Raw genomic sequence first — 56,723 nt, 5'->3', positions numbered from 1 at the left:
CGGCGCCGTAGATCTGCCGCGCGACGGTGTCGATCTTGTCCACGAGGGGGAGCTCGTCCGGGTAGAGCAGGTCGAACCCCGACGGTTCGTCGCAGGCGTCGATGACGGCTTCGGCGAGCTCGATCGCGCCCTTGCCGCCCTCGGTGAAGTGCGTGCTGACCGCGGCCCGCACCCCTTCCTCGGCGGCGACGTGGAGGATCGCGCGCTGCTCGCTGTCGTGGTCGGTGGGGAAGGCGTTCACGGCGACCACCGGCGTCACGCCGTGCCGGCGCACGTTGGCGATCTGGCGGCGCAGGTTCTCCGCGCCGGCGCGGACGTCGTCGGGGCTCTCCTCGAGCATCGCCTCCGGCAGCGGGCGCCCGGCGACGACGGTGTACTTGCCGGAGTGGGCCTTGAGCCCGCGCACCGTCGCGACCACGACTGCCGCGTCGGGGGTGAGCCCGGAAGCACGGCACTTGATGTTGAAGAACCGCTCCGCGCCCATGTCCGCGCCGAACCCGGCCTCGGTGACCAGGTAGTCCGCGGCGCGGATGCCGATGCGGTCGGCCACGATCGAGGAGTTGCCGTGCGCGATGTTGCCGAACGGTCCGCAGTGCACCAGCACCGGCGTCTGTTCGACGGTCTGCATCAGGTTGGGCTTGATCGCGTCACGCAGGATGACGCACATCGCCCCGGCCGCGCGCAGCATCTCCGCGGTCACCGGCTGTCCGTCGTAGTCGTAGCCCACGACGATGCGGCCGAGCCGGGCGCGCAGGTCCTGCAGCGACGTGCACAGCGCCAGGATGGCCATGACCTCGCTGGCGGCGGTGATGTCGAAGCCCGTCTGCCGCGGCGAGCCGTCGGCGCGCCCGCCGAGCCCGGACACGATCTGGCGCAGGTCGCGGTCGTTCACGTCGATCACGCGCCGCCAGCTCACGGCGTGCGGGTCCAGCCCGAGCGCGTTGCCCTTGTGCAGGTGGTTGTCGACCATCGCGGCGAGCAGGTTGTGCGCGGCGGTGACCGCGTGCATGTCGCCGGTGAGGTGCAGGTTCAGCGCCTCCATCGGGGCGACCTGGGCGTAGCCGCCGCCGGCCGCGCCGCCCTTGATGCCGAACGTGGGACCCATGGACGGCTGCCGCACGGCGACCATGCCGGGCAGACTCAGCTGGCCGAACGCCTGCCCGAGCCCCACGGTCGTCGTCGTCTTGCCCTCGCCCAGCGGAGTCGGCGTGATGGCCGTGACCACGACGTACTTCGCTCTCGGCCGGTCGGCCAGGTGGTCGATCGCGTCGAGCGAGACCTTCGCGGCGGTTCGGCCGTACGGCTCGAGCAGCTGCTCGTCGATTCCGACGCCGGCCGCGACCTCGGTCAGCGGCTGGAGGACCGCGCTGCGGGAGATCTCGAGGTCCGAGGGGAAGACCATCCCGTCACCTCCGTTTCAGGGCTGTGGAGCCGTGCCATCCGGCGGACGGTCGGCCCGATGTGGTTGAAGGTGTAGACGTGCAGGCCGGAGATGTCGCAGCGGCCGGCCCGGACGTGCTCGCCCAGGCGACGGGTCAGCGCGTCCGGCCGGAACCCGCGCGGATCGAGCAGCCGCACCGTCGTCGACCGGTTCTTGCGGATGAACCGCACCGAGTCGCCGATGCCGATGCGCAGGCTGACCCGCAGCAGCTTCGCGGTGTCGACGACGCCGGGGACACCGGCGACGATCGGCAGCGTGATGCCGCGACGCCGGATCTCGGCCGCGTGGTCGCAGATCGTGTCGGCGTCGAAGCACATCTGGGTGACGATGTACGTCGCGTACGGCTCCTTGTCGGCGAGAGCGGTCCAGAGGGTGTCGTCGTCGATCAGCGGGTGACCCTCGGGGTACGAGGGAACGCCGACGTGTTCGAACGGCCGGCCGAGCGCGTCCAGACCGCGCAGCAGCGCGAGGCCGTCCGGGAACTCGCCGGCGGGCTCGGTCGCGTCGCCGCCCACGACGAACACGTCGAGCACGCCCGCGGCGGTCAGCCGTTCGACGACCAGTGCGAGCTCGGTGTGATCGTGGATCTGCCGGGCGGCCAGGTGCGGGACCGCCCGTAGTCCCTGTGCGGCCAGCCGTTCGGTGAGCTCGACGGTGGCGTCGACTCCGTGCCGCGGCGAGGCGGTCACCGTCACCGCGGCGCCGGCGGGCAGCTCGGCGAGGGCGTCGAGGACACCCGGGAGCGGCAGGATCTCGTAGCGGGGCTCTCCGGGCAACGGCGAGGAGACCCGTCGCGCCCGGGACCCCCGGACCTTCGGCATGCTGACGGTCACGGCGCTCACCTTTCCTCGTGGCCCGGTCTCACCCCTTCGGTGTCTCCTTCAGCGGATCGATGAACGGCTTCTGGACGACGACCGCGCCGCGCAGCCCGGACGGGGTCTCGACGGTCACGGTGCTGCCGAGCGAGCTGAACTCGATCGGCACCATCGCCAGGCCGATGTTGCGCTGGAGCCTGGGGGAGTAGCACGCGCTGGTCACCGACCCGACGCCGGTGCCGTCGGAGGTGTGCACCGGGAACGTGTCGATCATGGAGCCGTCGTTGTACGTGCCCAGGGGCGCGCCGTCGATCTCGAGACCGACCATGAGCCGGGAGATGCCCTCGTCGCGGACCCGGCGCAGCGCGTCCTTGCCGATGAAGTCCGCGTCCTGGTCGAGGTCGACCATCCAGCGGTAGTCGTAGCCGACCTCCATCGGGTTCGTGCTCAGGCTGATGTCGCTGCCGTACGCGAGCATCCCGGCCTCGATCCGCCGCATGTGGCACGGCCCGATCGGACGGATCCCGTGCGCGCGCCCGGCCTGCCAGACCGCGTCCCACAGCCGGCCGGCGTTCTGGGTGGCGTCGTACAGGTAGATCTCGTAGCCGATCTCGGCGGTGTAGCCGGTGCGGCTGACGACGACGTTCATCCCGTCGATGGTGTAGTCGCGCAGGTAGTAGTACGGGACGTCGAGGATGGACTCGCCGAACAGGTCGACCATGACGTCCTTCGACTTCGGCCCCTGGATCTGCAGCGGCGCGACGTCGACCTCGCGGACGGTGACGTTCCAGCCGCCGGCGTGCGCCAGGCCGAGCGCCCAGAGCCCGACGTCGCTGTCGGCCAGCGAGAGCCAGAACCGGTCCTCCTCGACCCGCAGCAGGACCGGGTCGTTGACGATGCCGCCGTCGGGCGCGGTGATGAAGACGTACTTGCACTGGCCCACGTCACATTTGTGCAGGTCGCGTGGGACGAGCATGTTGGTGAAGTCGAAGGCGTCCGGCCCGCTGATCTCGATCTGGCGCTCGACACCGACGTCCCACAGGGTGACGCCTTCCAGCAGCGCCCAGTACTCGCCGACCGGGTCACCGTAGTGACGCGGGTGGTACGTGTGGTTGTACACGCTGTACATGGCCACACCGTGTTCGCGCGACTTCCAGAAGTACGGGGACTTGCGCAGCCGTGTGTAGAGCATGACCTTCGGGTCGGTCACGAGCTGGGAGCCGGTCGACGGCGTCGCCGGTTCCGGCGACACAGCGGCGGGGACGGGGGTGTCGAGGACGTCGGACATGGCGCCTCCTGAGGCGGAGAGTGGGGCGCAAAACCCGGCGTGCCGGTTGCGCTCTCAACAACCGTTCTGCATTACGCAACCAGTCTGTTCCTCTGCTCGGGCAGCGTCAAGAGGACTTAAGTCCTTCGTTTGCACCGGCCTTCGCCCCGGCGTCACCGCCGGCAACACCCGCCGTCACACCCCGCCCGAGGTGCGCCGAAATGATCACGTTCACCATGGAATTCCATGCGTCACCACCCCTGCAGCCATGGTGACGCGGGGACGATCCTGGTGATGTCGGGTCAGGAGCCCGTGGGGACGGAGACCACGTCGCCGACGACGATGACCGCCGGCGGGCGCGCGCCGACCTCGGCGGCCCGAGCCGCGATGCCGGACAGGGGAGCGGTGGTGACCCGCTGGCCCGGGCCGTAGCCGTTCTCGATGACGGCGGCAGGCGTCCGCGGCGCCATGCCGGCCTCGATCAGGTTCGCCGCCGTGTCCGCGAGCAGGCTGACGCCCATGAGGAACACCAGCGTGCCGTCGGTCGCGGCCAGCGCCGGCCAGTTCAGCCCTTCGTGCCCGGACACGACCGTGAACTGCTTGGCGACGCCACGGTGTGTCACCGGGATGCCAACCGCAGCGGGGACGGCGACGGCGCTGGTCACGCCGGGGACGACCTCGACGGGAACGCCGGCCTCGCGGCAGGCGACCGCCTCCTCGCCGCCGCGTCCGAGCACGAACGGGTCGCCGCCCTTCAGGCGTACCACCCGCCGGCCCGCCCGGGCATGGTCGACGAGCGCCCGGTTGATCTCGTCCTGCGGAACCGGGTGGTGCCCCGGTGTCTTGCCGACGTCGACGACGGTGACGTGCGGGTCCAGCTCGTCCAGCAGCGCGCGCGGCGCCAGCCGGTCGACGACCACGACGTCGGCCTCGGACAGCAGGCGCCGGCCCCGGGTGGTGATCAGGCCCGGATCGCCGGGTCCGCCGCCGACCAGCGCCACCGAGCCGGAGGCCGGCGGCCGCCCACGCCGCATGGGATGTGTCGGCAGTTCGCCGGACTCCAGCATCGACTGCACCGCGTTGCGCACCCGGACGGCGCGGACCGGGTCGCCTCCGCCGCTGACCGCGACGGTGACGTCGCCGAGGCGCGCGACCGCCGGTGTCCACGCGGCCGAGGACGCGGCGTCGTCGGCACGGACACACCACACCCGGGCCTCGTCGGCCGCCGCGGCGACGGCGTCGTCGACGTGCCGATCGCCGGTGGCGGTGTGGACCAGCCACGCCCCGTCGAGGTCGCCGTCACGGTAGTCGCGCGGCATCCAGGTGATCTCGCCGCGGTCGATCAGCTCCGTCAGCCGCTCGCACACGAACGGTGACACGACGGTGACATCCGCGCCCGCCTGCACGAGCCCGTCCACCCGGCGCGCGGCGACCGGCCCACCACCGACCACCAGCACCGCCCGCGCGGTGAGGTCGAGCAGCAGCGGATACCGGGCCGCGCTGTCGGGAGTCACAAGTTGATCCCGCATTCGGTCTTCGAGGTACCGGCCCAGCGCCCCGCGCGAGCGTCCTCGCCGGGCGCCACCGGGCGGGTGCACGGCTCGCATCCGATGGAGGTGTACCCGACCTCGCGCAGCGGGTTGACGAGGATGCCGTGCCGGTTGACGTAGTCCTCGACCTGTTCGTCGCTCCACGCTGCCAGCGGGTTGACCTTCACCTTCCGGCGCTTGGCGTCCCACGCGACGACCGGCGTGTCCGCGCGCGACGGCGACTCCGAACGCCGTACGCCTCCGGCCCAGGCGTGGTAAGGACGCAGTGCCCGGTCCAGCGGCCACACCTTTCGGAGGGTGCAGCACAGGTCGGCGTCGATGTCGTAGAGCTTGCCGTACTCGGCCTCGTGCTCGGGCACCCGCAGCGGGTGCGTGACCGTCTCGACGTCGATGTTGTACGCCGCGGCGATCGCGTCCCGCGTGCCGATGGTCTCGGCGAAGTGGTAACCGGTGTCGAGGAACAGCACCTTCATGCCCGGCACCGCACGCGCGGCGACGTGCGACAGGACGCCGTCGGCCATCGAGGCGGTCACCGCGAACCGGTCACCGAACGTCTCGTGCGCCCAGCGCACGATCTCTTCCGCGGTCGATCCCTCCAAGTTGCGGGCCGCGTCCAGTGCGAGCGCCTGCAGGTGCCCGGCCGCCTCGTCGGGAATGGCCGGTCGGGGTGGCTGGCGGGTCAGTGTGAGCGTCATTCAGGACTCCTCCTGGTCGTGCGCCGACCGCGGCCGGGGGGCACGTGCGGCCCGGGCCGAGAGACCGAGCAGTTTCACCGAGAACGCCCGCAGACAGGACCGGCACTCCCAGCCGCTGTCCTGCGCGACCGGCGCGCCGCCCTCGTCGGAGGCGACGGCCTCGGCAGGGAACAGGTCCTCCTCGCCGCAGAAGGGGCAGTGCAGGATCGCGGCCCGCGTCTCGCTCATGAGGACCACCTCATCGCAGCGCGTCCTCGTCGGCGCGCGCCGCCCACTGGGCGAACCGCTCGCCGTCGCCGCGTTCGGCGAGGAAGCGCCGGACCAGACGCTCGACGTAGTCCGGCAGCTCGGCGGCGGTGACCTTGTGCCCGCGCAGCTTGCGGCCGAACCCGGAGTCGAGACCGAGTCCGCCGCCGAGGTGGACCTGGAAGCCTTCCTCGCCCTTGACGATCTGGCCCTTCAGCCCGATGTCGGCCACCTGGATGCGCGCGCACGAGTTCGGGCAGCCGTTGACGTTCAGCGAGATCGGCACGTCCAGCTGGTCGTCGACGTCGGACAGCCGCTTCTCGAGCTCGGCGACGGTGTCGGCGGCGAGCCCCTTCGTCTCGACGATCGCGAGCTTGCAGTACTCCAGCCCGGTGCAGGCCATGGTGTGCTGCCGGAACACGCTCGGACGCGCCTGCAGGCCGAGGCCGTCGAGTTCCGTGATCAGCGGCTCGACGCGGTCGCCGGGAACGTCCAGGACGACCAGCTTCTGGTGTGGCGTGGTGCGGACGCGCGCGGAGCCGGCGGCCTCGAGGGCATCGGCGAGCCGGGACAGCACGGTGCCCGAGACCCGGCCGGCGGTGGGCGCGACGCCGACGTAGTAGCTGCCGTCCTTCTGTGCGTGCACGCCGACGTGGTCGTACGGCTCGGCGCGCTGCGGCGGAGCCGGACCGTCGATCAGCTTGCGCCCCAGATACTCGTCGGATTCGAGAACTTCGCGGAACGTTTCCGCGCCCCAGTCGTCGACGAGGAACTTCAGCCTCGCACGGTTCCGCAGCCGCCGGTAACCGTAGTCACGGAAGATCGCGGTGACGCCGGCCCAGACCTCGGGGACGTCCTCGAGCGGGATCCACGCGCCCAGGCGGACGGCGAGCTTCGGGTTGGTCGACAGGCCGCCGCCCACCCAGACATCGAGACCGGGTCCGTGCTCGGGGTGATCGACTCCGACGAACGCGACGTCGTTGGATTCGTGCACGATGTCCGGCAGCCCGCTGACGGCGGTCTTGAACTTGCGGGGGAGGTTGGAGAACTCGTGCGAGCCGATGTAGCGGCGCCCGATCTCGTCGATCGCCCAGGTGGGGTCGAGCACCTCGTCCGCGGCGATTCCGGCGACAGGCGAGCCGAGCACGACCCGCGGTGTGTCGCCGCAGGCCTCGGTGGTCGACAGCCCGACGTTCTCGAGCTTTTCCCAGATGGCCGGCATGTCCTCGACCCGGATCCAGTGCAGTTGGATGTTCTGTCGGTCCGTGACGTCGGCGGTGTCACGCGCGTAGGTGGTCGAGATCTCGGCGATGGTGCGCAGCTGCTCGATGCTGAGCGCGCCCCCGTCGATGCGCACCCGCAGCATGAAGTACTCGTCGTCGAGCTCGTGCGGCTCCAGCACGGCCGTCCTGCCGCCGGGGATGCCTGGACGGCGTTGGGTGTACAGACCCCACCAGCGGAATCGGCCGCGCAGATCCTGCGGGTCGATGCTGGCGAAGCCGCCCTTGCTGTAGATGTGCTCGATGCGGCTGCGGACGTTCAGGCCGTCGTCGTCCTTCTTCGTCCGCTCGTTGCCGTTGAGGGGTTCGAGGTGACCGAGCGCCCATTGCCCCTGTCCGCGAGGGCGTGAACGGCTGGCCTGTGTCGTCGGTGCGTCGTTGGGTGGCATGCGGTGCTGTCCTCGACAGGTCGGGGACGCACGTCCCGCGCGTGTGCCGTCAGGAAAGACGGTGACCTCGGTGTCGGCGCGGCCCGCGCGCCCGGCTGGACGTGAGACCAGGGGGCGGTCAACGCGCTTGACACAACATGCTGTCCATGCGGCCGTAGTCGACGTGGCGTCGACTCACCAGCAGCAGGGGCGATACGGACAGCATGCCGTTGATGGTGGCACGTCGCCGCAGTTCGGACGAGACGTCGTTCACCATATGGACGGCACCGTCTCAAATTGAGGACGTGCACACGGCGGTCCGCCCGTCCTACGATGCCCGTGTGCGTCGAACACTGGCCCTCGTGCCCCTCCTGGTCATTGCCCTCACGTCCTGTTCGGAACAGGTGGACGCAGCCGTGAACGACGTGGCTGCGTCGGCGCTCGAAAGCGCGGTTTCGGCCCGGTTGAGCGAAGCGGGTATCAACCTGCAGGACGGTCCGGACTGCGACACCGACGTCACCCGGGACGGCTCCGAGCTCACCGGCACCGCCAACTGTGACGGCACGGCCACCGACGGGCGGGCGGTGCGCGCCGAGTTCGACGGGACGCTGTCCGGCTCCGGCTGCGAGGGGTCGCTGGAGCTGTACGTCGACGACCAGAGCATCGCGCAGCTCGACCAGATCCCGGACTGCTCGGTCTCGCTGTGACACGCGGAGCCGGTCACTCCGAGGCGTAGCCGGTAGCCGGCTCCACCGGACGGCCGGGGCTCTGGTGCTGGCAGTCGCACCACGAACGGTCCGTCGCCCGGGCACGGCACTCGTCGTGGTTCTGCTCGCGGCAGGCCGTGCAGATCATCGATCGCTCACCCCCGTTCCACGCTCGGGGTGGCGCGTCGGACGACGGCGGCCGCGTCGACGGCGTCGGGCAGCGTGCCGAACATTGCGTGGTCGCCGCCCAGCCGGGACGCGCAGAAGGCGTCGGCGACGGGCGCGGGCGCATGCCGGACCAGCAGGCTCGCCTCCAACAGCAGCGCCATCCGCCCGGCGACGGCCCGGGCTTGCCCGGTACCGGCCGCCGTGCTCAGCTGCGCCACCAGCGCGCCGGTGGCGGCGAGCGCCTCGTCGAGACGCCGGTCCTGGCCCTTGGCCTGCTCGACCTCGTGGCGCCACGCGGCGACGGCGTCGGGCTCTCGCGACAGCACGCGCACCAGGTCGAGTGCCTGGACGTTGCCGGCGCCCTCCCAGATCGAGTTCAACGGCGCCTCCCGGTACAGCCGCGGCATACCGCTGTCCTCGACGTAGCCGTTGCCGCCGAGGCATTCGAGCGCCTCGGCGACGACGCCGGGCGTGCGCTTGCACACCCAGTACTTCGCCAGTGGCAACCCGATGCGCCGCAGCGCCTGCTCGTGCGGGTCGTCGGCGGCGTCGACACACGCCGCCAGCCGCATCGCCAGCGCCGTCGCCGCCTCGGACTCGACGGCGAGGTCGGCCAGCACGTTGCGCATGAGCGCGGCGTCGGCCAGCCTCGTACCGAACGCTGAGCGGTGCGCGGCATGCCAGCAGGCCTCGGTCACCGCCCGGCGCATCAGGGCGGCCGAGCCCAACGTGCAGTCGAGGCGGGTCGCGGCGACCATCTCGATGATGGTGGCGACACCGCGGCCCTCCGCGCCGAGGCGCTGTCCGAGAGTGCCGTCCAGCTCGATCTCCGCCGACGCGTTGGCCCGGTTGCCGAGCTTGTCCTTGAGCCGCTGAATCGCGAACGGGTTGCGGGCGCCGTCGTCCAGGATCCGGGGGACGACGAAGCAGCTCAGCCCGTCGTCCGCCTGCGCGAGCACGAGGAACACGTCGTTCATCGGCGCCGAGCAGAACCATTTGTGCCCGGTCAGGCGGTACCAGCCGTCACCGGCGGGCTCGGCGCGCGTCGTGTTGGCCCGCACGTCCGAGCCGCCCTGCTTCTCCGTCATCGCCATGCCCGCGAGTGCGTTGGTCTTGGACGCCGGCGGGCGCGGGCCCGGGTCGTACGGCCCGGACATCAACCGCGGCTCCCACACGGCCGCGAGCGCCGGATCGGTCCGCAGGGCGGGCACGGCGGCGTGCGTCATCGAGATCGGGCACAGGTGCGCGGACTCCAGCTGGCTCCAGACGAGGAACTTGGCGGCTCTGGTGGCGTGGGCGCCGGGGGAGCGGAAGCTCCAGGGCGCGTGGATCATGTGTTCGACCGCGGTGTCCATGAGCCGGTGCCACGACGGATGGAACTCGACCTCGTCGATGCGATGCCCGTACCGGTCGTGCGTGCGCAGCACGGGGGAGTTCCGGTCGGCGTCGCGGGCCCACTGCTGGGCCTGCCCGGACCCGGCCAGCCGCCCCAGGCCCTCGAGCTCGGCCCGCTCGCCTGCGGTGCCGTAGCGGTCGAACGCCTCGGTCAGGGCGGCGTCGGTGCTGAACACGTCATGATCGACCAGTGGTGGTGGCTGGTTCGTCACCTCGTGCGTGCCTGCCATTTCCTCACCGTACGACGGCCGGGGCCGGCTGACGAGCGTCCGTGCGCCGCCCGGAATATCCGGTGGCGCCGGGATCGCGCCGGCCGGTAACGTCACTGACCGACAGGGCGCGTCAGTCAGGTCCGGAGGAGGTGAGTACCCGTGTCCGCCCAACGCTCGCTCGTACTCACTCACCCGCCGGGACGCGCACGCCGCTGAGGCCGTCGTGGGGCCCGGCAGACGGAGGGTCTCACCATGTCTGATCCACAGGACCGGCTGTCCGACCTCGGCTGGGCCGCGCCGACGGCCGAGCAGTTCCGCCCCTACGAGTCGTCGCACTGTCCCGCCCGGGTGTGCCGGGTGAACCGCGGCGGGCTCGACCTCGTCGGCGCCGCCGGAGCGATCCGCGCGACGCCGGGAGGCGCCCTGCTGCGCCGGTCGGCACAGGAGCGCGCCTCGACCCCCGCGGTCGGCGACTGGGCCGCCGTGCGCGACTGGTCGGACGGCAGGGTCACCGTCGAAGCCCTGCTCCCGAGGCGGACCGCGATCGTCCGCGACGCCGCGGACCGCACCTCGCACGGACAGGCGATCGCGGCCAACGTCGACGTCGTCGTCATCGTCGAGCATCTCGAGCCCGAGCCCGACCCGGGCAGAATCGAGCGGCTACTGGTGCTCACCCGAGTCAGCGGGGCGGTTCCGCTGATCGTGCTGACGAAGACCGACCTCGTCCCCGACCCCACCGCCATGCGCGACGAGATCGCGGCGCTGGCGCCCGGCGTCGACCTGGTGGTCGCCAGCGCCCACACCGGCGACGGCATCGACGAGGTGCGGCGCGTGATGTCCCCGGGGCGGACGCTGGCGTTCCTCGGCCCGTCGGGCGCCGGGAAGTCCACACTGATCAACCTGCTCGCCGGCGCCGACCTGATGGCGACGGCCCCGATCCGCGAACACGACGGCCGCGGCCGGCACACGACCACACACCGGGAGCTGATCACGGTGCCGCACAGGGGAGTCATTCTCGACACGCCCGGCCTGCGCTCCGTCGGCCTGGTCGCCGACGCGGACGCGGTGGCCGGCGCCTACCCGGACATCGACGAGCTGGCGGCGCGGTGCCGCTTCCGGGACTGCGCCCACGAGGCCGAGCCGGGTTGTGCCGTCCTGGCCGCGGTCGACGACGGTGACCTCGGCGAGGACCGGCTGCACAGGTGGCGCAAGCTGGCCCGGGAGGCCGACCGGCACGCGCGCCGCTCCGCCGCACGCAGGCGCCGCTGAGGTCGGTGAGGCCGGTGAGGCCGGTACGACCGGTGCGGGGTGCTTCGTGGCCCCACGTCACGTCGTGGTCTCAAGTCACGCTCAACGGCCTCGAACGGCCTCCCTGCGTTACGTCAGACCACGAAGCCACACGTGCCTACGACGGAGAACGCCTAGACCGACTGACTTCGATACCGGCAGCTGCACTTCGGAGGATGCGTTCGCCCTTCGGCGCACGTGGCGGTATCGAAGTCGGCGCCGCTTGGACATCGGAGGCGGCCTGGAAAGCGGATCCATCCGCCGGCTGAGCCGCCGGATCCGTGACGGTCGCGCCGCCGAGGTGAACCGCCGCAGTCTCGTGCTGTCGGTAGGCCGCTACTGCGGGCGTTTTGCCCGGAGCGGAAATGAAAACGAAAGCCCCGGCCGGAGCCGGGGCTGACCACAGCAATGTGGTGGGCGATGCTGGGATTGAACCAGCGACCTCTACCGTGTCAAGGTAGCGCTCTCCCACTGAGCTAATCGCCCGTACTGTTGCCGAGGTGGAGACGGGATTTGAACCCGTGTAGACGGCTTTGCAGGCCGTTGCCTCGCCTCTCGGCCACTCCACCGAGATGAGGCCGGGAGGCCTCGCTCCGAGCGGACGACGGGATTCGAACCCGCGACCCTCACCTTGGCAAGGTGATGCGCTACCGCTGCGCCACGTCCGCGTGCTCACCCGGCCCGGTGCCCCGAACCGCGGTGCGGGTGAAACATTAGCCCATCGGGGCCGCCAGATCCAAACGCGGTAGCGTCGCGCGTCGTGGAGGGGCGCATGAAAACCGACGGAGGGCTCGCACACCTCGGCGGACAGCTGGCAACGGGCCTGACGGAGGTGTCGCACGACCCGTCCGTACTCGAGCGTTCGGGCCGATGGGCCGTCGTCGTGACGTTCGAGGGAGCGGTCACCTGCGCCCGGTTCGATCGATGGGAACGGCGCCCGCTGCCGGAGCAGCCGCCGTGGCGCGGCCCGCGGCCACAGGACTGGTCGACCTCGCTGGACCAGCACGGATACGTCGGAGCCGTCCGCGCGGTGCGCGAGATGATCGCCGCGGGGACGGTGTACCAGGTGAACGTCTGCCGGGTGATGTCCGCCGCACTGCCCGAGCCGGACGGCGGCCTGGCGCCGCTCGCGGCACTGCTGCAGGCCCGGCACACGGCGCCACATGCCGGGCTGATCGACGTCCCCGGATTGCGCGTCGCGACCGCGTCGCCGGAGCTGTTCCTGCGACGTTCGGGCGACCACGTGGTGTCGTCTCCGATCAAGGGCACCGGCCGCACGTTCGCCGACCTGTCGCCCAAGGACTCCGCCGAGAACGTGATGATCGTGGACCTGGTCCGCAACGACCTCTCCCGCGTGTGCGTCACCGGGAGCATCGCGGTGGACGCGCTGCTGAGCGTGGAACACCACCCCGGGCTGGTGCACCTCGTGTCGACGGTCTCCGGGACCCTGCGGCCCGGGGCCGGTTGGCCCGAGCTGTTCGACGCCACGTTCCCGCCGGGGTCGGTGACGGGCGCGCCGAAGTCCAGTGCGCTGCGCGCCATCACCGACCTGGAGCCCGCCGCGCGCGGTCCCTACTGCGGCGCCGTCGGCTGGGTCGACGCCGACACCGGCGAAGGCGAGCTCGCCGTCGGCATCCGCACGTTCTGGGCCGACGACGGGATGCTCCGGTTCGGCACCGGGGCCGGCATCACGTGGGGCTCGGACCCCGAGAAGGAGTGGGCCGAGACGGAGCTCAAGGCCGAACGGCTCGTAGGCTTGGCCTCGTGCTCATATGGCTGAACGGTGAACTGATCGAGGAGTCCGAGGCGCGGGTCAGTGTTTTCGACCACGGCCTCACGGTCGGCGACGGCGTCTTCGAGACCGCGAAGGTGGTCGACGGCGTGCCGTTTGCGCTGAGCCGGCACATCGCGCGGCTGGAGCGCTCGGCGACCGGGCTCGGCCTGCCGCGGCCGGACGCCGAGATCGTCCGCAAGGCCTGTACGGAGGTCGCCGCGCAGGCACGCGGTCAGGCGATGCACCGGCTCCGGATCACCTACACCGGCGGGCCCTCGCCGCTGGGCTCACAGCGTGGCGACGCGGGACCGACCCTCGTGGTCGCCATCGCGGCTGCCGCCGACATGCCCGCCACCACGCCGGTCGCGGTGGTCCCGTGGCGGCGCAACGAGCGCAGCGCGGTCACCGGCCTGAAGACGACGTCGTACGGCGAGAACGTGGTGGCTCTGGCCCGGGCGCACGCGGCCGGCGCCAGCGAGGCGCTGTTCGCCGACACGCGCGACCGGTTGTGCGAAGGCACCGGGAGCAACGTCTTCGTCGTCGTCGACGGGCAGGCGCTGACGCCGTCGCTGTCGTCCGGATGCCTGGCCGGTGTCACGCGGGCGCTGGTCCTGGAATGGACCGAAGCCACCGAGACCGACCTCGACCTCGACGTCCTGAACAGCGCCGAGGAGATCTTCCTGACGTCGAGCACCCGCGACGTGCAGGCGGTCGAGTCGGTGCGCGGCGACACCCGGCGCCGTGACCTGCCAGCTCCCGGGCCGGTCACGGCGCGCATCGCCGCGACGTTCGCCGAGCGCAGCGCCGCGGACCTCGACCCCTGAGGTGCGGCGGCCTCGCGCCCGCGGCCTACACGGCTGCGGCGCGTTGTCGCTCGCGGTAGGCGGCGACGTGCAGGCGGTTGCCGCAGGTGCGGCTGTCGCAGTAGCGCTTCGAACGGTTGCGGGACAGGTCGACCAGCACCCGCCGGCAGTCCGGCGCGGAGCACACCTGCAGCCGCTCGTGCTCGCCGGCGACCACGACGAACGACAGCGCCATGCCCCCGTCGGTGAGTAGGTGGTCGGCCGGGGCGGAGCCCGGCGCGAAATAGTGGATGTGCCAGTCGTAGCCGTCGTGGTCGGTGAGCCGGGGACACATGGTGGCGTCTCGCAGCAGCTCGTTCACCAGCGCGGCCGCGGCGGCCGTGCCGTCGGCCCGGAAGACCGCGCGTAACCGGGGCCGCAGCGCGTGCACGGCCCGCAGGTCGGCCTCGGTCAACGTGTTCACGTCGCTGATCCGGTGGTTGTCGACGAACGCCCGGAGCGCGGCGAGGTCGGGCAGCTGCTCGCCGCCGCCGCTCTCGGGGTCGGAGTTCACCAGATCGACGACGACGCCGAGGGAGTGTTCGACGTCGTGGCTGAAGGTCACAGGCTCCTACCTCGTATGCCGGGGGTCATGGGTGCAGCTGACCGTAAACCACGGGTGCGTGCTGCACAACAGCCATCGGCGTGAGCGGAGCGTCACGTTCGGTTGAGCAACGAGTCAAGCAGCGCGTCGATGCCGAGCAGGCGTCCCTCGGCGCCGGTCGGGACCAGCGACCACGTCTGGATCAGGAAATCCTCGACGGCGTGCGCCGGGGCCTCGAGCAGTGCGTCACCGTCCGGTGAGCGCAGCCGGAACCGAACGGTGCGGGTGCCGTGCCCGTCCAGGCCGGGCCACACCCGGATGTCGCCGTCGCCCGTCGGCTCGTCCAGTCCGCCGCTGAGCAGGTCGCGGGCGAAGACCCACGGCACCGGCTCGTGGCCGGCGGTGTCGAACACGGCGGTCACCGCGACCGGATCGCCGGTGCGATAACGCAGTTCGGCCTGGATGTAGCGGTCGTCGTCCACGCCGTCGAGCAGACGAAGGGCCAGCGGGTACGAGATGGTCGACGCGTGCATGGCCGTCCTTTGCCGGTAGGCCGCCGCGGTGATCGGCGGGTGACGCTACGTCGGATACTCCGGCAGTAGTGTCGGCCCAATTCGGCACGTCCGCAACGCGAAGCGTTCGGGGCGTTTCGGATCCGCGGCCGGAGTGCGGTACAGTTCTGCACGCGCCCGGGCGATTAGCTCAGCGGGAGAGCGCTTCGTTCACACCGAAGAGGTCGCTGGTTCGAACCCAGCATCGCCCACCAACCATGTCCCGGCAGGTCACCCGATGCCGACGGTCTGCCGGATCAACGGTGCCGGGTTGCTGGCGTGCGAGCCCCAGTGGCGCCACACCACTGCAAGCCGGACGGCGAGATGTCCGGGCCAGGAGGTTCAGGACGGGGCCGGGATGGTCAGAACGTGGTCCTCGGCGTCGTCGTCCCACTCGAGGCGGATGGTGCCGTTCGTGTCGGCAGCGCGGCAGAACTGCAGGAAGCTGCGGTACCCGAGCTTCTTCTCGCTGAAGGCGGGCCGGACCCGCCGGATCTGGTTCTTCAGGCCGGACAGGCCGGCTCTGCCGTTCCTGTCGATGAGGTCCTGCACCACCGAACGGAGCAGGCCGAACGCCTCCTCCTGCCCGTCGAGCGCAGGCAGCAACACCCCGGGGTCACCTTTCGTGGGTCCTTCGGTCAGCTCGACGACCTGCCGTTCGGCCAGGTGACGCAGCAGCTCACCGAACGCACGGAACCCGTAGGCCGCTTCGTTGAACGTGGGATCCTTACGCACGAGGGTGCGTTTCAACGTTGACGCGGTGACCTGGCCGCCGGCGCGCTCGAGACCGGACATGGTCTGCGCCACCAGGACGGCGAGGGCGTCGAGGTCACGGGCCTCCTGCGCGTCCTGCGCCTCCGGGGGTTCGGCCGCTGCCGGGGCCTCGGGCTCGGCGGGCGGCGGAGTCTGTCGCGAGCGCCGGGCGGACGGGCGCACGGGCCCGGGCTGTTCGATGCCCTCCAGGTCGTCGTAGTAGAGGAACTCGTCGCACGCGGGCGGCAGCAGCGCCGACGTCGACGCGCGGATGCCGACGCCGATCACGCTCTTGTTCAGCTCGCGCAGCTTGTGCACGAGCGGCGTGAAGTCGCTGTCGCCGGTACAGACGACGAACGTCGACACGTAGTCGCGGACGAAGGCCAGCTCGACCGCGTCGACGGCCATCTTGATGTCCGCGGCGTTCTTCCGCGACGCCCCCATGCGCTGCGGCATCTCGATCAGCTCGACGTGTGACCGGGTGAGCATCCGGCGGTCCTCGTCGAAGTACGACCAGTCCGCGTACGCGCGCCGGACCACGACCCGCCCGCGCTCGGCGAGGGCGTCGGAGATCGGGCGGACATCGAAGTCCATCCCGCCGAGGTTCTCCCGAGCGCCGATGGCGAGGTTCTCGTAGTCCAGGAACACTGCGATGCGATCTTCGTCGTCCACACCGGCAGCGTACGCCGAGGTCGGCGTCGATGCCGGTGTGGACGCCGCAGTTACGGACGGATCCGCAGGACCTCGCCCGCGCCGTCGCCGAAGACGGTCTTGTTGGTGACGTAGTACGACCCGTCCCGCGCCACCGCGACACCGCCCGGCGCGAGCAGGCCGTCGCTGCCGTCGGCGACGAGCGTCTTCTCGCCGTCCCGGTCGACCCGCCACAGCGCGCCGCTCGGGTCCTCCTCGGCACCCAGCAGGCCGCCGGTGAACATCTCCAGCACCAGCAGGCGGCCCTGCCGGTCGAAGGCGACGTCGATGATGTTGGTGAACCCGCTGGCGTACACCGACGGCTCGGAGCCTTCGTTCACCCGATAGACGTTGGCGCCGCCAACGGGGAAGGGGAACCCGGTGAGCTGGCCCACGTAGTAGTCGCCGCGGTGCCGGGTGAGGCCCGTCGGCACCGGCTGCATCGGGATCTGCGTGCCCGGAGGCAGGCCGAGGAACGACGGGGCGTCCTCGAAGCGGAACGGCAGCGTGGTCACCAGGCCGACGTCGTCGGCAGCACCGTGCTGAGCGAACCGGAGCACCGAGTTCCCGCCGGCATCGACCGCGGTCACCCTGTCGCCGTGGACGACGACGCTGAACGGGTTGCTGTCCGGGTGCTCGACGCCCGGCCGGCCGGCGTCCGGGTCGTTGTCGGCCTCGAACCCCGCGAGATCGGCGATCGGTGCCCACGAGCCCGCACGGTCGACCCGGACCACGGTGCCCAGTGCCGCGCCGTCGTCGCCGAAGGCCGCCCGTCCGGCGGGGTCGGCGCCGAGCCCGATCGGGACGACCAGCCCGCGCGCACTCCACGCGACATCGTGCGGACCGGTCACCGCGAACTGTGCTTCGTCCGCGAGGGACGGCAGGTCGTCCACCACCCGCCGTTGTTCGCCGCGCCAGAGCACCGTGACGGCCCCGGTCTCGCCGAAGCACACCTCGTCGCCTTCCGGACCGGAAGCGCACGGGCCGGCGCCGCCCGTGCCGGCCTCGGCCACGTAGAGCGCGCCGTGTGGCGCGAAACTCAGGCCGCGCGGCGCATCGAGTCCGCTGGCGACGACCTGCACCCGTGGCTGGTGCCCGGCGGAGCCGTGGTCCGGTTCCTGCTGTGCACTCGCCGCCTGAGCGGTCGCCGTGACGAGCAGGCCCGTGGCCGCGACCGCGATGATCCGTGTGTACCGCGTGCTGGCGACACCCATGGTGATCCCCCCTTGCCGGCTGCTCAGCCGCTGGACCCGCGATGGTTTCCGAAAAGCCGCTGACGTGCCGATCGACAGTGGCCTACCGCACACGACGGCCGTCCGTCAATGGTCGGCAGCCCACCGATGGTCGGCACGCGGGTTCGGTACCGTCGTGCGCGACGCAGACCGACCGGAAGGACCGCGATGACCCGGGTTGCTCTCGCCACGTGCGCGCAGATGCCGGACCTGCAGGACGACGACGCCCTGCTGCTGGAACCGCTGCGCGAACGTGGCATCGATGCGACGCCCGTCCCGTGGGACGACGCCGAGGCCGACTGGGCCTCCTTCGACCTGGTCGTACTCCGGTCGACGTGGGACTACGCGCGCCGGCGCGACGAGTTCCTGGCGTGGGCGCGTCACGTGCCCAGCCTGGCCAACCCGGCCGAGCTGGTCGAGTGGAACACCGACAAGACCTACCTGCGCGAGCTCGCCGCCGCCGGCGTGCCGGTCGTCCCGACCACCTGGGTCGACCCGGGCGAGGCGGTCGCGCTGCCGGCGGACGGCGAGTACGTCGTCAAGCCGGCCGTCGGCGCGGGCTCGCTCGACACCGGCCGCTACCGGCTGGACGAGTCCGCGCACCGCGAGCTGGCAGCAGCGCACGTTGAACGGCTGACCGCGCAGGGCAGGACGGTGATGCTGCAGCCGTATCTCGCCGCGGTGGACGAGGCCGGCGAGACCGCCGTGCTGTACCTCGGCGGCCGGTTCAGCCACGCGATCCGCAAGGGGCCGATGCTGGACGGCCCGGACCAGGGCAGTGGTGAGCTGTTCCGCCCCGAGCAGATCGACGCGCGTAACCCGTCGTCCGCCGAGCTGGACCTCGCGCGGCGGACGCTGGACGCGTTGCCGGCTGATGGTGCGGACCTGCTGTACGCGCGCGTCGACATGATCCCCGGAGCGGACGGCGCGCCGGTCGTGCTCGAGGTCGAACTGACCGAGCCCAGCCTGTTCCTGGACCACGACGCCGCCGCACCGGCGCGCTTCGCCGACGCCGTCGCGGCCCGGGTCAGCGAGTCGGCCCGCCTGCCCTGAATGCCGGTGCGGCGCGCGAGAGCGCCCGGGTACCATCGCTTCGTTCGAACAACCATGTGCGTTCCGTCTTTCGAGGAGTAGTCGTGTCCGATCAGATCCGCATCGTCGTCGCCGGCAACGAGCGACAGGTGGCTGCGGGCACGACGGCCGGCGACCTCTTCGACGCGCCGGAGGTGATCGCGGCGCGGGTGGGCGAGACGCTGGTCGATCTCAGCCGAGAGCTGGCCGACGGCGACACCGTCGAGCCGGTCGAGATCGGCTCCGTCGACGGACGCGCCATCCTGCGCCACTCCACCGCCCACGTCTTGGCGCAGGCGGTGCAGGAGCTGTATCCGGACGCGAAGCTCGGCATCGGGCCCCCGGTCGAGAACGGCTTCTACTACGACTTCGACGTCGCCGAACCGTTCCACCCGGACGATCTCAAGCGCATCGAGAAGAAGATGCAGCAGATCGTCAAGGAGCGGCAGGCCTTCGTCCGGCGGCCCGTCTCCGACGACGACGCGGCGGCGGAACTGGCGGGGGAGCCGTACAAGCTCGAACTGATCGGGTTGAAGGGCGGAGCGGCAGAAGCCGCGGAAGGAGCTTCCGCCGAGGTCGGTGCCGGCGAGCTGACCGTCTACGACAACGTGCGTCGCGGCGGCGAGCGGGCCTGGGGCGACCTGTGCCGTGGCCCGCACCTACCGACCACCCGGCACATCCCGGCGTTCACGCTGATGCGGGTGGCCGCGGCCTACTGGCGTGGCGACGAGAAGAACCGCCAGCTGCAGCGGATCTACGGGACCGCGTGGGAGAGCAAGGACGCGCTCAAGGCCTACCTGGATTTCCTGGCCGAGGCCGAGAAGCGCGACCATCGCAGGCTCGGGGCGGAGCTCGACCTGTTCTCGTTCCCGGAGGAGATCGGCTCGGGCCTGGCGGTGTGGCACCCGAAGGGCGGTGTCGTGCGGCGGGTGATGGAGGAGTACTCGCGGCTGCGCCACGAGGCGGCCGGCTACGAGTTCGTCTACACCCCGCACATCACCAAGGAGACCCTCTTCGAGAACTCGGGCCACCTGCACTTCTACAAGGACGACCTGTATCCGCCGGTGCACGTCGACGCCGAGCACGACAGCGCGGGCAACCTGCGCAGGCAGGGTCAGGACTACTACCTGAAGCCGATGAACTGCCCGATGCACACCATGATCTTCAACGCGCGCGGCCGGTCGTACCGTGAGCTGCCGCTGCGGCTGTTCGAGTTCGGCATGGTGTACCGGTACGAGCGCTCCGGTGTCGTGCACGGCCTGGCCCGCTCGCGCGGGTTCACCCAGGACGACTCGCACATCTACTGCACCCCGGACCAGCTGGCCGACGAGCTGGCGAGCCTGTTGCAGTTCGTACTGGGGCTGTTGCGCGACTACGGCCTGTCCGAGTTCCGCGCCGAGCTGTCCACCCGCCCGGAGAAGTTCGTCGGCGAGATCGAGGACTGGAACGAGGCCGAGGCGGCGCTCGAGGCGGCGCTGAAGCAGGCCGGCGTCGAGTACGTCGTCAACGAAGGCGACGGAGCGTTCTACGCCCCGAAGATCGACGTGCACGTCACCGACGCCATCGGCCGCAGCTGGCAGCTCTCGACGCTGCAGGTCGATCTGCAGATGCCGACCCGGCTGGACGCCGAGTACACCGCCGCCGACGGCAGCCGGCAGCGCCCGTACATGATCCACCGTGCGCTGTTCGGGTCCATCGAGCGGTTCTTCGGCATCCTGCTCGAGCACTACGCCGGCGCGTTCCCGCCCTGGCTGGCGCCGGTGCAGGTGGTGGGCATCCCGATCGCCGACGAGCACGTCCCGCATCTGCGCGACGTCGCCGACAAGCTCGCCGAGCACGGCATCCGCGTCGAGGTCGACACGTCCGACGACCGGATGCAGAAGAAGATCCGCACCGCGCAGAAGCAGAAGGTGCCGTACATGCTCATCGCCGGCGACGACGACGTCGCGAAGGACGCGGTGTCGTTCCGGTACCGAGACGGCACGCAGAACAACGGTGTGTCGGTGGCCGACGCGGTGGCCGAGATCGTGGACGCCGTCCAACGCCGTATCCAGGTGTGATACCCGACCATTTACTACACATGCTAATGTATGTGCATGTCTCTGAGGCACCGGCTGCAGATCCTGCTCGACGACGAGCGACACGAGCGTGTCGTTGCGATCGCGCAGGCCCGCCATGTCTCCGTGGCTACGGTGGTCCGGGAGGCGATCGACCGCGGACTGCCGGACACTGAGACACATCGATCGGATGCAGCCCGCAGGCTGCTCGACGCGAGCAGTATGGAGGTCCCGGACGTCGACGAACTGCTCGAGGAGTTGGACGAGTTGCGAGGCCACCGAGCGTGATCGTTCTCGACACCACAGTCCTCGTGTACGCCGTCGGGACGGATCATCCGTACCGTGAACCGTGCCGGCGGATCGTCGAGGCCGTACGCGACGGCAAGTTGGCCGCGACCACGACGGTCGAGGTGGTCCAGGAGTTCGCCCACGTCCGCGCCCGGCGGCGTGGACGCCAGGACGCGGCGTCGCTTGCCAGCGCCGTCGCCGACGCGCTGGCACCTTTGATCCATGTCGAGGAACGCGATCTTCGCACAGGTCTCACGATCTACCGCCAGACAGAACGGCTGGGCGCATTCGACGCGGTCTTGGCGGCAGCCGCGACGTCGATCGGAGCGAGAGCACTCATCTCGGCGGACAAGGCCTTCGGCGAGGTCGACGGGCTGCGGCACGTCCTGCCCGTCCCGGATGCTGTACGAACGTTGATCGAGGGGTGAGTGTGTCCGATCGGCTGCAGCGGCTGTGGACGCCGTACCGGATGGCCTACATCAAGGGCGAGCCCGGTTCGGCGGGCGAGTCGGGCGACGGCGACGACAGCTGCCCGCTGTGCCGCATCCCGACGTTGCCGGACGACGACGCGCTGGTGCTGGCCCGCGGCGCCACGACCTATTCGGTGCTGAACCTACATCCGTACAACCCCGGGCACCTGATGGTGGTCACCTACCGGCACGTCGGCGAGTTCGAGGCGCTGACCGACGCCGAGACGCTGGAGGTGACCACCATGACCCAGGACGCGATCCGGGCCATCAAGGCGGCGTCGAACCCGCACGGTTTCAACGTCGGCATCAACCTCGGCGGCGTGTCCGGCGGGTCGCTGTCGGCTCACCTGCATCAGCACGTCGTGCCACGGTGGGGCGGCGACGCGAACTTCATGACCGTCCTCGACGACACCAAGATCATGCCGCAACTGCTCGGCGAGACCCGGGAACTGCTCACCGCGCACTGGCCGAAGTGACGCCGTAGCCGGCCATCACAAGGCGAGTGCACGCGTCACGAGGCCTGTACGGGTGGTGACGCATGGAATTCCATGGTGAACGTGGTCAATCTCAGGGCAAGCGGTCAGGCGGTGAGGAGCTTGTCGGCGATCGTGCGCGGCATCGGCTCGTAGCGGGCGTAGTGGCGGGTGAAGGTGCCGGTGCCGTGGCTCATCGCGCGCAGGTCGACGGCGTAGCGCACGATCTCGGTCTGCGGCACCTCCGCGCGCACGACGGTGCGGCCGAGACCCACCGACTCGGTGCCCAGCACGCGGCCGCGCCTGCCCGCGAGGTCACCCATGACGGTGCCGACGTAGTCGTCCGGAACCATGATGCCGACCTCGTCCAGCGGCTCGAGCAGGCTCACCCCCGCGGCCGCGGCCGCCTCGCGCAGGGCGAGACCGCCCGCGGTCTGGAACGCCATGTCCGACGAGTCGACGCTGTGCGCCTTGCCGTCGACCAGCGTCACCCGGATGTCGACCATCGGGTAGGCCGCCGCGCTGGTGCCGCGCTCCATCTGCGCCCGGACGCCCTTCTCGACCGACGGAATGAACTGGCGCGGCACCGCGCCGCCGACGACCTTGTCGACGAACTCGAACCCGGACCCCTCCGGCAACGGCTCGGCCTCGATCTCGCAGACGGCGTACTGCCCGTGCCCGCCGGTCTGTTTCACGTGCTTGCCGCGCCCGGCACCGTGCCCGGAGAGGGTCTCGCGCAGCGGAACCCGCAGGTCGACCCGGTCGACGTGGACACCGAACCGTGCGACGAGGCGCTCGATGACCACGTCGGCGTGCGCCTCGCCCATCGTCCACAGCACGAGCTGGTGCGTCTCGGGGTTGTTCTCGATGCGCAGCGTCGGGTCCTCGGCGGCGAGCCGCGTCAGCCCCTGCGAGAGCTTGTCCTCGTCCGCCTTGGCACGCGGCACCACGGCGACCGGCAACAGCGGATCGGGCATCGTCCACGGCCGCATGAGCAACGGATCGTCGACGCCGGACAACGTGTCGCCGGTCTCGGCGCGTGAGAGCTTCGCGACCGCGACGATGTCGCCGGCGCGCGCCGAGGCGACCGTGCGCTGCGTCTTGCCGAGCGGGCACGACAACGCGCCGATCCGTTCGTCCTCGTCGTGCTCCTCGTGCCCGCGCTCGGTCAGGAAGTGCCCGCTGACGTGCACGGTGGCGTCCGGGCGCAGCGAGCCGGAGAACACGCGCACGAGGCTGAGGCGGCCGACGTACGGGTCGGAGGTCGTCTTGACGACCTCGGCCATCATCGGCCCGGACGGGTCGCAGCTCAGGTCCGTGCGCTGGCGGCCGCCGACCGTGGTCACGTCCGGCATCGGGTGCTCGGCCGGCGACGGGAACGCCCCCGCCATCACCTCGAGGAGCTCCTGCGTGCCCAGGCCGGTGTCGGCGCACACCGGGACGACCGGGTGGAACGACCCCCGCGCCACCGCCCGCTCCAGGTCGTCGATCAACACGTTCGGGTCGATCTCGTCGCCGGCGAGGTACCGGTCCATCAGGGTCTCGTCCTCGGACTCCTCGATGACGCCCTCGATCAGCTCGCCACGCGCCGCGGCGAGCCGCGCGGACTCGTCGGCGTCCGGGTCGCGTTCCGCCCGTGAACCGGACGCGTAGTCGAACACCCGCCCGCTGAGCATGCCGATCAGTGCTGTGGGCACGTTCGCCTCGCCGGCGTGCGCGGTGGGCAGGTACAGCGGGAGTGCCTTGTCGCCAAGCGCCTCGCGCACCGCGGCGAGCGTTCCCTCGTAGTCCGAGCGGGGATGGTCGAGCTTGGTGAGAACGACCGCACGCGGCATGTCGACGGCGGTGCACTCGTCCCACAGCAGCCGGGTCGCGCCGTCCAGTGGCTCCGCCGTCGAGACGACGAACAGCGCGCAGTCCGCCGCCCGCAGGCCCGCGCGCAGCTCGCCGACGAAGTCGGCGTATCCGGGTGTGTCCAGCAGATTGATCTTGACCTGGTCGTGCACGAGCGGCGCCACCGACAGGTTGACCGAGCGCTGCTGGCGGATCTCGGTGTCGTCGTGGTCACTGACCGTGGTGCCGTCCACGATGGTGCCGGTGCGGTGGATCGTGCCCGAGGCGAACAGCAGCGCCTCGACCAGTGTCGTCTTGCCTGATCCGGCGTGGCCGACGAGAACGACGTTGCGGACGTCGAGCTCGTCGGCCGATGGTGCGCCGGACTCGGCCGGCCCCCCTGTCACGTTGCGTGTCGCCATGGCGCCAGCCTCCAGCTTCCGCGGCGGCGCCGTGCGGGCGTGCCTGCGCGCCGTTGCGCCGCCCCCTGGTCCGTGCCTGTCCGGCCAACGACAGCGGCCGCCGTCGCGAGCCGTGTGGTGAAGGCCACTTTGGTGCCCGAAGCCGGGATGCGCAAGGACCAGCCACTCGACATCAGTAGCATGGCGACGCCGGGCGGCCAGCTTTGCCGGTCGGGGCGCCCATCCACACGGTTGACATCCGAGTGGAACCCAAGCAGACATCGAACGGACGGCGATGCTCGACAAGTACACGCGGGTCTACTGGACCCGCATCCTCACCCCGACCGCGCGTGGGCTGCTCCGCCTGGGCATCGGCCCGGACGCCGTCACGGTTCTCGGCACCCTCGGCGTCGTCGGCGGGGCCGTCGGCTTCTACCCGCGGGGCGAGTTCTTGTGGGGGACCCTGGTGATCACGGCGTTCGTGTTCGCCGACAACGTCGACGGCATCATGGCCCGGCTCTCGGGTCGTACCAGCCGATGGGGGGCCTTCCTCGACTCGGTGCTCGACCGGGTCGCCGACGCGGCGATCTTCGGCGCCCTGGCGATGTGGTTCGCCGGCACCGGCGACAACATGCGGATGGTGGCGCTGCTGATCGTCTGTCTCTCGTTCGGGGCGGTGGTGTCCTACGCCAAGGCCCGTGCCGAGAGTCTCGGCTACACCGCGGGCGGGGGCATCGCCGAACGCGCCGACCGGTTGCTGGCGGTTCTCGTGACGACCGGGCTGGTCGGATGGTTCGATCTGCCCGTCGCGGTCCTGGAGGTCGTACTCTGGTTGTTGGCGGCCGCCAGCGTGTGGACCGTGTACCAGCGTGTTCGTGAGGTGCGACGACAGGTGACCCACGAATGAGCGCGTTCAGCGAGCAACGGCAACTCTGGCTGTACAGCACCGGCTGGTCGGCCGTGCAGAACATGCCCGAACGCGCTGCGTACGCGAGCTTCCGTGCCATCGCGGACCTGTCGTGGCGCCGGCGCAGCCCGTCGGTGCGCCGGCTCGAGATGAACCTCGCGCGGGTGAACGACTGGAGCCCGAGCGAGCTGCGTGAGCTCACCCGCGCCGGGGCGCGCTCGTACATGCGGTACTGGTGCGACGCGTTCCGCATGTCGGAATGGCGGCACGAGCGCATCATCGACAGTGTGCGCACCGTCAACGAGGAACGGCTCCGCGAGCCCCTGGCCGCCGGCCGCGGCGTCATCGTGCCGCTGCCGCACATGGGCAACTGGGACTGGGCCGGCGCCTGGGCGTGCCTGACCGGTGCGCGGCTGGCCACGGTGGCCGAGCGGCTGCGCCCGGAACGGCTGTTCGAGCGGTTCGTGAGCTACCGCGAAGCGCTCGGTATGACGGTGCTGCCGCTGACCGGGGGCGACGGCGACATCATGGGCTCGCTCGCCAACCATCTGCACGGCGGCGGCCTGGTGTGCCTGCCGGCAGAACGCGACCTCTCGCGTCGCGGCGTGGGGGTCACGCTGTTCGGGCAGGCCACCCGGATGCCGGCGGGCAGCGCGATGCTCGCCCTGCGCACCGGCGCCGACCTGGTTCCGGTCACGCTCTCGTACGAGGGACGCGAACCCGGCCACCGGTTGGTCGTCAAATTCCACGAACGCATCGACATCCCCGAGCAGCCACGGGACCGTCTTGCCGTCATGACGCAGCAGATCGCGAACGCGTTCGAGGCGGGGATCCGGGCGCATCCGGAGGACTGGCACATGACCCAGCGGCTGTTCCTGGCCGATCTCGAACCGGACGATCCCCGCCGCGCCGAGCCGGTGACACGATGAAGATCGGCATCGCGTGCCCGTACGCCTGGGACGTCCCCGGAGGCGTGCAGATCCACATCCGCGACTTCGCCGAGGAGTTGCAGCGGCGCGGGCACACCGTGTCGGTCCTGGCGCCCGGCGACGACAGCGACGACCTGCCGCCGTACGTCGTCACTGTCGGCCGGCCGGTGTCCATCCCGTACAACGGCTCGGTCGCACGGGTGAGCTTCGGCCCCAGGGTCGCGGCACGCGTTCGCAGGTGGCTCGTCGACGGCGAGTTCGACGTCGTCCACGTGCACGAGCCGGCGTCGATGAGCCTGGGCATGCTCGCCATGTGGTGGGCCGACGCCCCCGTGGTCGCGACGTCGCACTCCGCGCAGCGCCGGTCCCGGGCGATGAGCGCCGCGCACGGCATCCTGCAGTCGGCGTTCGAGAAGCTCACCGCGCACATCGCGGTGTCCGAGGAGGCGCGCCGCACGCTCGTGCATCACCTGGGCGGCGACGCGGTGCTGATCCCGAACGGGCTCTACGTCGACCGCTTCAACGTGCCCGCGCGCCCGGACTGGTGGTCACCGGACGGGACGATGTCGTTCCTGGGCCGGCTGGACGAGTCGCGCAAGGGGCTGCAGATCCTGCTCGAAGCATGGCCGGCCATTCACGACGCGTTCCCGGACTCGCGGCTGCTCGTGGCCGGGCGCGGCGAGATCGACGAGATCCGCTCCGGCATCCCGGAGCGGCACCGCGACGCGGTCGAGTTCCTCGGCGGTGTCAGCGACGAGGACAAGGCGGCCATGCTCGCCAGCAGCGACATCTACATCGCCCCGCACATCGGTGGCGAGTCGTTCGGCATCGTCCTCGCCGAGGCCATGGCCGCCGGCGCGCCGGTGCTGGCCAGCGACCTCGAGGCGTTCCGTGTCGTGCTGGACGGCGGCCGGCTGGGGGCGCTGGTCCCGGTCGGCGACGCCGAGGCGCTGGGCCGCAAAGCGGTCGAAATGCTCGGTGACCCGGCGCTGCGCGACCGGTACCGGCAGGCCGCGTCGGTGGGCGTGCGCCGCTACGACTGGTCCCGCATCACCGACGAGGTACTGGCGGTGTACGACATGGCGGTGGCGATGACTCCGGAGTCGGGGACGTCCCGGCTGTCCGGGACGTAAGAGGCGGGTGCCGTGGAACTGCTGTTCGTCATCATCGCCGTGCTGGCAGTGCTCGGGGTGTACCTGTCGTGGACGGCCGGCAGGCTGGACCGGCGGCACGCCCGCATCGACGCCGCGCGGGCCGTGCTCGACGCCGAGTACCTGCGCCGCTCCGGCGCCGTGCTCGAGCTGGCCTCGTCCGGGCTGATGGACCCGGCGACGTCGGTGATCCTCGCCGATGCCGCGTCGCGGGCGCGCACCGCCGGTGACGACGAGCGCGACCAGGCCGAGAGCGACCTCACCGCCGTGCTCACGGCGGTGATGGACGACCCCGACGACGTGTCCGAGCTGCGCGCCGATGCGGACGCGGCGACGGCCCTGGACGAGCTGGCGATGGCGTGCCAGCGGGCGGCGCACGCCCGCCGCTTCCACAACGAGCTGGTCCGCGGCGCCGTGCGGCTGCGCCGCAAGGCTCTGGTCCGCTGGCTGCGCCTGGCCGGCTACGCCCCCATGCCCGAGACCGTCGAGCTCGACGACCGCGTCCCGAAGGGCCTCGACGCCACCCGCGAGTAGCCCGTGACGCACGCACGGGCCTCCTCACGGGCCATGCGGCGTTCCCTCCGACGCGGGCGACATTCCCGCCGACGTAGGATGGAAGGCGCCAAGTCCACCACGTCACCATCGACTCACGAGGTTGCCGCAGTGTCCGAACAGCCGCAGTCCACCCAGGCCACGTCCGCCACGAGCCCTGCCACCGGCACGGCCCGGGTCAAGCGCGGGATGGCCGAGATGCTCAAGGGCGGCGTCATCATGGATGTCGTCACCCCCGAGCAGGCGCGCATCGCCGAGGACGCCGGCGCCGTCGCCGTCATGGCGCTCGAGCGGGTTCCGGCGGACATCCGGGCGCAGGGCGGCGTGGCACGGATGAGCGATCCGGACCTGATCGACGGCATCGTCGACGCCGTGTCCATCCCGGTCATGGCCAAGGCGCGTATCGGGCACTTCGTCGAGGCCCAGATCCTGCAGAGCCTCGGCGTCGACTACATCGACGAGTCCGAGGTGCTGACACCCGCCGACTACGAACACCACGTCGACAAGTGGCAGTTCACCGTGCCGTTCGTGTGTGGCGCCACGAACCTGGGCGAGGCGCTGCGGCGCATCACCGAGGGTGCGGCGATGATCCGTTCCAAGGGCGAGGCCGGCACCGGCGACGTTTCCAACGCCACCACGCACATGCGCAAGCTGCGCGACGAGATCACCCGGCTGACGTCGCTGCCGCAGGACGAGCTGTTCGTGGCCGCCAAGGAGCTGCAGGCTCCGTACGAGCTGGTCCACGAGGTCGCGCAGGCCGGCAAGCTCCCGGTGGTGCTGTTCACCGCCGGCGGCATCTCCTCGCCCGCCGACGCCGCCATGATGATGCAGCTCGGTGCCGAGGGCGTCTTCGTCGGCTCCGGCATCTTCAAGGCCGGCGATCCGGCGCGTCGGGCGGAGGCCATCGTCAAGGCCACGACCTTCTACAACGACCCCGACACCGTCGCGAAGGTCTCGCGCGGACTCGGTGACGCCATGGTCGGCATCAACGTCGAGGACGTGCCCGAGCCGCACCGGCTCGCCGAGCGGGGCTGGTGACCGCCGGACACCTCGCGGCATGAGCGCGATCGACCCGGACACCGTCTTCGCCGAGTGGCGTCTCGCCGACGACGGTGTCTGGGAACGCGACGCCGCGCGGGTGATCGTCGTCGACGCCGCCCGCCGGGTGCTGCTGGTCGGGGTGGACGTCGACGATTCCGCCAGGGCACGCTGGTTCACCCCGGGCGGCGGGGTCGAGCCGCGGGAGTCCGAGCGCACCGCGGCGTCCCGCGAGCTGTTCGAGGAGAGCGGACTGGACGTACCGCCGGACGATCTCGCCGGTCCGGTGGCCGTCCGCGACGCCGAGTTCACGTACTTCGGCCGGCCGTGCCGTCAGCACGAGGCGCTGTTCCACGTCCGGCTGGACGGCGGGACGGCGCTGCGCACCGACGGATGGACGGAGGTCGAGCGCGCGTCGGTGGCCGACATCGCGTGGTGGGACGTGGATGAACTCAGCACCACCGAGACGACGATCTACCCGCCCGCCCTCGCGTCGCTCGTCACGGCGCTACTCGAGCACGGGTGGGACGGCGCCACCCGGACCGTCGACTGACGGTCCGTCCGACGGCCCGTCGCGGACGGGTGCGCTCGTCCGGGCATGATCGAATCGACGACGACGGTAACCGTCCTGCTCGCCCTGTTCGGGCTCGTCGGGGGAGTCGGTATCACAGCCGTCGGGCCCGGGGGTGTGCTGCCGACCATCGGACTGTTCGCGCTGACGGACGCGGCGCCGGCGGAGGTGGCGGGCACGGCCATCGTGACGCACGTCGCCACGGGCGTCGTCGGCACCGTCGCCTACACCAGATCCGGTCAGCTACGTGAGCACCGGACCCGCCGGACGGCACTGGTCCTGGCCGGCGCCGCGGTCGTCGGCACCCCGACGGGCGTGCTGGTCAACGGCATGGTCTCGGAGTCGGCCTTCGGTGTCGTGCTGGCCGGGTTCATGGTCTGGGTGGCCGTTCTGGTGTGGCACCGTGAGCGCCGGGCGAGCGCCGCCACGGATCCACCGGCAGGCTCCCGGGTGCACCGGGCCCGGTCGACGCCGGTCCTGGCGGGGGTGGGGTTCGTCGTCGCCGCGGCGAGTGGTGTCGTCGGGGTCGGCGGGCCGATGCTCGCGGTGCCGCTGCTGGTCGCGCTCGGATTCCCGGTGTTGACGTCACTGGCCGCCGCCCAGGTCCAATCCGTCGTCGTCGCCGGTACCGGGACCGTGGGATATGTGCTGGACGGGTCCGTCGACTGGTCCCTCGCGACGGTCATCGGCCTGCCCGAACTGGTCGGCGTCCTCGTGGGGTGGCGGGTCGCGCGGGCGCTACCCGCGCGCCGGCTCAAGTTGGCGCTGGTCGTGGTCCTGCTCGCGTTGGCTCCGTATCTGGCGCTGCACGGCTGAGCCAGGCGCTCGGGGCGCCGAACGATCCCGTCTCCGTCCCGGCCGTGAGCGGGTCGAGAACGACGGTGAGCCGCTCGGCAGCCGTCACCGTCGTTCGTCGGTGGCCGGTGACGGGCTCCATTTGTCGCCGACAGGTGCCTGCCAGGACGCGTACGCGTCGAGCAGGCCGTCCGGCTCGTCGACGACCAGCAGCGACGCGCGATTCTCGGGCTTGACGAACCCTGCGGCGGTCATCCTGTCGAGCGCGTCGAGCAATGGATCCCAGAAGCCACCGGTGTTCAGCACCGCGACCGGTTTCCGGTGCAGCCCGAGCTGCTGCCAGGTCCAGATCTCGAACAGCTCCTCGAGTGTGCCGAGGCCGCCGGGAAGGGCGACGAACGCGTCCGCGGCGGCGGCCATCTTCGCCTTGCGCTCGTGCATCGAGTCGACGACGTGCAGCTCGGTCAGCCCGCCGTGCGCGATCTCGGCCTGGACCAGCGTGTCCGGGATGACGCCGACGACGTCGCCGCCGGCGCGCAGGGCCGCGTCGGCGAGCGTGCCCATGAGACCGACATGGGCTCCGCCGTACACGATGCCGACGTCCTGAGCGACGAGGTGTTCGGCGAGGGCGACGCAGGCCTTCGTGTACTGCTCGGACCGGCCGAACGACGAGCCGGTGAACACGGCGACACGCACAGGGACCTCCTGGTCGGACAGCAACACGGAACCGGTCGCATTCTCGCAGGCTGTCCGGCCGATAGAATGGGGTGTCAACCCCCTTGATGTTCGACGAGAGGTCTGCCGAACCGTGCCAACACCCGTCGTGGGCGTGCTCGCCCTGCAGGGCGACGTCCGGGAACACCAGCGTGTGCTCGCCGCTCTCGGCGCCGGCACGGTGCCGGTACGCACCGCGGACGAGCTCGACCGGGTCGATGCGCTGGTGTTGCCCGGCGGGGAGTCGACCACCATGTGGCGCCTCACCCGATCGTTCGGCCTTCTCGAGCCGCTGCGCCGCCGGGTGGCGGCGGGGATGCCCGCGTTCGGCTCCTGCGCCGGGATGATCATGCTGGCCGACCAGCTCGAGGGTGGCGTCACGGGGCAGGAGACCGTCGGCGGGATGGACATCGTCGTGCGCCGCAACGCGTTCGGCCGCCAGGTCGACTCGTTCGAGTCGGATCTGGACTTCCCGGCGCTCGCGGACGGACCGCCTCTGCACGCGGTGTTCATCCGCGCACCGTGGGTCGAGAAGGTCGGGTCGGACGTCGAGATCCTCGCCAGGGTGGCCACCGACCGGGCCGATTCGGCCACGGCCGGCGGGCCGGACGCGGGTAGGATCGTGGCGGTCCGGCACGGAGCGTTGCTCGCGACGTCCTTCCATCCGGAGTTGACAGCTGACGCGCGTGTCCACGCGCTGTTCCTCGATATCGTGAAGGAGGCTTAGCCCCATGTCCGGGCATTCCAAGTGGGCGACCACGAAGCACAAGAAGGCCCTGGTCGACGCCAAGCGGGGCAAGCTTTTCGCGAAGCTCATCAAGAACGTCGAAGTGGCGGCCCGCACCGGCGGCGGCGACCCGGCCGGCAACCCGACGCTGTACGACGCCATCCAGAAGGCGAAGAAGGCGTCGGTTCCGAACGACAACATCGAACGCGCCGTCAAGCGGGGCTCCGGTGCCGAGGCCGGCGCGGCCGAATACCAGACCATCATGTACGAGGGCTACGGCCCGAACGGCGTGGCCGTGCTGGTCGAGTGCCTGACGGACAACCGCAACCGGGCGACGTCCGAGGTCCGCACGGCCATGAACCGCAACGGCGGGTCCATGGCCGACCCCGGGTCGGTGTCGTACCTGTTCGACCGTAAGGGTGTCGTCGTGGTGCCGCGGCAGCAGGACGGCAGCGAGCTCACCGAGGACGACCTGCTCGAGGCGGTCCTCGAGGCCGGCGCTGACGAGGTCGAGGACCTGGGCGAGTCGTTCGCGGTACGCAGTGAGGCCAGCGACCTGGTGGCCGTGCGTAAGGCGGTGCAGGCGGCCGGCTTGGACTACGAGTCCGCCGAGTCGTCGTTCATCCCGTCGGTCACGGTGCCGCTCGACGAGGACACGGCCCGCAAGATCTTCCGGCTGATCGACACGCTCGAGGACAGCGAGGACGTGCAGAACGTGTTCGCGAACTTCGAAGTGTCCGACGAGGTCATGGAGGCCGTGGGCTGAGCTGTAGCCGGAGGTACGCCGAGCGCAGCGAGGTGTGCCGGAGGCGGAGGCGAGGCCACGGCCGACCCGATGACGCTGTGGCCGTGGGCTGAGCTGTAGCCGGAGGTACGCCGAGCGCAGCGAGGTGTGCCGGAGGCGGAGGCGAGGCCACGGCCGACCCGATGACGCTGTGGCCGTGGGCTGAGCTGTAGCCGGAGGTACGCCGAGCGCAGCGAGGTGTGCCGGAGGCGGAGGCGAGGCCACAGCGTCATCGGGTGCGCGTGCCCGCAGCAGACGGCCGTCGTTCTCTCGGCGTGACACAACGGTCAACCGTTGCCACTTGTGTCACGCCCTCGGCATGCGGCCGCGGTCGTGTCTCTCGTGCTCGGAGCCGGCCCCATCGGACTCGACGTCCTGCGATCGCGAGCGCTGCGATGCGTCCCCCGGGAGGCGTCAGGAGCCCGGGAGCCAGAGCTTGGAGGTCGCGGGCTGTTCGGGCTGCTGCGGTTGTGCCGCGGTCGGCTGAGACGTTTGGGGCGCAGCTGGGGCACTGGGGAGGTCGTTCTCCTCGCCCTCGCCGCCTGTCTGCCGCTCGGCCTGCACTTGTGCCATCCGGAGCTGGTTCAGCACCTGCTCGAACTGGTCGGCGGCCTCGTCGCCGAGGTGCGCCCGCGTGTGCTCGAACGCGAGCCCCGCGGTGTCGATCAGCAATCGGGCGTCGTGCCGGCCCAGTTTGGCCTGCGCGGCCGTGAGAACGGTGGAGAACACCTCGGCCAGGACCTGTTCGGCCGGCAGCGGGCGGAGCTGCTCGAGGTAGGCGCGCAGCTCGTCCTCACTGGGCTGGGTGGTTTCGCGCGGCTCACCGCCGCCGGTGTCCGGTGTTTCGCTCACGTCGCCACTTTAACGCTCGCCGAGCACACTGCGACGTGGTCGTCAGGGCGGTGGTGTCGCTGTGACGGTCGATCCCTGGTGATCATCGCGGATGGTGCGGCGCGTCGGAGCCGACGCCTGATTCGCGCCCCGGTAGGCTGCGGTGCGAACTGGTGTTCGCCGGGAAGGGTCGTACATGCGGGTACTGGGGGTCGATCCGGGGCTGACCCGGTGCGGTCTCGGCGTCGTCGAGGGATCACCCGGACGCCCGTTGACCTTGGTCGCCGTCGACGTCGTCCGGACGTCCGCGGACGCGGACCTGGGGGAGCGGCTGCTGTCCATCGAGCAGCGCGTCGACGAGTGGCTACGTTCGCACGCCCCGGACACGCTGGCTGTGGAACGCGTCTTCAGCCAGCACAACGTCCGCACCGTCATGGGTACGGCGCAGGCCAGCGGCGTGGCGGCGTTGGTGGCGGCCCGCCGCGGGGTCCCGGTGGTGACGCACACGCCGAGTGAGGTCAAGGCGGCCGTCAGCGGCAACGGAACGGCGGACAAGGCGCAGGTGGCGGCGATGGTGACCCGGTTGTTGCGGCTCGATGCCCGGCCCAAGCCGGCCGATGCCAGCGACGCCCTGGCGCTGGCGATCTGTCAGGTGTGGCGTGGGGCGGCCGACCAACGGCTACGCGCCGCCGCGGCGGCCGGAGGGAGGCCACGTTGATCACGTTCGTCCGCGGCGAGGTGGCCGCCGTCCGTCCCACCGAGGCGGTGCTGGACGTCGGCGGCGTGGGGCTGGCGCTGCACTGCACGCCGGCGACGACGTCCACGTTGCACCTCGGCCAGTCGGCTCAGCTGGCGGCGAGCCTGGTGGTGCGCGAGGACTCGCTGACCCTCTACGGATTCGCCGACGACGACGAACGCTCGGTGTTCGAGCTGGTGCAGACCGCCAGCGGGGTCGGGCCGCGGCTCGCGCAGGCGATGCTGTCGGTGCACTCGCCGGACGAGCTGCGCCGCGCCGTCGCCACCGAGGACCTGACGGCACTGACCAAGGTGCCGGGCATCGGCAAGAAGGGCGCCCAGCGCATCGTCATCGAGCTCAAGGACAAGCTGGGCCCGGCGGGCTCGGTTCCGGCGACGGCGCCTGTGTCGGCGGGTGCCGCACCGGCGGCGGGTAGCTGGCAGTCGCAGGTGCACGAGGCGCTGCTCGGGCTCGGCTGGCCGGCGCGCGACGCCGAGCGCGCGGTCGACACCGTCGCGCAGTCGGCGGACGGGTCCGCCCCGGACGTCGCGACCATGTTGAAGGCAGCGCTGCGTACCCTGGCGAAGTGATGAGCGAGCCGGATCCCTGGGCGGACGACGAATCCGTGACCCGGCTGGTGGGCGGCGAGGCCGAGCCGGACGAGCGCACCGTCGAGGCGGCGTTGCGCCCGCGGACACTGGCCGAGTTCGTGGGGCAGGAGCGGTTGCGCGAGCAGATGTCGCTGGTGCTCGACGCCGCCAAGGCGCGCGGACGCAGCGCGGACCATCTGCTGTTGTCGGGTCCGCCGGGGTTGGGCAAGACGACCCTGGCGATGATCGTCGCCGCCGAGATGGGCGTGCCGCTGCGCATCACCAGCGGCCCGGCCATCCAGCACGCCGGCGACCTGGCGGCGATTCTCTCGTCGGTCACCGAGGGTGACGTGCTGTTCTTCGACGAGATCCACCGGATGGCCAGGCCGGCCGAAGAGATGCTCTACACGGCCATGGAGGACTTCCGGGTGGACGTGGTGGTGGGCAAGGGCCCGGGCGCCACGGCGATCCCGCTGGACCTGCCGCCGTTCACGCTGGTCGGTGCCACGACCCGGACGGGACTGTTGCCGGGCCCGCTGCGCGACCGGTTCGGCTTCACCGGGCATCTGGAGTTGTACGAGCCCGCGGAGCTGGAGCAGGTCCTGGTCCGCTCGGCGCAGCTGCTGGCGGTGGACCTGCGCGACGACGGCTCGCGCGAGATCGCCGGCCGTTCGCGTGGAACCCCGCGTATCGCCAATCGCCTGCTGCGCCGGGTGCGCGACTTCGCGGAGGTCCGCGCCGACAGTGTCGTCACCGGTGACGTCGCGCGGGCGGCCCTCCAGGTGTTCGCCGTCGACGAATTGGGCCTCGACCGGCTGGACCGGGCGGTGCTGCGGGCGTTGTGCAAGAACTTCGGCGGCGGCCCGGTGGGGTTGGGCACGCTGGCGGTGGCGGTGGGCGAGGAGCGCGAGACCGTCGAAGAGGTCGCCGAGCCGTTCCTGGTCAGAGCCGGCCTGCTGGCGCGGACGCCGCGTGGCCGGGTGTCCACGCCGGCTGCGTGGCACCATCTCGGTCTGTCCGTGCCGCCGTCGGCGGCGTTCGGCGCGGGCACGACGGAGCCCGACCTGTTCTCTTCGGTTGACGAGGCGTAGTCCGGGGCGGTCATGGTGGGTACACTCGGAAGACGGTGGCCGACCTGGTCACCCGTCTTGTGGTGCGCTCGTATAGCGCGTGGGAAGGACATCTGAAACCCTCATGGATGCTGCATCTCTGCTGCTCCCGGTCCTGCTGATCGCCGTCTTCTACTTCCTGCTCATCAGGCCGCAGCAGAAGCAGCGGCGACAGATGGCCGAGTTGCAGCGGTCCGTCGGGCCCGGCGCCCGCGTGATGACCAGCGGCGGCATGTTCGCCACCGTGGTGTCGGCCGACGACGACGAGGTCGTGCTCGAGGTCGCCCCCGGCGTACAGAGCCGTTTCGTCCGCCGAGCCATCGTCAACGTGCTGAACGACGACTCGCAGGAGCCGTCCGCCGGCATTCACGACGACACGCTCGGCAGTAGCGAGCCGGCTGCGCCGCAGGAGGACCGGACCAACGGCGACGACTCCCGCTGAGCCGCCCCCGGCTCGGCTCGGTCGACGCCGTGGGCGGTAGCCTCGGGCAACGTGACTGACTCTCGACCGGTGCGTGCGACGCGCGGCACCGCCATCGACCCGGCGGCCGTGGATCTCCTGCTCTCCCGGATCCGCGACGTCCCGGACTGGCCGGAACCGGGCGTGATGTTCAAGGACATCACGCCGCTGTTGCGTGATCCGGAGGCGTTCGGCACGGCCACCGAACTGCTGGCCGATGTGGGCCGCGACGCCTCCGGCGTGGTGGACGTGGTGGTCGGCATCGAGGCGCGCGGGTTCATCCTGGGCGCGCCGGTGGCGCAGGCGCTGGGCGCGGGCTTCGTGCCGGTCCGCAAGGAGGGCAAGTTGCCCTCGGCCACGTCGGCGATGAGTTACGAACTCGAGTACGGGCAGGCGACCGTCGAGGTGCACAAGGACGCGATCGCCCCGGGCGAGCGGGTCCTGGTCGTGGACGACGTGCTGGCCACCGGCGGCACGGTGCGTGCCACCGTCGATCTGGTCCGTGCGGCCGGCGCCGAGGCCGTGGGGGTGGCAGTCCTGATGGAGCTCGGCTTCCTGAACGGTCGCGAGCGCCTTCCCGACGTGGACGTGCACGCCCTGCTGACGGTCTGACCGGCTCGCGCTCCGGCCCCGCACGTCCGGCGCGTCAGTGCCGATGATCAGTGGTTCCTGGACGGATTGACTCTCGGAATCACTGACGGCCTACACTGTGTTGTCTCCTTCGTAGGGACGAGAGGGGGCCCGTGGCCGAGCAGAACGCTTCCAGTGGCGCGCTGGCACCTGTACGGGTGCGAGCCAGGCTCGCGCGTCTGACCTCGCAACGTCAGCAGTCCGACCCTGCCCTGGAACCGTTGTTCCGGGTCATCAAGGCCAACCATCCGAAGGCCGACCTCGAGGTCATCGAGAAGGCCTACCGGGTGGCCGCGCGTGCCCACAGCGGACAGAAGCGCAAGAGCGGCGACCCCTACATCACGCATCCGCTGGCCGTCACGACCATCCTCGCCGAGCTCGGCATGACACCGCCGACGCTCGCGGCGGCGTTGCTGCACGACACCGTCGAGGACACCGAGTACGGCCTCGACCAGCTCCGCGCCGAGTTCGGCGACGAGATCGCCATGCTCGTCGACGGCGTCACCAAGCTCGACAAGGTCAAGTACGGTCAGGCCGCTCAGGCCGAGACCGTGCGCAAGATGGTCATCGCGATGGCCAAGGACATCCGGGTCCTGGTCATCAAGCTGGCCGACCGGTTGCACAACGCGCGCACGTGGCGCTACGTGCCGAAGGAGTCCGCCCGGCGCAAGGCGCACGAGACGCTCGAGATCTACGCCCCGCTGGCACACCGGCTGGGCATGAACACCATCAAGTGGGAGCTCGAGGACCTCTCGTTCGCCACCCTGCACCCGAAGGTCTACGACGAGATCGTCCGGCTGGTGGCCGAGCGCGCGCCGTCGCGCGACGACTATCTCGCCTCCGTCATCGACCAGGTACAGGGCGATCTGCGCGGCGCGAAGCTGAAGGCCAACGTCTACGGCCGGCCGAAGCACTACTACTCGATCTACCAGAAGATGATCGTGCGCGGCCGCGACTTCGCCGACATCTACGACCTGGTCGGCATCCGGATCCTGGTCGAGTCGGTCCGCGACTGTTACGCGGTGCTGGGCATCGTGCACGCCCGGTGGAACCCGGTGCCGGGCCGGTTCAAGGACTTCATCGCGATGCCGAAGTTCAACATGTACCAGTCGCTGCACACGACGGTCATCGGTCCCGGCGGCAAACCGGTCGAGCTGCAGATCCGCACGCACGCCATGCACCGCCGCGCCGAGTACGGCATCGCCGCGCACTGGAAGTACAAAGAGGAGTCCAACGCCGGGCAAGAGGCCGACAAGCAGATCAGCACCGGCGAGGGCGGCGGCGCCAACGACATGGCGTGGCTGCGCCAGCTGCTCGACTGGCAGAAAGAGACCGAAGACCCGGGGGAGTTCCTCGAGTCGCTGCGCTTCGAGATGGAGTCGAACGAGGTCTTCGTCTTCACCCCGAAGGGCGACGTGGTGGCGCTGCCGGCGGCTGCCACCCCGGTGGACTTCGCCTACGCCGTGCACACCGACGTCGGCCACCGCACCATCGGCGCCCGGATCAACGGGCGGCTCGTCCCGTTGGAGTCGAACCTCGACAACGGCGACGTCGTCGAGGTGTTCACCTCGAAGGCCACCGGTGCAGGGCCCAGCCGCGACTGGCTGACGTTCGTCACCAGCGCGCGGGCCCGCAACAAGATCAAGCAGTGGTTCTCGAAGGAGCGCCGCGAAGAGGCCATCGAGCACGGCAAGGACGCCATCGCTCGCGCCATGCGCAAGCAGGACCTGCCGCTGCAGCGGATGATGAGCCAGGAGTCGCTCAAGGCGGTCGCCGACGACCTGCGGTATCCGGACATCACGGCGCTGTACGCCGCGGTCGGCGAGGGGCACGTGTCCGCGCAGAGCATCGTGCAGAAGCTCGTGCACATCCTCGGCGGCGAGGAGGGAACCACCGAGGACGTCGCCGAGGCCACCACCCCGGACCGGCCGCGGCGGCGCTCCGGCGCGGACCCGGGCGTGGTCGTCAAGGGCGTGTCGGACGTGTGGGTGAAGCTCGCGCGGTGTTGTACGCCGGTGCCGGGCGACGAGATCATCGGCTTCGTCACCCGCGGTTCGGGTGTCTCGGTGCACCGGATGGACTGTGTGAACGTCGACTCGCTACGGCATCAGCAAGGCCGCATCGTCGAGGTCGAGTGGGCGCCGACGGCCAACAGCATGTTCCTGGTCGCCGTCCAGGTCGAGGCCCTCGACCGGGCCCGGCTACTCTCGGACGTCACCCGAGTGCTGTCGGACCAGCACGTGAACATCCTGTCGGCGACCGTGACGACGAACACCGAACGCATCGCCACCAGCCGGTTCACGTTCGAGATGGCCGACCCGAAGCACCTCGGCCACGTGCTCAAGGCCGTACGGGGCGTGGAGGGCGTGTTCGACGCCTACCGTCTCACCAGCGGCATCCCCGCCCCGACACCCAACTGACCCGAGCCCGCCGACGGGCGGAGCGAGGCGCCGACTGCAGCTGACGTGTCTGGCGGGGTTGTGTGTTGCCGGCCAGGGTTCGGACGGGCATCGGCGAGCGAGGAACGAGCGAGCCGCGGGGGGCCGGCGACACACAACCCCGCCAGCCCCAACGACAGTTCAGCCGGAGAACTCGTCCAGTGCCTGCCGCGCCTGATCCAACCAGGAGCGCCGCGCCGCCAGCGCCTCCTCCGCCTCGCGCTGCTTGCGCTCGTTGCCCGACTCGCGGGCCTTCACGGCCTTCGCCTCCAGGTCGGCGATGGACGACTCGAGCTGCTGGACGGTGGCCTCCGCGCGGGCCCGGGCCTCCGGGTTGGACCGCTGCCACTCGCTGCGCTCCGCGTCGCGGATCGCGTCCTCGACGCGGCGCATCCGGCCCTCGACCGAGCGCATGGAGTCGCGGGGCACGTGACCGATTCCTTCCCAGCGGTCCTGTAGAGCGCGCAACGCCCGCCGGGCCGCCTTCCAGTCGGTCACCGGCAACAGCGCCTCGGCCTCGGTGAGGATCTCTTCCTTCGCCCGGAGGTTGGCCTGCTGTTCGTCGTCGCGCTGCGCCTGGTGTGCGTTGCGCGCGCCGAAGAACGTGTCCTGGGCTGCGCGGAACCTCTTCCAGAGGCTGTCCTCGACGTTGCGCGGCGCCGGGCCGGCGGCCTTCCACTGCGACATGAGCTCGCGGTAACGCCGTGACGTCGGCCCCCAGTCGGTGGAGCTGCTGAGCTGTTCGGCTTCGGCGAGGATGCGCTCCTTGACGGCGCGGGCCTCTTCGCGCCGCTCGGCGAGTTCGGCGAAGTGTGCCTTGCGCCGCCGGGTGTAGTGCGTCCGGGCGGAGGAGAACCGGCGCCACAGCTCGTCGTCGGTGGCCCGGTCGAGGCGGGGGAGCGACTTCCACTCGTCGAGCAGACTCCGCAGCGTGTCGGCGCCGGACTTCCAGTCGTTGCCTTCGGCGATCGCCTCGGCCTGCTCCGCGATCTGTTCCTTGCGGGCCCGGGCGTCCTCCTGGGCACGGGCCCGCGCGGCCTTGCGTTCGGCGCGGTGTTGCGCGACCCGCTCGTCGATCGCGTCGAGCCGGGCGGAGAGCGCGTCGAGGTCGCCGATCGCGTGCGCCTCGGCCACCGCCGAGCGCAGTTTCGCCGCGCTGGACGCGGTGTCGTCCGGCGCCGCGGCGCCCGACTCCAGCCGCTTCTCGAGCAGGTCGACCTGGACCGCGAGGTCGTCGTACTTGCGCGCGAAGAACGCCAGCGCTTCCTCGGGCTTGCCCACCTGCCACGAGCCGATGCTGCGCTCGCCCGCGGAGGTGCGGACGAAGACCTCGCCGGTCTCGTCCACGCGTCCCCATTCGTTGGATGCGACCGTGGCGGGAGACGTCGACTCGGAGCTGCCGGCTCCCGGCTCGGCGGGCTCGGGGCTACCAGGGGTGTGGGTCACTGTGAGTCCTCATCCAGGTTCGCAGCGGCTGTGGTGACGTCGTCCAGGGTGACCGGCTCGGCCGGCGCGCCGTCTTCGCTTCCATTGTCGGTACCCGCGTCGGCGATCCCGGTGACGACGTCGAGGCCGTCGGTGATGTGCCCGAACACGGTGTACTTCGGCGGCAGGTCGGAGTCGCCGTAGACCAGGAAGAACTGGCTGCCGTTGGTGTCGGGGCCCGAGTTCGCCATCGCGACCGTGCCCGCCGGATAGGACGCGCCGTCGGTGTTCTCGTTGTCGAACTCGTAGCCGGGTCCGCCGGAGCCGCTGCCGGTGGGGTCGCCACACTGCAGGACCTTCAGGCTGTCCGACGTGGTGAGCCGGTGACACTCGGTGCCGTCGAAGTAGTCGGACCCGGCCAGGAACGCGAACGAGTGCACCGTGCACGGTGCCGCCGCGGACTCGAGCTGCACCTTCACCGGTGATCCGTTCAGCGTCAGGGTCGCGGTGCGCGCCTTGGGGGCCTTCCCGGTCAGCTCCGGGGGCAGCCCGATGTCCGGTACGGCCGGCTCGCCGGCCTCTCGGTACGCGCACGCGCCGGAAGCGCTGGCGGGGTCGGTGTCCTCCTGGGAGTTGTCGCCGGTCGACGCGGTCGTCTCGTCCTCGCCGCCGAGCACGCCCGTCGCGAGCAGCGTCGCACCCACGACCACGACGACCAGGGCGAGCGCCCCTCCGAGCAGTGCGTTTCGACGCCTCCGGGCGGCACGTTCGGCCCGACGGGCCTGCTGTCGCTGCTGTCGCTGCCGCTCCAGTGCGCGCCGGCGCTTGGCGCTGTCGGCCACCGGTCCTCCCAACCAACCACGACCACGGGCGGGAGTCCGGGCGCCCCCGCTACACGTACTACGGGGGGACAGTCTAGGCAGTACAACGCCGCTGTCAGATAACGAGTTCGCGGCAATGATGCAGCGCCGGTACCCTTCACCGAGTGCTCCTCCACTCGCTGACCGCACCCGTGCTGGGCACCAACTGCTATGTGCTCGCACCCGACGGCGGCCGTCAATGCGTCCTCGTCGATCCAGGCATCGCGGTCGACGAGCAGGTCGACGCCCTGCTCGCGGAGCACTTGCTGGAACCGGTGGCGGCGCTGGTCACCCACGGACACGTCGATCACACGTTCGCGCTGGCCCAGCTGTGCCAGCGACGTGACCTGCCGGTCTACCTGCACGAGGCGGACGCCTACCGGCTCGCCGACCCCATCGGCACGCTCGGGCCGGATCTGGCGCCCATGCTGGCTGCCCTGGCCGACGACTGGGTCGAGCCGCCAGACGTGCGGACGTTCTCCGACGGCTCGCCGTTGTGGCTCGCCGGCATCCGGATCGAACCGGTGCACTCTCCGGGGCACACCGAGGGGTCGACGCTGTACCACGTCCCGTCTCAGGACGGCTCCGACGGATCGATGTGCTTCACCGGGGACGTGCTGTTCGCCGGCACGATCGGCCGCACCGACCTGCCGGGCGGCGACGACGAGCGGATGCGACATACGCTCGGCGAGCTCGCCCGGCCGGAGGCCGACGGCGGGCTCGCGGACGCGACCACGGTGCTGCCCGGCCACGGCGAGTCGTCGACCCTCGGCCAGGAGCGCACCACCAACCCGTACCTTCGACAACTCGGGCCGTGACGACCGGTCCGGTCAATGGGATGAACCAGTGAATCAACCGACGTTCCGCGCCCCGAAAGGCACGTTCGACCTCGTCCCGCCGCGGGGAGAGGCGGTCCTGGCGGTGCGCGACGCGATGGCCGGTCCGGTCCGCCGGGCCGGGTACGGCTACGTCGAGACGCCGAGCTTCGAGGAGACGGGCCTGTTCGCCCGGGGCGTCGGCGAGTCGACCGACATCGTCACCAAGGAGATGTACTCGTTCACCACGCGCGGCGGCGACGACGTCTCGCTGCGCCCCGAGGGGACGGCGCCGGTGCTGCGCGCCGCCCTCGAGAACGGGCTGCACCGCGGCGCGCTGCCGGTGAAGCTGTGGTACGGGGGCTCGTACTATCGCTACGAGCGTCCGCAGAAGGGCCGCTTCCGGCACTTCTCGCAGGTCGGCGCGGAGGTGCTCGGCACCGAGGACCCGGCGGTCGACGCCGAGCTGATCGTGCTGGCCATGGACGCGTACCGCGCGCTGGGGCTCACGGAGGTTCGGGTGCTGATCAACTCGCTCGGTTCCAGCGAGTCCCGCCCCGCCTACCGCGACGCGTTGCAGCAGTTCCTGCGCGGCCTCGATCTCGACGAGGACACCGCGAGCCGGGTCGAGATCAACCCGTTACGGGTACTGGACGACAAGCGTCCCGACGTGCAGAAGGCGCTGGCGGACGCGCCCCTGGTCACGGACTTCCTGTCGGACGGTGACCGTGCCCACCACGATCGGGTGCGCCGGCTGCTGACCGACGCGGGTGTGCCGTACGACGACGATCCACGCCTGGTCCGCGGGCTCGACTACTACACCCGCACGCTGTTCGAGTTCGTCCACGACGGGCTCGGCTCGCAGTCCGCGGTCGGCGGCGGCGGCCGCTACGACGGCCTGTCCGAGCTGCTCGGCGGGCCGCGGCTGCCCAGCGTCGGCTGGGCCCTCGGCGCGGAGCGCACACTGCTGGCCATGGAGGCCGAGGGGTTGCCGCTGCCCGGCACCCCCGGCGTCGACGTGTACCTCGTGCCGCTGGGCGACGACGCCGAGCGGCACGCGTTCGGGCTGGTGACCGAGCTCCGCCGTGCCGGGGTCGCCGCCGACGTGGCGACCGGCGGGCGCGGACTCAAGGGCGCGATGAAGGCCGCCGACCGCAGCGGCGCCCGGTATGCGGTCGTCGTCGGCGAGCGCGATCTGGCCGACGGCGTGGCCCAGGTCAAGGACCTGCGCTCCGGTGAACAGGAGCCCGTCGCTCTCGGCGACGTCCGCTCGCACCTCATCACCGCCACCTCGTCGTGATGGCCGCGGCCGTATGTGATGGGGGCGCGGTTGGTGGCGTGATAGCGCCAGTAGCCACGCCCCCATCACGGTGACGCGGCCCGATATTGCGCAGTACGACCGCCGCTGAGGGCGCCGTGCGGCCGCCGGTCGGGTTGCCACGTGGGCGAACGTGTGTTCGAATGTGGTCATGCGTTGGGAGTCCCGGGGGGTCAGCACGTCGGACGGCCAAGCGCTGCCCGGGTTGCAGCGCATGGCCGGGCTGGTGCGCAGCGTGCAGACTCCGCAGTTCGAGGGCATCACCTTCCACGAGGTCATGTGCCGCTCGGCGTTGAACCGGGTGCCCGCGGCAGCGCGGGTGCCGTTCCGGTGGACCATCAACCCGTACCGGGGGTGCAGTCACGCGTGCACCTACTGCCTCGCCGGCGACACGCCGGTGCTCATGAGCGACGGGCGGCAGCGCCCGCTGGCGCGGTTGCGGGTCGGCGACCGGATCATCGGCACCCGCGCCGCCGGCGGGCGGCGCCGTTACGTCGTCACCGTGGTGCTCGACCACTGGGAGACCCGCAAGCCCGCTGTCCGGCTCTCGCTCGCCGACGGGACCACCCTGACCGCCAGCGGCGATCACCGGTTCCTGACGACCCGGGGTTGGCAACACGTCACCGCATCCGGCCGGGCGCTACGACGCGCGCATCTGGTCGACGGCGACCAGTTGATGGGGTTCGGGGCGGCCGGCGCCCCACCCGAGGTCGGCGACGACGGACTGCGGGCCGGGGCGCAGACACGGGTGAGTGTCGACACGTCCCCGGGGCTTCGGGTGCGGTCCGTGCAGGAGCTGGGCACGCTGATGCCGATGTACGACATCACCACCGGCACCGGCGACTTCGTCGCCGACGGGGTGGTCAGTCACAACTGCTTCGCCCGCGGCACACACACCTACCTCGACCTCGACAGCGGAGACGACTTCGACCGGCAGGTCGTGGTCAAGACCAACATCGCCGAGGTCGTCAGGAACGAGGTCGCGAAGAGCTCCTGGACGCGTGAGCACGTCGCCATGGGCACCAACACCGACCCGTATCAGCGGGCGGAGGGCCGCTATCGGCTGATGCCCGGCATCATCGACGCGCTCGCCGGTTCCGGCACTCCGTTCAGCGTGCTCACGAAGGGGACGCTGCTGCGCCGGGACCTCCCGAAGCTGGCGGCTGCGGCGGGTTCGGTCGAGGTCGGCGTCGGTGTGTCGCTGGCGATGCTGGACGACGGTCTGCACCGGTCCGTCGAGCCTGGAACACCGACGCCGCGGGCACGCCTCGACATGATCCGTGCCATCCGTGACGCCGGCCTGCCCTGCAATGTTCTCGTGGCGCCGGTGCTGCCGGGGCTCACCGACTCGGTCGAACAACTGGATTCGTTGATCGGCGCGGTCGCCGAGGCCGGCGCCGGCGACGTCACGGTCATCCCGCTGCACCTGCGCGCCGGCGCGCGCGAGTGGTACCTGCGCTGGCTCGAAGCCCAGTACCCCGACCTCGTCGCCCGGTACCATCGCCTCTACGGCACCGGCGCCTACGCGCACCGGCGGTACCGCACCTGGCTGCAGCAGCGCACCGCACCGTTGCTGCGCCGGCACGGTGTGGACCGTCCGGCCGAGCGGCGGCACGCCACCGGTACGCCGGATGCGCCCGACGGGACCGAAGCCGGGGCGCGCGCGTCGCCACCGGTGCAGCAGGCACTGTTCGAGCCGCCCGCGTAACAGTCTTGTGACGCACCGACTGTCGCTCTGGTCAAACCGCTCCATTCCGTACACCATGTCCGACAGTCATTCACGAAGGAGACATGCATGGACGCGGTCGACGATGCCCTGAACGAGATCAACGATGTCGTGTGGGGGCCTTGGCTGCTCATCCCGTTGCTGCTGGGCACCGGTGTGTTCCTCACCGTTCGGCTGACCGGCGTGCAGTTCAGGGCGTTCGGGCGTGCGTTTCGCCTGGCCTTCCTCACACGGAAGGACCCCGAGGCCGAAGGCGACATTTCGCACTATCAGGCGCTGGCCACGGCCATGGCCGCGACCGTCGGCGTCGGCAACATCGCCGGTGTGGCCGGTGCCATCCAGCTCGGTGGTCCCGGCGCCATCTTCTGGATGTGGGTCACCGGCCTTGTCGGCATGGCCACGAAGTACACCGAGGCGTTCCTCGGGGTGAAGTTCCGGCACACCGACGCGGCCGGGGAACAGAGCGGCGGTCCGGCCTACTACTTGAGCCGGGGAATCAAGGGCCGACTCGGCCCGGTACTCGGCATCGCGTTCGCGGTGTTCGCCGTCGTCGCCAGCTTCGGCATCGGCAACATGACCCAGTCCAACACCGTCGCGGCCCAGGCCGACGAGCAGTGGGGCATACCCACGGTCGTCACCGGCCTGATCCTCACCGTTGCCGCGGCCGCGGTCATCCTTGGTGGGATCAAGAGCATCGGACGGGTCACGTCCGCGTTCGTGCCGGTCATGGTCGTCATCTACGTCGCCGCCGGCGTGTGGGTCCTGCTGGCGAACATCGGCGAGATCCCTGACGCGTTCGAGCTCATCGTCACCGACGCGTTCACGGGTACGGCGGCGGCCGGTGGATTCGCCGGGTCCGGCTTCCTGCTGGCGCTGCAGTACGGCGTCGCGCGCGGCATCTTCTCGAACGAGTCCGGCCTGGGCACCGGCGGAATCGCGGCGGCGGCGGCCAAGACCACGCACCCGGTCCGGCAGGCGCTCGTGTCCATGACGCAGACGTTCATCGACACCCTCGTCGTGGTGACGTTCACTGCCCTGGTGATCGTCGTCACCGGTCAGTGGACCAGTGGCGCCGAGGGCTCCATCATGACGTCCTCCGCCTTCGAGGAAGGGCTCGTCGGCGACTGGGGCGGGCAGATCGTCGCCATCAGCGTCGCGTTCTTCGCCTTCTCCACCCTTCTCGGGTGGTCCTACTACGGCGAGCGCAACATCGAGCGGCTCGTCGGCCGCCGGGGGGTGGTGCCGTATCGGGCGGTCTTCGTCGTGATGGTGTTCGTCGGCGCCGTCGCCGAACTCAGCACGGTGTGGACGTTCGCGGGAATCATGAACGGGCTGATGGCGCTGCCGAACCTGATCGGGCTGCTGATCCTGTCCGGGATGGTCGCACGGGAGACCAGGGAGTACCTGAACAGCCCCGAGGGGATGCTGCTCAAGCAGAAGGGTGGCAAGACGGCGGGGCAGCAGTAGCTCGCGCCACGCCTGCCTCCAACACCAATCGCCTCGCCTGCCGGCGCGCCGCTTACGTAGGATCTGTAAGCGGCGCGCCGGTCCACGCGCGCCGCGATGGCCCCACCTTGACCGACGACCTCGAGAGGAAACACCCCGTGCTTCGCACCCACGAGGCCGGCGCGCTGCGCGCCGGTCACGCCGGCCAGACCGTCACCCTCACCGGCTGGGTGGCCCGCCGCCGTGATCACGGGGGAGTGGCGTTCCTGGATCTGCGCGACGCGTCGGGCGTCGCCCAGGTGGTGGTCCGCGACGAGGCGGTCGCGCACGGGCTGCGCAACGAGTTCTGCATCAAGGTCACCGGTTCGGTCGAGCAGCGGCCCGCCGGCAACGAGAACCCCGCGCTGCCCACCGGCGACATCGAGGTCATCGCCACCGACGTCGAGGTGCTCAGCGAAGCCGAGCCGCTGCCGTTCCAGATCGACGATCATGTCGATGTCGGCGAGGAGGTGCGGCTCAAGCACCGCTACCTGGACCTGCGCCGCTCCGCGCCGGCGGCGGCCATCCGGCTGCGCAGCGAGGTGAACCGGGTCGCGCGCGAGGTGCTGCTCAGCGAGGACTTCGTCGAGGTCGAGACGCCGACGATGACCCGGTCCACGCCGGAGGGGGCGCGGGACTTCCTCGTGCCCGCGCGGCTGCGCCCGGGGTCCTGGTACGCGCTGCCGCAGTCCCCGCAGCTGTTCAAGCAGCTGCTGATGGTCGCCGGCCTCGAGCGGTACTTCCAGATCGCGCGGTGCTACCGCGACGAGGACTTCCGCGCCGACCGGCAGCCGGAGTTCACCCAGCTCGACATCGAGATGAGCTTCGCCGAGCAGGGCGACGTCATCGCGCTGGCCGAGCGGGTCGTCGCCGCGTTGTGGCGGCTCATCGGGTACGAGCTGAACACGCCGATCCCGCGGCTGACGTATCGCGACGCCATGGACCGCTTCGGCTCGGACAAGCCGGACCTCCGGTTCGGCCAGGAGATCACCGAGGTCACGGACCATTTCGCCGACACGACGTTCCGGGTCTTCCAGGCCGCCTACGTGGGTGCCGTGGTGCATCCGGGCGGCGCGGGCCAGACCCGCAAGGAGCTCGACGGCTGGCAGGAGTGGGCGAAAGCGCGCGGCGCCAAGGGGCTGGCCTACGTCCTGGTCGGCGAAGGCGGCGAGCTGACCGGTCCGGTGGCGAAGAACCTGTCCGAGACCGAACGTGCCGGGTTGCCGAAGCTGGTCGGCGCGGAGGTCGGCGACGCGATCTACTTCGCGGCCGGGACGCGGCGCTCGTCCCAGCAGTTGCTGGGGGCGGCGCGGCTCGAGATCGGCCGGCGGGCGGGGCTGATCGACGGATCCGCGTGGGCGTTCGCGTGGGTGGTCGACGCCCCGCTGTTCGAGTCCGTGGCCGACACCGACGACGTCGCCGTCGGGTCCGGCGCCTGGACGGCCGTGCACCACGCGTTCACCTCGCCGAAGCCGGAGTGGCTGGACAGCTTCGACACCGACCCGGGCAACGCGCTGGCCTACGCCTACGACCTGGTCTGCAACGGCAACGAGATCGGCGGAGGGTCGATCCGTATCCACCGCCGGGACGTGCAGCAGCGGGTGTTCGACGTCATGGGACTCACCCCCGAGCAGGCGCAGGAGAAGTTCGGGTTCCTGCTCGACGCGTTCAAGTACGGCGCGCCGCCGCACGGCGGTATCGCCTTCGGCTGGGACCGTATCGTCGCCCTGCTCGCGGGGTCGGACTCGATCCGGGACGTCATCGCGTTCCCGAAAACGGGCGGCGGCTACGACCCGCTGACGGCCGCGCCGGCGCCGATCACGCCGCAGCAGCGCAAGGAGGCCGGCGTCGACGCGGTCCCGGAGAAGCCGTAGCCCGAGCAGCCGGCGGCGGATTTGATCGTGACCGCCGCCGGCTGCGATGATGGGCACATCATGCGCAACTGACACGTGCTCTGCCCGTTTCCGCGGTCAATCGACCCGGCGGGCTTCCATCGACCCTCCACGAGGTCGCTCACGTGTCGCAGCTGTCTGTTCGCACTCTCTGCCGCTCCTACGCCGACCGTACGGTCCTGGACGGTGTCGATCTGGACGTCGGAGCCGGGGAACGTCTCGGTCTCGTCGGCGAGAACGGTGTCGGCAAGTCCACACTGCTCCGCCTGGTCAGCGGGATCGAGGCGCCCGACTCCGGCTCCGTGCATCTGGTCGGCAGTGTCGGCTATCTGGGCCAGGAGCCGGATCTGCCGGTCGCCGGCTCCGTCACGGATGCCGTCGACGCCGCCCTGGCGGACTTCCGCGAGCTCGAAGCGGGCATGCGCGCGGCTGAGAAGCGCCTCGCCGAGGGCGACGAGTCCGTGCTCGAGCACTATGGTGAACTGCTCGCCGAGTACGAGGCGCGCGACGGTTGGTCGGCGGACGCCCGCGCGTCCCGCGCGCTCGCGGGCCTGGGACTCGGCGACGTCGACGCCACGCGCTCGGTCGACACCCTGTCCGGCGGGCAGCGCTCCCGGCTGGCACTGGCGCTGGCGCTCGCCCGCGCCCCGGACGTCCTGCTGCTGGACGAGCCGACCAACCATCTGGACGACGACGCGCTCGCGTTCCTCGAGGAAGCCCTCCGTACGCACCGGGGTGCGGTGCTGACCGCGTCGCACGACCGCGCGTTCCTGGACGCGGTGTGCACCGGGATCCTCGACCTCGACCCGTCGCTGACCATCGGCGGCGACGGCGTGCCGGTGATCGGCCCGGCCCGCTACACCGGCGCCTACAGCGACTACCTGCACGGCAAGGCCGCCGCCCGAGCGCGCTGGGAACAGGCGCACGCGACCTGGAACGACGAGGGCGCCGAGGCCCGGGCGGCGATCCGGCAGACCGCGCGACAGGTGGGCCACACCAACCGGGCACGCCGCGACGGCGACAAGTTCCAGCCGCACTTCTTCGGGCAGAAGGTCGACGCGGCCGTGTCCCGGCGGGTCCGGGACGCGGAGAACCGGCTCGAACAGCTGCAGCGGCAGCGCGTACCCAAACCGCCACGCGAGCTGCGCCTGGACGCCACCCTGGACGCGCCGGTGCCGCCGGGTGTGCTGGTGTCGGCGCGCGAGGCCCGCGTGCCGGGCCGTGTGCGGGTGCCGGCGCTCGACATCGCGGCCGACACCCGGTTGATGGTGACCGGGCGCAACGGCTCGGGGAAGACGTCACTGCTGGCGGTGCTGGCCGGCGCCCTCGAACCGGAGTCCGGGCGGGTGCTGCGCGCCGACCGGCTGCGCATCGGGTGGCTGCCGCAGACGGGCGTGTTCCCGGACCTCGAGGCGACGGCGCTCGAGGTGTTCGCCGCGGGACGTCCCGGGCCGCCGAGCGAACACCAGGCCGAGCTCGCCCGGCTGGGGCTGGTGCCCGGCAGGGACCTCCGGACCCCGGTGGGCCGGCTGTCGGTGGGGCAGCAGCGGCGACTGGCACTGGCCCGGCTGATCGCGTCGCGCCCGCAGCTGCTGCTGCTCGACGAACCGACGAACCACCTCTCGCTCGACCTGGTGGAGGAGCTCGAGGAGGCGGTGGGCGTGTCCGGGCTGCCGGTGGTCGTCGTCACCCACGATCGGTGGGCGCGGCGGCGCTGGCAGCACGCGACGGCCGCCGTCGTGGCCGGTGAGCTCGTGACCTGACGCCGGGCTGCCGAACACGGCGCGCACCGACGTTGCGGTGGGGTCACGATCCGGCGACGGTCCCTCCGCCGGTCCGTGGCCGTCCCGCGTCGGTGTTGACGGAGGGGGGACGCCTCTGTAGTTTCGGCCTGGACCGGTATTATCCGGGTAGACCGACAGGAGGGGATCCTCGTGCGACTTCGAGGTGTAGCCGTCGCTGCGACAGCCGGCGGCGCGCTGGTGCTGGCGGCGTGTGGCGGGTCAGGTGACGGCACGTCGTCCGACGGCAGCTCCGTGACGTTGTGGATGTATCCGGTCATCGCCGACGAGCAGGCGAGCGCCGAGTACTGGAAGGGCATCGAGACCGACTTCGAGTCGAAGAACGACGGTGTCGACCTCAAGGTCGAGCTGCTGCCATGGGAGGGCCGGCAGGAGAAGATCACGACCGCCCTGGCTTCGGGCACCGGCCCCGACGTGGTCCTGCTCGTGCCGGACATGATCCCGCAGTACGTCGAACAGGGCACGTTGACACCGGTCGGCGACATCGTCGAGAACAGCCCCACCAAGCTGCTGCCCAACGCCGTCGAGGCCATGACCGTCAACGACGAGGTCTACGGCGTGCCGATCTACCAGACGGTGAACGCGCCGATCTACAACACCGCGCTGTTCGAGCAGGCGGGCATCAACGAGATGCCCCAGACATGGGACGCGATCCTCGAGGCCGCGCCGAAGCTTGCGGCGAACGACGTCGCGATCTACGACTACTTCGGTGGCCCGGAGGAGTCGCTGAACCTGACGTTCTACCCACTGCTCTGGCAGGCCGGCGGACAGGTCTTCAGCGACGACGGCAGCGAGGTGGCCTTCGACAGCCCCGAGGGTGTCGAGGCGCTGCAGTTCCTCCTCGACCTGCAGGCCGCGGGCGGGCTCACGGCGGACGCTCCCACCGTCGGCAGCAGCTTCGAGAACCGGGCCATGGCCACGTCCGACGCGGCGATGACGCACTTCGCCGACCTCACCATGACGAATCGGATCGCCGAGGCGGTCGGCCCCGACAAGATCACCGTCGGTGAACCGATCGAGGGACCAGGCGGCAAGGCGGTCTTCGGCATCCCCGGCCCACTCACGCTCGCGGAGAAGGCGAAGGACAACGACGGCGCCAAGGCGTTCCTGAACTACATGCTCCAGCCGGACGTACTCGCCGGGCTGGCCGCCGAGTCCGGGTTCTTCCCGCCGAGCAACGAGGTCGAGGTGCCGGACGCGGGCCCGCTGGTGGAGCCGTTCTCCGCGGCGCTGGAGTACGCGAACCCCGGGCCCATCCACCCGATGTCGCGGCAGGTCATGGCCGTCCTGGCGTCGCAGATCCAGGCCGCGCTGCTCGGCAACGCCACCGCCGAGGAAGCGCTGACCGCCGCCGCGGAGGAGGCCAACGCGCTACTGTCCAGTGGCGGGTCCTGACCGCACGATCTGCCGTAACCCCGACAAGCCGTCCGGAAGGGCTCCGCTTCGATGACCGACCAGGTCAGAACGGATCGCAGGCGCACACACGCATCGTGGCGCCAGCGGTTCCATGATCCGATCAGCGCGCTGATCTTCCTGCTGCCGATGCTGACCCTGTTCATCCTGTTCCGGTTCCTGCCGGTTTTCGGATCCGTCGGGTTGAGCTTCACGAACTACAAGATCGGCGGCAGCTGGGACGTCATCGGCGCGGAGAACTACTCCCGGATGTTCTCCGACCAGGTGTTCCTGGACAGCCTCTGGACGACGCTGCTGTACGCGGCGATCTACGTGCCGATGACCGTGATCGTCGCGCTGGCGACGGCGATGCTGCTGAACTCGGTGTTGTGGGGCAGGGCGGTGTTCCGCGGTGCGCTGTTCCTGCCCTACGTCACGAGCTTCGTCCTCGCCGGCCTGATCTGGCGCTGGATGTACGAGATCGACGGCATGATCAACAGCATCCTCGGGTGGCTCGGCACCGGCCCGGTGGGCTTCCTGCAGGAGACGTCCCTCGTGCTGCCGTCACTGGCCGTCGTGTCGTCCTGGAAGGGCTTCGGCTACTCGATGCTCATCCTGTTCGCCGGGCTGAAGAGCATCCCCACCTCGTACCTGGAGGCGGCGCGCGTCGACGGTGCGAACGCCTGGCAGCGCTTCCGGATGATCGTGCTGCCGCTGCTGCGACCGGTGATGTTCTTCGTCGTCGTCATCGAGACGATCGCGGCCTTCCAGGTGTTCGACACCATCTACGTGATGACCGGAGGCGGGCCCACCCGGGCCAGCTACACGCTCGTCTACGCGCTGTACGACCAGGGCTTCCAGTTCTTCGACTTCGGCTACGCCGCCACCCTGGGCGTCGCGCTGTTCCTGATCATCCTGGTGATCTCGCTGATCCAACGACGCTTCCTCGACCGGGAGTCCGACGCATGACCGCGACGATGACGACAGCGCCGGAGTCCACCACGGCACCGGCCGGGCGCGCCAAGGGCCGGCGCGGCAACGGCCAGAGCTGGCCGCTGACCGCACTGCTGGCCGTGGTGTCGCTGATCACGGTGCTCCCGTTCTTCTTCATGATCCTGCTGGCGCTGACGCCGTCCAACGCGGTCGGGCTGCCGGAACAGTTCCCGGACAGCTTCACGCTGGACAACATCACCAGGATGTTCCAGGCCTCGGGCTTCGTCCGGTGGACGACGAACACGGTGATCTACTCCGTGGTGTCGGTGGTCATCGTGCTGCTGACCGCGGCGATGGCCGGCTACGCGCTCTCGCGCAAGCGATTCCCGGGCCGGGAGGCGCTGCTGTGGTCGTTCGTGGCCACCCTGATGGTGCCGGTCCAGGCGATGCTGATCCCGTACTTCGTCATGATCTCGAACATGGGCGGGGTCGACACCTACTGGGGACTGATCGTGCCGACGTTGGCGAACGCGCAGGCGGTGTTCCTGATGCGCCAGTTCATCCGGGACCTGCCGGACGAGCTGTTCGACGCGGCGAAGGTCGACGGCGCGCCGGAATGGCGGGTGTTCTTCCAGGTCGTGCTCCCGCTGACGAAACCGATCCTCGCGACGCTCGGCATCTTCGTCTTCCTGTGGCACTGGAACGACTTCCTGTGGCCGCTGGTGATCGCGCAGTCCGACGACATGCGCACCCTGACCGTCGGGCTGGCGAGCCTGCGCTCGGCGAACGTGTCGACACCCGAGCTGATGGCGTCGGCGTTCATCAGCGTCGTGCCGTGCATCCTGGTGTTCTTCGTGCTGCAGCGGTACCTGGTCAACAGCATCACGATGACCGGAATGAAATGACGGACGGGCAGGATCTCGCCGTCGACGGCGGACCGGCGGTGCGGACGGGACCGCCGCTGCCGTCCGCGATGTCGGCCGACGGGCGCCGCATCGGCGCGGAAGAGGAAGCCGCCGTTCTGCGGGTGCTGCGCAGCGGCATGCTCTCGGGGGTGTGGGGCCCGGAGGTCCCGGCGCTGGCGCGCGAGTTCGCCGAGCAGGTCGGCTCCGGGCACGCCGTCGCGTGCAGCAGCGGCACGGCGGCACTGCACCTGGCCGTCGCCGCCGTCGATCCCGAGCCCGGCGACGAGATCATCGTGCCGCCGATCTCCGACATCGGCTCGGTCGCGCCGGTCCTGGCGCAGAACGCCGTGCCGGTCTTCGCCGACGTCGACCCGGTCACCGGCTGTCTCGACCCGGACCGCGTGGCCGAGCTGGTCAGCCCGCGCACCCGCGCCATCGTCGTCGTCCACCTGTTCGGCAAGGCCGCGGACGTGACACGGCTGCGCGCGCTCGCCGACGCGAACGGCGTCATGCTGATCGAGGACTGCGCCCAGGCCTACCTGACCCCGGTGAGCGCGGGCTCCGCCCTGGCCGGGACCGCCGGCCATCTGGGCTGCTTCAGCCTGCAGCAGCACAAGCACGTCACCGCCGGCGACGGCGGCCTGGTCGTGACCGACGACGCGGGCCTCGCCGAACGGATGCGGCGCTTCGCCGACAAGGGATGGCCGCGCGAGACCGGCGAACGCGCCTACCTGCACTTCGCGCTCAACTACCGGATGACGGAGCTCGTCGCCGCGGTCGCACGCGAACAGCTGCGTAAGCTGCCGGACGTGGTGACGGCCCGCCGCCGGCACGCCGCGCGGCTGACCGCACAGCTCGCCGATCTGCCCGGAGCGACGCTTCCGGCCGACGCCGGAGACCATTCGTACTGGTACTACCCGTTGCTGATCGACGGTCTCGACGAGCCCGGGCTGCAGCGATACGCCGCGGCGCTCACGTCGGAGGGTGTACCGGCGGTCCCCGGCTACCTGCGCCGTCCGCTCTACGCCGAGCCGGTGCTGCGTGAACCGCGTACCTACGGCATGTCCGGGTACCCGCTGCGCGGATCGACCGAGTACTCCGACGGGCTGTGCCCGGTGGCGGAGTCGCTGGTGTATCGGCGGCTCGTGGTGCTGCCGTGCAACGAGAACTTCACCGACGCGGACGTCGACGACGTCGCCGCGGCGGTGCGCAAGGTCCACACCCGGCTCGCCACCGGAGGCGCGGCGTGATCCTCGACTGCGATCTGCTCGTGGGCCGCGACGTCACCACGTCGGCACGACTGAGCCCTGCCGACCTGGCCACGACGATGGCCGAGGCCGGCATCGACGGGGGAGCCGTGGGGTCGCTGCGGGCGCTGTCGTTCGACCCGCCCAGCGGCAACGACGAGGCGCACGCCGCCGCGCCCACGTGCGGTGCCCGCACCGTCGCCGGCGTCGACCTGCGTGATCCGCTCGGCGCAGAACGCGAGATCGACCGGCAACGCGACGCCGGCGTGCGGATCGTGCGCCTCGCACCCGCACGGCAGGGCGTCCCCGCGAGCGCACCGGGGCTGCGCGCGTGCGCACGCCGTGCGACACGGGCCGGCATGCTGCTGCTGGTCGAAGGCGACGTCCGGCTGTACGGGCCGCCGCTGGCCGGGCTCGACGCGGCCGTGGTCTTCGTCGACCTGCACTTCTACCAGCTCGGCGACTTCGTGGTGCTCGGCCGTGACGAGCCCGGATTCCACGCGTCCACGCGGTTGCTGGGCAACCCGGACGGCTGGGAGACGGTGCTCGCCGAGCTGGGTGCGCAGCGGCTGGTCTTCGGCGCCCGGACCGGATGGTTCGAAGCACGGTCCGTGCTCACCCGCCTCGACGTCGCCGGCCTGGACGCCGACGCGCGTGAGCTGGTGACGGCGCGGAACCTGCTCCGGCTGATCGGGGAGGACCGATGATCGTCGACGTGCACGGCCACGTCGGGCCGTGGTTCTTCTCCGCGGCGGACGCGTCGGCCGCGGACAACATCCGCCGGATGGACGCACACGGCATCGACATCCAGCTCGTCTCGGCGGTCGAGGCGGTCGTGTACGACCCGGTCTCGGGCAACCGGCGCCTGGCCGACGAGATCCGCACCGAGCCGCGGCTGAAGGGCCTGGCGGTGGTCGATCCGCGCGAGCTCGACGTGGCGGCCGCGGAGCTGCCCGGGCTGCTGGCCACCGGGCAGTTCGTCGGCGCGAAGATCCACACCGACTACGCGCGCTCGCCGGGCGGCTCGCCCGCCATGGCCGACGCGCTGCGGCTGCTCGCCAGGTACGGGCTCCCGGTCCTGGTGCACACCTGGGGCGAGGAGATCGTGGGCCTGGCCGAGAACGTCGCGGCGATCCCCGACGCGCGGGTGATCGCCGCGCACATGGGCGGGCCGGACTGGCGGCTCGCGCCCGAGGCGGCCGCCGTGACCGACCGGCTGTGGTTCGAGCCCTGCTACTCGGTCGCCGAGCCCGGCCGGGTCCGCTGGGTCCTTGACCGCATCGGTGCCGAGCGGATGCTGTTCGGCAGCGACTCGACGCTCATCGACCCGGCGGTGACCCTCGGCGCGGTCCGCGCGGCCGGGCTCAGCGCCGACGAGGAACGCCTCGTCATGTGGCAGAACGCCACCACCCTCTTCACCCTCCCCGCCCCTCGAGAATGACCACGTTCACCATGGAATTCCGGCTGTTGTGACTGATCCGTGGGTCAGGTTCGGCCTGGGAGGTTGGGGCGGTAGCCGCCGAGGTTGAGCATGGTGAGGGCGATGAGGGG

General features: G+C 70.9%; 54 protein-coding genes and 4 tRNA genes (1 of these 58 running past the window's edge). 37 read left to right on the top strand and 21 right to left on the bottom strand.

Translation table 11 applies throughout. From position 1 onward, the window contains the following. The 8 genes from CLV30_RS22745 to CLV30_RS26690 all read right to left on the bottom strand — a co-directional run. Nucleotides 1-1,402 carry the 5' portion of a formate--tetrahydrofolate ligase gene (locus CLV30_RS22745; RefSeq protein ID WP_106539536.1) on the bottom strand. It extends 296 nt beyond the left edge of the window, so 1,402 of the gene's 1,698 nt are visible here — the first part of the coding sequence; it begins with the start codon at nucleotides 1,400-1,402; the stop codon falls past the left edge of the window. Next, complete coding sequence (locus CLV30_RS22740) at nucleotides 1,348-2,274, bottom strand: methylenetetrahydrofolate reductase (protein WP_205740779.1); 927 nt, start codon at nucleotides 2,272-2,274, stop codon at nucleotides 1,348-1,350. The genes CLV30_RS22745 and CLV30_RS22740 overlap by 55 nt, the downstream gene beginning before the upstream one ends. Nucleotides 2,275-2,302: 28 nt before the next feature. Continuing rightward, the gene (locus CLV30_RS22735) at nucleotides 2,303-3,544 is read right to left on the bottom strand and encodes a glycine cleavage T C-terminal barrel domain-containing protein (protein WP_106539535.1); all 1,242 of its coding nucleotides are present in this window, start codon (nucleotides 3,542-3,544) and stop codon (nucleotides 2,303-2,305) included. Between the two features lie 281 nt (nucleotides 3,545-3,825). After that, a complete protein-coding gene (gene cobA, locus CLV30_RS22730; RefSeq protein WP_240723282.1) occupies nucleotides 3,826-5,037 on the bottom strand; it encodes a uroporphyrinogen-III C-methyltransferase in 1,212 nt (403 codons plus the stop codon). Next, nucleotides 5,034-5,768 carry a phosphoadenylyl-sulfate reductase gene (locus tag CLV30_RS22725; protein WP_106539533.1) on the bottom strand — a complete coding sequence of 245 codons (735 nt, stop codon included), beginning with the start codon at nucleotides 5,766-5,768 and terminating at the stop codon, nucleotides 5,034-5,036. Before CLV30_RS22725 ends, cobA begins: the two co-directional genes overlap by 4 nt. Beyond that, nucleotides 5,769-5,996, bottom strand: coding sequence for a hypothetical protein (locus CLV30_RS22720; protein WP_106539555.1), 228 nt, complete (start codon nucleotides 5,994-5,996; stop codon nucleotides 5,769-5,771). 10 nt (nucleotides 5,997-6,006) lie between these two features. Next, complete coding sequence (locus CLV30_RS22715) at nucleotides 6,007-7,683, bottom strand: nitrite/sulfite reductase (RefSeq protein ID WP_106539532.1); 1,677 nt, start codon at nucleotides 7,681-7,683, stop codon at nucleotides 6,007-6,009. A 118-nt stretch (nucleotides 7,684-7,801) separates the two neighbouring features. Next, entirely contained in the window at nucleotides 7,802-7,939 is a 138-nt protein-coding gene (locus tag CLV30_RS26690) for a hypothetical protein (RefSeq protein WP_165358592.1), read from the bottom strand. Between the two features lie 139 nt (nucleotides 7,940-8,078). Between CLV30_RS26690 and CLV30_RS22710 the strand changes: the two genes are divergently transcribed. After that, nucleotides 8,079-8,369, top strand: a complete 291-nt coding sequence (locus CLV30_RS22710; RefSeq protein ID WP_129710989.1) for a hypothetical protein — start codon at nucleotides 8,079-8,081, stop codon at nucleotides 8,367-8,369. 155 nt (nucleotides 8,370-8,524) lie between these two features. Here the strand turns inward: CLV30_RS22710 and CLV30_RS22705 are convergent, their stop codons facing one another. Then, entirely contained in the window at nucleotides 8,525-10,162 is a 1,638-nt protein-coding gene (locus CLV30_RS22705; protein ID WP_106539530.1) for an acyl-CoA dehydrogenase family protein, read from the bottom strand. A 234-nt stretch (nucleotides 10,163-10,396) separates the two neighbouring features. Here CLV30_RS22705 and rsgA point away from each other — a divergent pair, with 234 nt between their 5' ends. Continuing rightward, nucleotides 10,397-11,413: a ribosome small subunit-dependent GTPase A gene (gene rsgA, locus CLV30_RS22700; RefSeq protein ID WP_106539529.1), complete on the top strand. Its 1,017-nt coding sequence runs from the start codon at nucleotides 10,397-10,399 to the stop codon at nucleotides 11,411-11,413. A gap of 429 nt (nucleotides 11,414-11,842) precedes the next feature. On the opposite strand, the gene CLV30_RS22695 is transcribed toward rsgA, so the two are convergent. From CLV30_RS22695 to CLV30_RS22685, 3 genes are all read right to left on the bottom strand, one after another. Beyond that, nucleotides 11,843-11,917 (bottom strand) — tRNA-Val (locus CLV30_RS22695). A gap of 12 nt (nucleotides 11,918-11,929) precedes the next feature. Beyond that, nucleotides 11,930-12,000 (bottom strand) — tRNA-Cys (locus tag CLV30_RS22690). 27 nt (nucleotides 12,001-12,027) lie between these two features. Beyond that, a tRNA-Gly gene (locus CLV30_RS22685) sits at nucleotides 12,028-12,099 on the bottom strand. Nucleotides 12,100-12,203: 104 nt separating this feature from the next. Between CLV30_RS22685 and CLV30_RS22680 the strand changes: the two genes are divergently transcribed. Both CLV30_RS22680 and CLV30_RS22675 read left to right on the top strand, forming a co-directional pair. Next, nucleotides 12,204-13,211 carry a chorismate-binding protein gene (locus CLV30_RS22680; protein ID WP_106539528.1) on the top strand — a complete coding sequence of 336 codons (1,008 nt, stop codon included), beginning with the start codon at nucleotides 12,204-12,206 and terminating at the stop codon, nucleotides 13,209-13,211. Next, nucleotides 13,196-14,029 carry an aminotransferase class IV gene (locus CLV30_RS22675; protein ID WP_106539527.1) on the top strand — a complete coding sequence of 278 codons (834 nt, stop codon included), beginning with the start codon at nucleotides 13,196-13,198 and terminating at the stop codon, nucleotides 14,027-14,029. Before CLV30_RS22680 ends, CLV30_RS22675 begins: the two co-directional genes overlap by 16 nt. Nucleotides 14,030-14,054: 25 nt before the next feature. Here the strand turns inward: CLV30_RS22675 and CLV30_RS22670 are convergent, their stop codons facing one another. Together CLV30_RS22670 and CLV30_RS22665 are read right to left on the bottom strand one after the other, a co-directional pair. Next, entirely contained in the window at nucleotides 14,055-14,612 is a 558-nt protein-coding gene (locus tag CLV30_RS22670) for a CGNR zinc finger domain-containing protein (RefSeq protein ID WP_106539526.1), read from the bottom strand. 92 nt (nucleotides 14,613-14,704) lie between these two features. Next, nucleotides 14,705-15,124, bottom strand: coding sequence for an SsgA family sporulation/cell division regulator (locus tag CLV30_RS22665; protein ID WP_106539525.1), 420 nt, complete (start codon nucleotides 15,122-15,124; stop codon nucleotides 14,705-14,707). A gap of 158 nt (nucleotides 15,125-15,282) precedes the next feature. On the opposite strand from CLV30_RS22665, the gene CLV30_RS22660 reads away from it, so the two are divergent. Beyond that, nucleotides 15,283-15,357: transfer RNA gene (locus tag CLV30_RS22660), tRNA-Val, on the top strand. 127 nt (nucleotides 15,358-15,484) lie between these two features. On the opposite strand, the gene CLV30_RS22655 is transcribed toward CLV30_RS22660, so the two are convergent. Further along, the gene (locus CLV30_RS22655) at nucleotides 15,485-16,567 is read right to left on the bottom strand and encodes a PIN domain-containing protein (RefSeq protein WP_106539524.1); all 1,083 of its coding nucleotides are present in this window, start codon (nucleotides 16,565-16,567) and stop codon (nucleotides 15,485-15,487) included. 50 nt (nucleotides 16,568-16,617) lie between these two features. Continuing rightward, entirely contained in the window at nucleotides 16,618-17,799 is a 1,182-nt protein-coding gene (locus tag CLV30_RS22650; protein WP_106539523.1) for a ScyD/ScyE family protein, read from the bottom strand. A gap of 186 nt (nucleotides 17,800-17,985) precedes the next feature. Here CLV30_RS22650 and CLV30_RS22645 point away from each other — a divergent pair, with 186 nt between their 5' ends. The 5 genes from CLV30_RS22645 (at nucleotide 17,986) to CLV30_RS22625 (ending at nucleotide 22,179) form a co-directional block, all read left to right on the top strand. Next, entirely contained in the window at nucleotides 17,986-18,870 is an 885-nt protein-coding gene (locus tag CLV30_RS22645; protein ID WP_106539522.1) for an ATP-grasp domain-containing protein, read from the top strand. An 83-nt stretch (nucleotides 18,871-18,953) separates the two neighbouring features. Then, nucleotides 18,954-20,948 carry a threonine--tRNA ligase gene (gene thrS, locus CLV30_RS22640; RefSeq protein ID WP_205740780.1) on the top strand — a complete coding sequence of 665 codons (1,995 nt, stop codon included), beginning with the start codon at nucleotides 18,954-18,956 and terminating at the stop codon, nucleotides 20,946-20,948. A gap of 30 nt (nucleotides 20,949-20,978) precedes the next feature. After that, nucleotides 20,979-21,233: an antitoxin gene (locus CLV30_RS22635; protein ID WP_106539520.1), complete on the top strand. Its 255-nt coding sequence runs from the start codon at nucleotides 20,979-20,981 to the stop codon at nucleotides 21,231-21,233. Then, a complete protein-coding gene (locus tag CLV30_RS22630; protein WP_106539519.1) occupies nucleotides 21,230-21,661 on the top strand; it encodes a type II toxin-antitoxin system VapC family toxin in 432 nt (143 codons plus the stop codon). Before CLV30_RS22635 ends, CLV30_RS22630 begins: the two co-directional genes overlap by 4 nt. Before the next feature lie 2 nt (nucleotides 21,662-21,663). Next, nucleotides 21,664-22,179, top strand: a complete 516-nt coding sequence (locus tag CLV30_RS22625; protein WP_276319999.1) for an HIT family protein — start codon at nucleotides 21,664-21,666, stop codon at nucleotides 22,177-22,179. Nucleotides 22,180-22,283: 104 nt separating this feature from the next. Here the strand turns inward: CLV30_RS22625 and CLV30_RS22620 are convergent, their stop codons facing one another. Next, nucleotides 22,284-24,431, bottom strand: a complete 2,148-nt coding sequence (locus CLV30_RS22620; protein WP_106539518.1) for an elongation factor G-like protein EF-G2 — start codon at nucleotides 24,429-24,431, stop codon at nucleotides 22,284-22,286. 274 nt (nucleotides 24,432-24,705) lie between these two features. Here CLV30_RS22620 and pgsA point away from each other — a divergent pair, with 274 nt between their 5' ends. From pgsA to CLV30_RS22585, 7 genes are all read left to right on the top strand, one after another. After that, nucleotides 24,706-25,317, top strand: coding sequence for a phosphatidylinositol phosphate synthase (gene pgsA / locus CLV30_RS22615; protein ID WP_106539517.1), 612 nt, complete (start codon nucleotides 24,706-24,708; stop codon nucleotides 25,315-25,317). Next, nucleotides 25,314-26,246 carry a phosphatidylinositol mannoside acyltransferase gene (locus tag CLV30_RS22610; RefSeq protein ID WP_106539516.1) on the top strand — a complete coding sequence of 311 codons (933 nt, stop codon included), beginning with the start codon at nucleotides 25,314-25,316 and terminating at the stop codon, nucleotides 26,244-26,246. Before pgsA ends, CLV30_RS22610 begins: the two co-directional genes overlap by 4 nt. Continuing rightward, nucleotides 26,243-27,379, top strand: coding sequence for a glycosyltransferase family 4 protein (locus tag CLV30_RS22605; RefSeq protein ID WP_106539515.1), 1,137 nt, complete (start codon nucleotides 26,243-26,245; stop codon nucleotides 27,377-27,379). Before CLV30_RS22610 ends, CLV30_RS22605 begins: the two co-directional genes overlap by 4 nt. A 12-nt stretch (nucleotides 27,380-27,391) precedes the next feature. Next, entirely contained in the window at nucleotides 27,392-27,931 is a 540-nt protein-coding gene (locus CLV30_RS22600) for a hypothetical protein (protein WP_106539514.1), read from the top strand. 78 nt (nucleotides 27,932-28,009) lie between these two features. Then, on the top strand, nucleotides 28,010-28,987 hold the full coding sequence (pdxS, locus tag CLV30_RS22595) for a pyridoxal 5'-phosphate synthase lyase subunit PdxS (RefSeq protein WP_205740782.1): 978 nt from the start codon (nucleotides 28,010-28,012) through the stop codon (nucleotides 28,985-28,987). A 19-nt stretch (nucleotides 28,988-29,006) separates the two neighbouring features. After that, nucleotides 29,007-29,540 (top strand): NUDIX hydrolase, encoded by a 534-nt coding sequence (locus CLV30_RS22590; RefSeq protein WP_106539512.1) that lies wholly within the window; start codon nucleotides 29,007-29,009, stop codon nucleotides 29,538-29,540. Nucleotides 29,541-29,585: 45 nt separating this feature from the next. Next, nucleotides 29,586-30,374, top strand: coding sequence for a sulfite exporter TauE/SafE family protein (locus CLV30_RS22585; RefSeq protein WP_106539511.1), 789 nt, complete (start codon nucleotides 29,586-29,588; stop codon nucleotides 30,372-30,374). 84 nt (nucleotides 30,375-30,458) lie between these two features. On the opposite strand, the gene CLV30_RS22580 is transcribed toward CLV30_RS22585, so the two are convergent. Next, a complete protein-coding gene (locus CLV30_RS22580; protein ID WP_106539510.1) occupies nucleotides 30,459-31,049 on the bottom strand; it encodes an LOG family protein in 591 nt (196 codons plus the stop codon). A 112-nt stretch (nucleotides 31,050-31,161) separates the two neighbouring features. On the opposite strand from CLV30_RS22580, the gene pdxT reads away from it, so the two are divergent. Together pdxT and CLV30_RS22570 are read left to right on the top strand one after the other, a co-directional pair. After that, on the top strand, nucleotides 31,162-31,794 hold the full coding sequence (gene pdxT, locus CLV30_RS22575; protein ID WP_106539509.1) for a pyridoxal 5'-phosphate synthase glutaminase subunit PdxT: 633 nt from the start codon (nucleotides 31,162-31,164) through the stop codon (nucleotides 31,792-31,794). Nucleotides 31,795-31,798: 4 nt separating this feature from the next. Continuing rightward, nucleotides 31,799-32,560 carry a YebC/PmpR family DNA-binding transcriptional regulator gene (locus CLV30_RS22570; RefSeq protein WP_106539508.1) on the top strand — a complete coding sequence of 254 codons (762 nt, stop codon included), beginning with the start codon at nucleotides 31,799-31,801 and terminating at the stop codon, nucleotides 32,558-32,560. Nucleotides 32,561-32,992: 432 nt separating this feature from the next. Here CLV30_RS22570 and CLV30_RS22565 read toward each other — a convergent pair whose 3' ends face one another. Continuing rightward, entirely contained in the window at nucleotides 32,993-33,430 is a 438-nt protein-coding gene (locus CLV30_RS22565) for a hypothetical protein (RefSeq protein WP_106539507.1), read from the bottom strand. Between the two features lie 175 nt (nucleotides 33,431-33,605). Between CLV30_RS22565 and ruvC the strand changes: the two genes are divergently transcribed. The 6 genes from ruvC (at nucleotide 33,606) to CLV30_RS22535 (ending at nucleotide 39,354) form a co-directional block, all read left to right on the top strand. Further along, on the top strand, nucleotides 33,606-34,127 hold the full coding sequence (ruvC, locus tag CLV30_RS22560) for a crossover junction endodeoxyribonuclease RuvC (RefSeq protein WP_106539506.1): 522 nt from the start codon (nucleotides 33,606-33,608) through the stop codon (nucleotides 34,125-34,127). Beyond that, entirely contained in the window at nucleotides 34,124-34,735 is a 612-nt protein-coding gene (ruvA, locus tag CLV30_RS22555) for a Holliday junction branch migration protein RuvA (RefSeq protein ID WP_106539505.1), read from the top strand. The genes ruvC and ruvA overlap by 4 nt, the downstream gene beginning before the upstream one ends. Then, entirely contained in the window at nucleotides 34,735-35,826 is a 1,092-nt protein-coding gene (gene ruvB, locus CLV30_RS22550; protein WP_106539504.1) for a Holliday junction branch migration DNA helicase RuvB, read from the top strand. Before ruvA ends, ruvB begins: the two co-directional genes overlap by 1 nt. A gap of 103 nt (nucleotides 35,827-35,929) precedes the next feature. Continuing rightward, entirely contained in the window at nucleotides 35,930-36,286 is a 357-nt protein-coding gene (gene yajC, locus CLV30_RS22545; RefSeq protein ID WP_106539503.1) for a preprotein translocase subunit YajC, read from the top strand. 93 nt (nucleotides 36,287-36,379) lie between these two features. After that, on the top strand, nucleotides 36,380-36,916 hold the full coding sequence (locus tag CLV30_RS22540) for an adenine phosphoribosyltransferase (protein WP_106539553.1): 537 nt from the start codon (nucleotides 36,380-36,382) through the stop codon (nucleotides 36,914-36,916). Nucleotides 36,917-37,047: 131 nt separating this feature from the next. Further along, nucleotides 37,048-39,354: a RelA/SpoT family protein gene (locus tag CLV30_RS22535; RefSeq protein WP_276320000.1), complete on the top strand. Its 2,307-nt coding sequence runs from the start codon at nucleotides 37,048-37,050 to the stop codon at nucleotides 39,352-39,354. 159 nt (nucleotides 39,355-39,513) lie between these two features. Here CLV30_RS22535 and CLV30_RS22530 read toward each other — a convergent pair whose 3' ends face one another. Together CLV30_RS22530 and CLV30_RS22525 are read right to left on the bottom strand one after the other, a co-directional pair. Further along, a complete protein-coding gene (locus tag CLV30_RS22530) occupies nucleotides 39,514-40,719 on the bottom strand; it encodes a DUF349 domain-containing protein (RefSeq protein WP_420841993.1) in 1,206 nt (401 codons plus the stop codon). Between the two features lie 95 nt (nucleotides 40,720-40,814). Next, nucleotides 40,815-41,639 (bottom strand): peptidylprolyl isomerase, encoded by an 825-nt coding sequence (locus tag CLV30_RS22525; protein ID WP_106539500.1) that lies wholly within the window; start codon nucleotides 41,637-41,639, stop codon nucleotides 40,815-40,817. 143 nt (nucleotides 41,640-41,782) lie between these two features. On the opposite strand from CLV30_RS22525, the gene CLV30_RS22520 reads away from it, so the two are divergent. The 12 genes from CLV30_RS22520 (at nucleotide 41,783) to CLV30_RS22465 (ending at nucleotide 56,613) form a co-directional block, all read left to right on the top strand. Next, nucleotides 41,783-42,475, top strand: a complete 693-nt coding sequence (locus CLV30_RS22520) for an MBL fold metallo-hydrolase (protein WP_106539499.1) — start codon at nucleotides 41,783-41,785, stop codon at nucleotides 42,473-42,475. Between the two features lie 28 nt (nucleotides 42,476-42,503). Beyond that, nucleotides 42,504-43,772 carry a histidine--tRNA ligase gene (gene hisS, locus CLV30_RS22515; protein WP_106539498.1) on the top strand — a complete coding sequence of 423 codons (1,269 nt, stop codon included), beginning with the start codon at nucleotides 42,504-42,506 and terminating at the stop codon, nucleotides 43,770-43,772. A gap of 169 nt (nucleotides 43,773-43,941) precedes the next feature. Next, nucleotides 43,942-45,498 carry an Rv2578c family radical SAM protein gene (locus tag CLV30_RS22510; protein WP_106539552.1) on the top strand — a complete coding sequence of 519 codons (1,557 nt, stop codon included), beginning with the start codon at nucleotides 43,942-43,944 and terminating at the stop codon, nucleotides 45,496-45,498. Between the two features lie 87 nt (nucleotides 45,499-45,585). Further along, nucleotides 45,586-46,983 (top strand): alanine/glycine:cation symporter family protein, encoded by a 1,398-nt coding sequence (locus CLV30_RS22505; RefSeq protein ID WP_106539497.1) that lies wholly within the window; start codon nucleotides 45,586-45,588, stop codon nucleotides 46,981-46,983. Between the two features lie 137 nt (nucleotides 46,984-47,120). Beyond that, entirely contained in the window at nucleotides 47,121-48,875 is a 1,755-nt protein-coding gene (gene aspS, locus CLV30_RS22500) for an aspartate--tRNA ligase (protein ID WP_106539496.1), read from the top strand. 143 nt (nucleotides 48,876-49,018) lie between these two features. Next, nucleotides 49,019-50,656, top strand: coding sequence for an ABC-F family ATP-binding cassette domain-containing protein (locus tag CLV30_RS22495; protein WP_106539495.1), 1,638 nt, complete (start codon nucleotides 49,019-49,021; stop codon nucleotides 50,654-50,656). Between the two features lie 171 nt (nucleotides 50,657-50,827). After that, nucleotides 50,828-52,090 (top strand): ABC transporter substrate-binding protein, encoded by a 1,263-nt coding sequence (locus CLV30_RS22490; RefSeq protein ID WP_129710990.1) that lies wholly within the window; start codon nucleotides 50,828-50,830, stop codon nucleotides 52,088-52,090. Nucleotides 52,091-52,141: 51 nt separating this feature from the next. Beyond that, complete coding sequence (locus CLV30_RS22485) at nucleotides 52,142-53,056, top strand: carbohydrate ABC transporter permease (protein ID WP_106539493.1); 915 nt, start codon at nucleotides 52,142-52,144, stop codon at nucleotides 53,054-53,056. Then, entirely contained in the window at nucleotides 53,053-53,925 is an 873-nt protein-coding gene (locus CLV30_RS22480) for a carbohydrate ABC transporter permease (protein ID WP_106539492.1), read from the top strand. The genes CLV30_RS22485 and CLV30_RS22480 overlap by 4 nt, the downstream gene beginning before the upstream one ends. Further along, a complete protein-coding gene (locus tag CLV30_RS22475; protein ID WP_106539491.1) occupies nucleotides 53,922-55,175 on the top strand; it encodes a DegT/DnrJ/EryC1/StrS family aminotransferase in 1,254 nt (417 codons plus the stop codon). The genes CLV30_RS22480 and CLV30_RS22475 overlap by 4 nt, the downstream gene beginning before the upstream one ends. Then, complete coding sequence (locus CLV30_RS22470) at nucleotides 55,172-55,879, top strand: amidohydrolase family protein (protein WP_106539490.1); 708 nt, start codon at nucleotides 55,172-55,174, stop codon at nucleotides 55,877-55,879. Before CLV30_RS22475 ends, CLV30_RS22470 begins: the two co-directional genes overlap by 4 nt. Next, nucleotides 55,876-56,613, top strand: a complete 738-nt coding sequence (locus CLV30_RS22465; protein WP_106539489.1) for an amidohydrolase family protein — start codon at nucleotides 55,876-55,878, stop codon at nucleotides 56,611-56,613. The genes CLV30_RS22470 and CLV30_RS22465 overlap by 4 nt, the downstream gene beginning before the upstream one ends. The last annotated feature ends 110 nt before the right edge of the window (nucleotides 56,614-56,723 follow it).

It is taken from the genome of Haloactinopolyspora alba, assembly GCF_003014555.1.
In the GTDB taxonomy this organism is placed as follows: domain Bacteria; phylum Actinomycetota; class Actinomycetes; order Jiangellales; family Jiangellaceae; genus Haloactinopolyspora; species Haloactinopolyspora alba.
This window is presented reverse-complemented; position numbering and strand designations above follow the sequence as displayed.

Excerpts from the sequence above, each read along its gene's own strand:
- CLV30_RS22610 (WP_106539516.1), top strand. The coding sequence starts at position 25,314 with ATGAGCGCGTTCAGCGAGCAACGGCAACTCTGGCTGTACAGCACCGGC.
- pgsA (WP_106539517.1), top strand. The coding sequence starts at position 24,706 with ATGCTCGACAAGTACACGCGGGTCTACTGGACCCGCATCCTCACCCCG.
- CLV30_RS22665 (WP_106539525.1), bottom strand. The coding sequence starts at position 15,124 with ATGCACGCGTCGACCATCTCGTACCCGCTGGCCCTTCGTCTGCTCGAC.
- ruvC (WP_106539506.1), top strand. The coding sequence starts at position 33,606 with ATGCGGGTACTGGGGGTCGATCCGGGGCTGACCCGGTGCGGTCTCGGC.
- CLV30_RS22585 (WP_106539511.1), top strand. The coding sequence starts at position 29,586 with ATGATCGAATCGACGACGACGGTAACCGTCCTGCTCGCCCTGTTCGGG.
- CLV30_RS22605 (WP_106539515.1), top strand. The coding sequence starts at position 26,243 with ATGAAGATCGGCATCGCGTGCCCGTACGCCTGGGACGTCCCCGGAGGC.
- CLV30_RS22510 (WP_106539552.1), top strand. The coding sequence starts at position 43,942 with ATGCGTTGGGAGTCCCGGGGGGTCAGCACGTCGGACGGCCAAGCGCTG.
- rsgA (WP_106539529.1), top strand. The coding sequence starts at position 10,397 with ATGTCTGATCCACAGGACCGGCTGTCCGACCTCGGCTGGGCCGCGCCG.
- CLV30_RS22465 (WP_106539489.1), top strand. The coding sequence starts at position 55,876 with ATGATCGTCGACGTGCACGGCCACGTCGGGCCGTGGTTCTTCTCCGCG.
- CLV30_RS22720 (WP_106539555.1), bottom strand. The coding sequence starts at position 5,996 with ATGAGCGAGACGCGGGCCGCGATCCTGCACTGCCCCTTCTGCGGCGAG.
- yajC (WP_106539503.1), top strand. The coding sequence starts at position 35,930 with ATGGATGCTGCATCTCTGCTGCTCCCGGTCCTGCTGATCGCCGTCTTC.
- CLV30_RS22635 (WP_106539520.1), top strand. The coding sequence starts at position 20,979 with ATGTGCATGTCTCTGAGGCACCGGCTGCAGATCCTGCTCGACGACGAG.
- CLV30_RS22590 (WP_106539512.1), top strand. The coding sequence starts at position 29,007 with ATGAGCGCGATCGACCCGGACACCGTCTTCGCCGAGTGGCGTCTCGCC.
- CLV30_RS26690 (WP_165358592.1), bottom strand. The coding sequence starts at position 7,939 with ATGGTGAACGACGTCTCGTCCGAACTGCGGCGACGTGCCACCATCAAC.
- CLV30_RS22715 (WP_106539532.1), bottom strand. The coding sequence starts at position 7,683 with ATGCCACCCAACGACGCACCGACGACACAGGCCAGCCGTTCACGCCCT.
- pdxS (WP_205740782.1), top strand. The coding sequence starts at position 28,010 with ATGGAAGGCGCCAAGTCCACCACGTCACCATCGACTCACGAGGTTGCC.
- CLV30_RS22725 (WP_106539533.1), bottom strand. The coding sequence starts at position 5,768 with ATGACGCTCACACTGACCCGCCAGCCACCCCGACCGGCCATTCCCGAC.
- CLV30_RS22475 (WP_106539491.1), top strand. The coding sequence starts at position 53,922 with ATGACGGACGGGCAGGATCTCGCCGTCGACGGCGGACCGGCGGTGCGG.
- CLV30_RS22735 (WP_106539535.1), bottom strand. The coding sequence starts at position 3,544 with ATGTCCGACGTCCTCGACACCCCCGTCCCCGCCGCTGTGTCGCCGGAA.
- CLV30_RS22650 (WP_106539523.1), bottom strand. The coding sequence starts at position 17,799 with ATGGGTGTCGCCAGCACGCGGTACACACGGATCATCGCGGTCGCGGCC.
- CLV30_RS22705 (WP_106539530.1), bottom strand. The coding sequence starts at position 10,162 with ATGGCAGGCACGCACGAGGTGACGAACCAGCCACCACCACTGGTCGAT.
- CLV30_RS22570 (WP_106539508.1), top strand. The coding sequence starts at position 31,799 with ATGTCCGGGCATTCCAAGTGGGCGACCACGAAGCACAAGAAGGCCCTG.
- CLV30_RS22485 (WP_106539493.1), top strand. The coding sequence starts at position 52,142 with ATGACCGACCAGGTCAGAACGGATCGCAGGCGCACACACGCATCGTGG.
- CLV30_RS22480 (WP_106539492.1), top strand. The coding sequence starts at position 53,053 with ATGACCGCGACGATGACGACAGCGCCGGAGTCCACCACGGCACCGGCC.
- CLV30_RS22645 (WP_106539522.1), top strand. The coding sequence starts at position 17,986 with ATGACCCGGGTTGCTCTCGCCACGTGCGCGCAGATGCCGGACCTGCAG.
- ruvB (WP_106539504.1), top strand. The coding sequence starts at position 34,735 with ATGAGCGAGCCGGATCCCTGGGCGGACGACGAATCCGTGACCCGGCTG.
- CLV30_RS22620 (WP_106539518.1), bottom strand. The coding sequence starts at position 24,431 with ATGGCGACACGCAACGTGACAGGGGGGCCGGCCGAGTCCGGCGCACCA.
- CLV30_RS22680 (WP_106539528.1), top strand. The coding sequence starts at position 12,204 with ATGAAAACCGACGGAGGGCTCGCACACCTCGGCGGACAGCTGGCAACG.
- CLV30_RS22505 (WP_106539497.1), top strand. The coding sequence starts at position 45,586 with ATGGACGCGGTCGACGATGCCCTGAACGAGATCAACGATGTCGTGTGG.